This window comes from Mucilaginibacter sp. P4_A11 (assembly GCF_056402535.1).
Genome location: NZ_JBFUHE010000001.1, coordinates 634,387 through 692,057, shown reverse-complemented (window position 1 = coordinate 692,057; position 57,671 = coordinate 634,387). Strand labels below are relative to the sequence as shown.

Annotated in this window: 49 protein-coding genes, 1 tRNA gene and 1 pseudogene (2 of these 51 only partly in view); 18 read left to right on the top strand and 33 right to left on the bottom strand. The window is 43.0% G+C overall.

Annotated features, from left to right (window positions below):
- Positions 1-395, top strand: the end of a protein-coding gene (locus AC1DUD_RS03115) for a hypothetical protein (protein WP_477371491.1). 1,177 nt of this gene lie to the left of the window's left edge; only the last 395 of its 1,572 coding nucleotides appear in the window; the start codon falls outside the window, past its left edge; the stop codon is at positions 393-395.
- Positions 396-617: 222 nt separating this feature from the next.
- Here the strand turns inward: AC1DUD_RS03115 and obgE are convergent, their stop codons facing one another.
- The 4 genes from obgE to AC1DUD_RS03095 form a co-directional block, all read right to left on the bottom strand.
- Positions 618-1,625 (bottom strand): GTPase ObgE, encoded by a 1,008-nt coding sequence (gene obgE / locus AC1DUD_RS03110; RefSeq protein WP_330862064.1) that lies wholly within the window; start codon positions 1,623-1,625, stop codon positions 618-620.
- 109 nt (positions 1,626-1,734) lie between these two features.
- Positions 1,735-2,313 carry an adenylate kinase gene (locus AC1DUD_RS03105; RefSeq protein WP_477371488.1) on the bottom strand — a complete coding sequence of 193 codons (579 nt, stop codon included), beginning with the start codon at positions 2,311-2,313 and terminating at the stop codon, positions 1,735-1,737.
- Between the two features lie 98 nt (positions 2,314-2,411).
- Positions 2,412-2,485, bottom strand: a tRNA-Arg gene (locus tag AC1DUD_RS03100).
- A 60-nt stretch (positions 2,486-2,545) separates the two neighbouring features.
- Entirely contained in the window at positions 2,546-3,007 is a 462-nt protein-coding gene (locus tag AC1DUD_RS03095) for a redoxin domain-containing protein (protein ID WP_477371486.1), read from the bottom strand.
- Between the two features lie 195 nt (positions 3,008-3,202).
- On the opposite strand from AC1DUD_RS03095, the gene AC1DUD_RS03090 reads away from it, so the two are divergent.
- The 5 genes from AC1DUD_RS03090 (at position 3,203) to atpC (ending at position 11,521) form a co-directional block, all read left to right on the top strand.
- Positions 3,203-5,602, top strand: a complete 2,400-nt coding sequence (locus tag AC1DUD_RS03090; RefSeq protein ID WP_477371484.1) for an ABC transporter permease — start codon at positions 3,203-3,205, stop codon at positions 5,600-5,602.
- A 72-nt stretch (positions 5,603-5,674) separates the two neighbouring features.
- Positions 5,675-8,077, top strand: coding sequence for an ABC transporter permease (locus AC1DUD_RS03085; RefSeq protein ID WP_477371482.1), 2,403 nt, complete (start codon positions 5,675-5,677; stop codon positions 8,075-8,077).
- 442 nt (positions 8,078-8,519) lie between these two features.
- A complete protein-coding gene (locus AC1DUD_RS03080) occupies positions 8,520-9,506 on the top strand; it encodes an NAD(P)H-quinone oxidoreductase (protein WP_477371480.1) in 987 nt (328 codons plus the stop codon).
- Positions 9,507-9,680: 174 nt separating this feature from the next.
- Positions 9,681-11,186, top strand: coding sequence for a F0F1 ATP synthase subunit beta (atpD, locus tag AC1DUD_RS03075; RefSeq protein ID WP_429263437.1), 1,506 nt, complete (start codon positions 9,681-9,683; stop codon positions 11,184-11,186).
- Between the two features lie 83 nt (positions 11,187-11,269).
- On the top strand, positions 11,270-11,521 hold the full coding sequence (gene atpC, locus AC1DUD_RS03070; RefSeq protein ID WP_477371477.1) for an ATP synthase F1 subunit epsilon: 252 nt from the start codon (positions 11,270-11,272) through the stop codon (positions 11,519-11,521).
- Positions 11,522-11,754: 233 nt separating this feature from the next.
- Here atpC and AC1DUD_RS03065 read toward each other — a convergent pair whose 3' ends face one another.
- The 4 genes from AC1DUD_RS03065 to AC1DUD_RS03050 form a co-directional block, all read right to left on the bottom strand.
- Positions 11,755-13,260, bottom strand: a complete 1,506-nt coding sequence (locus AC1DUD_RS03065; RefSeq protein WP_477371475.1) for a TlpA family protein disulfide reductase — start codon at positions 13,258-13,260, stop codon at positions 11,755-11,757.
- 109 nt (positions 13,261-13,369) lie between these two features.
- Positions 13,370-14,875 (bottom strand): TlpA family protein disulfide reductase, encoded by a 1,506-nt coding sequence (locus tag AC1DUD_RS03060; RefSeq protein ID WP_477371472.1) that lies wholly within the window; start codon positions 14,873-14,875, stop codon positions 13,370-13,372.
- Between the two features lie 135 nt (positions 14,876-15,010).
- Positions 15,011-15,790: a Fic family protein gene (locus AC1DUD_RS03055; protein ID WP_477371470.1), complete on the bottom strand. Its 780-nt coding sequence runs from the start codon at positions 15,788-15,790 to the stop codon at positions 15,011-15,013.
- Between the two features lie 48 nt (positions 15,791-15,838).
- Positions 15,839-16,546 carry an ankyrin repeat domain-containing protein gene (locus AC1DUD_RS03050; RefSeq protein ID WP_477371468.1) on the bottom strand — a complete coding sequence of 236 codons (708 nt, stop codon included), beginning with the start codon at positions 16,544-16,546 and terminating at the stop codon, positions 15,839-15,841.
- A 389-nt stretch (positions 16,547-16,935) separates the two neighbouring features.
- Here AC1DUD_RS03050 and ilvD point away from each other — a divergent pair, with 389 nt between their 5' ends.
- The 12 genes from ilvD to ilvA all read left to right on the top strand — a co-directional run bounded on the left by ilvD (position 16,936) and on the right by ilvA (position 30,580).
- On the top strand, positions 16,936-18,642 hold the full coding sequence (gene ilvD, locus AC1DUD_RS03045) for a dihydroxy-acid dehydratase (RefSeq protein WP_477371466.1): 1,707 nt from the start codon (positions 16,936-16,938) through the stop codon (positions 18,640-18,642).
- A 145-nt stretch (positions 18,643-18,787) separates the two neighbouring features.
- The gene (ilvB, locus tag AC1DUD_RS03040; RefSeq protein ID WP_477371463.1) at positions 18,788-20,524 is read left to right on the top strand and encodes a biosynthetic-type acetolactate synthase large subunit; all 1,737 of its coding nucleotides are present in this window, start codon (positions 18,788-18,790) and stop codon (positions 20,522-20,524) included.
- A 31-nt stretch (positions 20,525-20,555) separates the two neighbouring features.
- Positions 20,556-21,158, top strand: coding sequence for an acetolactate synthase small subunit (gene ilvN, locus AC1DUD_RS03035; RefSeq protein ID WP_477371461.1), 603 nt, complete (start codon positions 20,556-20,558; stop codon positions 21,156-21,158).
- Positions 21,159-21,369: 211 nt separating this feature from the next.
- The gene (gene ilvC, locus AC1DUD_RS03030; RefSeq protein WP_477371459.1) at positions 21,370-22,428 is read left to right on the top strand and encodes a ketol-acid reductoisomerase; all 1,059 of its coding nucleotides are present in this window, start codon (positions 21,370-21,372) and stop codon (positions 22,426-22,428) included.
- 162 nt (positions 22,429-22,590) lie between these two features.
- On the top strand, positions 22,591-24,018 hold the full coding sequence (leuC, locus tag AC1DUD_RS03025) for a 3-isopropylmalate dehydratase large subunit (protein WP_477371457.1): 1,428 nt from the start codon (positions 22,591-22,593) through the stop codon (positions 24,016-24,018).
- Between the two features lie 44 nt (positions 24,019-24,062).
- Complete coding sequence (locus tag AC1DUD_RS03020) at positions 24,063-24,449, top strand: GxxExxY protein (protein ID WP_477371455.1); 387 nt, start codon at positions 24,063-24,065, stop codon at positions 24,447-24,449.
- 91 nt (positions 24,450-24,540) lie between these two features.
- Positions 24,541-25,131 (top strand): 3-isopropylmalate dehydratase small subunit, encoded by a 591-nt coding sequence (gene leuD, locus AC1DUD_RS03015; RefSeq protein ID WP_477371453.1) that lies wholly within the window; start codon positions 24,541-24,543, stop codon positions 25,129-25,131.
- A 69-nt stretch (positions 25,132-25,200) separates the two neighbouring features.
- Positions 25,201-26,007, top strand: coding sequence for a methyltransferase domain-containing protein (locus tag AC1DUD_RS03010; RefSeq protein ID WP_477371451.1), 807 nt, complete (start codon positions 25,201-25,203; stop codon positions 26,005-26,007).
- 58 nt (positions 26,008-26,065) lie between these two features.
- Positions 26,066-27,136, top strand: a complete 1,071-nt coding sequence (gene leuB / locus AC1DUD_RS03005; protein WP_477371801.1) for a 3-isopropylmalate dehydrogenase — start codon at positions 26,066-26,068, stop codon at positions 27,134-27,136.
- Between the two features lie 129 nt (positions 27,137-27,265).
- Positions 27,266-28,021 (top strand): class I SAM-dependent methyltransferase, encoded by a 756-nt coding sequence (locus tag AC1DUD_RS03000; protein ID WP_477371449.1) that lies wholly within the window; start codon positions 27,266-27,268, stop codon positions 28,019-28,021.
- 139 nt (positions 28,022-28,160) lie between these two features.
- Positions 28,161-29,327 (top strand): 2-isopropylmalate synthase, encoded by a 1,167-nt coding sequence (locus tag AC1DUD_RS02995; RefSeq protein ID WP_477371447.1) that lies wholly within the window; start codon positions 28,161-28,163, stop codon positions 29,325-29,327.
- A gap of 2 nt (positions 29,328-29,329) precedes the next feature.
- Positions 29,330-30,580 carry a threonine ammonia-lyase IlvA gene (gene ilvA, locus AC1DUD_RS02990; RefSeq protein ID WP_477371445.1) on the top strand — a complete coding sequence of 417 codons (1,251 nt, stop codon included), beginning with the start codon at positions 29,330-29,332 and terminating at the stop codon, positions 30,578-30,580.
- A gap of 180 nt (positions 30,581-30,760) precedes the next feature.
- Here ilvA and AC1DUD_RS02985 read toward each other — a convergent pair whose 3' ends face one another.
- The 25 genes and pseudogenes from AC1DUD_RS02985 to AC1DUD_RS02865 form a co-directional block, all read right to left on the bottom strand.
- Positions 30,761-31,564, bottom strand: a complete 804-nt coding sequence (locus AC1DUD_RS02985) for a hypothetical protein (RefSeq protein ID WP_477371443.1) — start codon at positions 31,562-31,564, stop codon at positions 30,761-30,763.
- Positions 31,548-32,594 carry a hypothetical protein gene (locus AC1DUD_RS02980; protein ID WP_477371440.1) on the bottom strand — a complete coding sequence of 349 codons (1,047 nt, stop codon included), beginning with the start codon at positions 32,592-32,594 and terminating at the stop codon, positions 31,548-31,550. Before AC1DUD_RS02980 ends, AC1DUD_RS02985 begins: the two co-directional genes overlap by 17 nt.
- Before the next feature lie 211 nt (positions 32,595-32,805).
- Positions 32,806-33,261: pseudogene (locus tag AC1DUD_RS02975) on the bottom strand ((E)-4-hydroxy-3-methylbut-2-enyl-diphosphate synthase); the annotation flags it as partial.
- 159 nt (positions 33,262-33,420) lie between these two features.
- A complete protein-coding gene (gene ftcD / locus AC1DUD_RS02970) occupies positions 33,421-35,112 on the bottom strand; it encodes a glutamate formimidoyltransferase (protein ID WP_477371438.1) in 1,692 nt (563 codons plus the stop codon).
- 52 nt (positions 35,113-35,164) lie between these two features.
- On the bottom strand, positions 35,165-36,391 hold the full coding sequence (gene hutI, locus AC1DUD_RS02965; RefSeq protein WP_477371435.1) for an imidazolonepropionase: 1,227 nt from the start codon (positions 36,389-36,391) through the stop codon (positions 35,165-35,167).
- A 169-nt stretch (positions 36,392-36,560) separates the two neighbouring features.
- On the bottom strand, positions 36,561-38,234 hold the full coding sequence (gene hutU, locus AC1DUD_RS02960) for a urocanate hydratase (RefSeq protein WP_477371432.1): 1,674 nt from the start codon (positions 38,232-38,234) through the stop codon (positions 36,561-36,563).
- Complete coding sequence (hutH, locus tag AC1DUD_RS02955) at positions 38,212-39,771, bottom strand: histidine ammonia-lyase (protein WP_477371429.1); 1,560 nt, start codon at positions 39,769-39,771, stop codon at positions 38,212-38,214. Before hutH ends, hutU begins: the two co-directional genes overlap by 23 nt.
- Positions 39,764-40,273 (bottom strand): MarR family winged helix-turn-helix transcriptional regulator, encoded by a 510-nt coding sequence (locus tag AC1DUD_RS02950; protein ID WP_477371426.1) that lies wholly within the window; start codon positions 40,271-40,273, stop codon positions 39,764-39,766. The genes hutH and AC1DUD_RS02950 overlap by 8 nt, the downstream gene beginning before the upstream one ends.
- Positions 40,274-40,405: 132 nt before the next feature.
- Positions 40,406-41,233, bottom strand: a complete 828-nt coding sequence (locus AC1DUD_RS02945; RefSeq protein ID WP_477371423.1) for an OmpA/MotB family protein — start codon at positions 41,231-41,233, stop codon at positions 40,406-40,408.
- 25 nt (positions 41,234-41,258) lie between these two features.
- On the bottom strand, positions 41,259-41,921 hold the full coding sequence (locus tag AC1DUD_RS02940) for a DUF2461 domain-containing protein (RefSeq protein WP_477371420.1): 663 nt from the start codon (positions 41,919-41,921) through the stop codon (positions 41,259-41,261).
- Positions 41,922-42,359: 438 nt separating this feature from the next.
- Positions 42,360-42,638, bottom strand: a complete 279-nt coding sequence (locus AC1DUD_RS02935; protein ID WP_330861152.1) for a hypothetical protein — start codon at positions 42,636-42,638, stop codon at positions 42,360-42,362.
- 25 nt (positions 42,639-42,663) lie between these two features.
- Entirely contained in the window at positions 42,664-43,239 is a 576-nt protein-coding gene (locus tag AC1DUD_RS02930; RefSeq protein ID WP_477371418.1) for a DUF420 domain-containing protein, read from the bottom strand.
- 6 nt (positions 43,240-43,245) lie between these two features.
- The gene (locus AC1DUD_RS02925; protein ID WP_477371415.1) at positions 43,246-43,944 is read right to left on the bottom strand and encodes an SCO family protein; all 699 of its coding nucleotides are present in this window, start codon (positions 43,942-43,944) and stop codon (positions 43,246-43,248) included.
- Complete coding sequence (locus tag AC1DUD_RS02920) at positions 43,944-44,291, bottom strand: cytochrome C oxidase subunit IV family protein (protein ID WP_330862840.1); 348 nt, start codon at positions 44,289-44,291, stop codon at positions 43,944-43,946. Before AC1DUD_RS02920 ends, AC1DUD_RS02925 begins: the two co-directional genes overlap by 1 nt.
- Positions 44,292-44,304: 13 nt before the next feature.
- Positions 44,305-45,024 carry a cytochrome c oxidase subunit 3 gene (locus AC1DUD_RS02915; RefSeq protein ID WP_477371410.1) on the bottom strand — a complete coding sequence of 240 codons (720 nt, stop codon included), beginning with the start codon at positions 45,022-45,024 and terminating at the stop codon, positions 44,305-44,307.
- A gap of 21 nt (positions 45,025-45,045) precedes the next feature.
- Positions 45,046-45,630, bottom strand: coding sequence for a cytochrome c oxidase subunit 3 (locus AC1DUD_RS02910; RefSeq protein WP_477371408.1), 585 nt, complete (start codon positions 45,628-45,630; stop codon positions 45,046-45,048).
- A 1-nt stretch (position 45,631) separates the two neighbouring features.
- Positions 45,632-46,513 (bottom strand): heme o synthase, encoded by an 882-nt coding sequence (gene cyoE / locus AC1DUD_RS02905; protein ID WP_477371405.1) that lies wholly within the window; start codon positions 46,511-46,513, stop codon positions 45,632-45,634.
- Positions 46,510-47,568, bottom strand: coding sequence for a COX15/CtaA family protein (locus AC1DUD_RS02900; protein ID WP_477371402.1), 1,059 nt, complete (start codon positions 47,566-47,568; stop codon positions 46,510-46,512). The genes cyoE and AC1DUD_RS02900 overlap by 4 nt, the downstream gene beginning before the upstream one ends.
- Before the next feature lie 144 nt (positions 47,569-47,712).
- Positions 47,713-49,602, bottom strand: coding sequence for a cytochrome c oxidase subunit I (locus AC1DUD_RS02895; protein WP_477371399.1), 1,890 nt, complete (start codon positions 49,600-49,602; stop codon positions 47,713-47,715).
- A 20-nt stretch (positions 49,603-49,622) separates the two neighbouring features.
- Positions 49,623-50,807, bottom strand: a complete 1,185-nt coding sequence (locus AC1DUD_RS02890) for a cytochrome c oxidase subunit II (RefSeq protein WP_477371396.1) — start codon at positions 50,805-50,807, stop codon at positions 49,623-49,625.
- A 49-nt stretch (positions 50,808-50,856) separates the two neighbouring features.
- A complete protein-coding gene (locus tag AC1DUD_RS02885; protein WP_477371393.1) occupies positions 50,857-52,125 on the bottom strand; it encodes a quinol:cytochrome C oxidoreductase in 1,269 nt (422 codons plus the stop codon).
- A gap of 13 nt (positions 52,126-52,138) precedes the next feature.
- Entirely contained in the window at positions 52,139-52,723 is a 585-nt protein-coding gene (locus AC1DUD_RS02880; RefSeq protein ID WP_477371390.1) for a c-type cytochrome, read from the bottom strand.
- Positions 52,707-53,243: a DUF3341 domain-containing protein gene (locus tag AC1DUD_RS02875; RefSeq protein ID WP_330858586.1), complete on the bottom strand. Its 537-nt coding sequence runs from the start codon at positions 53,241-53,243 to the stop codon at positions 52,707-52,709. The genes AC1DUD_RS02880 and AC1DUD_RS02875 overlap by 17 nt, the downstream gene beginning before the upstream one ends.
- 5 nt (positions 53,244-53,248) lie before the next feature.
- Positions 53,249-54,721, bottom strand: coding sequence for an NrfD/PsrC family molybdoenzyme membrane anchor subunit (gene nrfD / locus AC1DUD_RS02870; protein ID WP_188834475.1), 1,473 nt, complete (start codon positions 54,719-54,721; stop codon positions 53,249-53,251).
- Positions 54,722-54,747: 26 nt separating this feature from the next.
- Positions 54,748-57,671: the 3' portion of a TAT-variant-translocated molybdopterin oxidoreductase gene (locus AC1DUD_RS02865; RefSeq protein ID WP_477371386.1), read on the bottom strand. 139 nt of this gene lie beyond the right edge of the window; only the last 2,924 of its 3,063 coding nucleotides appear in the window; the start codon falls outside the window, past its right edge; its stop codon occupies positions 54,748-54,750.

The following is a 57,671-nucleotide window of genomic DNA, read 5'->3' as shown; positions in this document are numbered from 1 at the left end:
GTTACAAATATTTTGTACCAAGCTATTTTCAAAATAAAAATATCAGTGCAAGGGGGTACTCTGGGATAGCACAGTTGTTTATCGATCAGCCGTCATTAAATTATATCCGCAACCTGGATAAGCAAAACACCAATGCCATTTTTGTATTCAACAGTCCCGATCTGAGCCTGGAGATTGAACATAACCGCACGATAACAGTTGAGACCATTGGCGCCGAAGTAGCTATCGATTACGACGATTATGTATATAAAGGCCATGCCGGTCCGCTGTATATCGTTTTGCCTTCCGATTACATCGGGCCCAAATCAACCATTATGCGCAAATGCTTTCCGGGTTATACCGGTTTTAAAATGACGATGCTCAGCAACGATTATATTTTGTGGGAGGCGAAGTAAACGGAAATATCTTTTTCTATTCTCAGCATGCCATATCTTGAAAAAAAACGCGTCATTTCGACGAACAAGTGCAGGGGATGAGGGTGGCGTGAGGAGAAATCTTATACGCCCTGCTCTAAAACATACATCGTGATTGCATGGCGTACAAGATTTCTCTTTCGCCCCAACGCCCCTACCTTCGCAGCTCTATCGAAATGACAACTCTTATTCTTTAAAAGCGCGTTAAATAACGCTGGCGTTGATCTCTTTCCAGAGCAGATCTTTTAGCTGGTCGATATTTTTCTGGGCTACGGATGATATAAATATAGAGGGGATTCCATCAGGGATCTCCTTTTTCATTTCGGCCTGTAGCTCATCGTCAAGCATATCGGTTTTGGTAATGGCCAATACCCGGGGCTTGTGCATCAGTTCGGGGTTATATTCTTCCAGCTCATGCAGCAGGATGCTGTACTCTTCTTTTATACTGCGCGATGTATCGGCAGGTACCATAAACAGCAATACCGAGTTACGCTCAATATGCCTCAGGAACCTAAATCCTAAGCCCTTTCCCTGCGATGCACCTTCAATAATGCCCGGAATATCCGCCATTACAAATGAACGCCCGCCACGATATGATACGATGCCTAAATTAGGTACCAGTGTGGTAAACGCGTAATCGGCAATTTCAGGTTTTGCTGCCGATACTACCGAAAGCAGGGTTGATTTACCCGCGTTAGGGAAACCTACCAAACCAACATCGGCCAGTACTTTAAGCTCGAGGATATTCCAGTCTTCCCGGCCATCTTCGCCGGGTTGGGCAAAGCGTGGAGTTTGTTGAGTTGATGTTTTAAAATGCCAGTTACCCAAACCACCACGACCTCCTGGAGTTAAGATCTTTGTTTCACCGTCTTTAGTTATCTCAAAAAGTACTTCACCTGTCTCGGCGCTTCTTACAGTTGTACCAAGGGGTACCTCCAATATTTCGTCGCGGCCGGTTTTACCTGAGCGCAATGAGCTACCGCCCGAATCGCCGTCGCCGGCAATTACGTGTTTACGGTATTTGAGGTGTAGCATAGTCCACAGCTGGGCGTTACCTTTTACAATAACGTGGCCTCCCCTGCCGCCGTCGCCACCATCGGGACCACCTTTTGAAGTTAATATATCACGGTGCAAATGGGCAGAACCCGCACCTCCGTGGCCCGAGCGGCAACAGATCTTTACATAATCAACAAAATTTGAACCCTGTGACATAATTTTATTTGGACTAAAAAACCGAAAATTAGCAAAGTCCGCAAAATTAAGAATTTTAACGCTCCTAACTTGCGGACTTTACTGACTTTCGGTCTTACTGAAATTCGGACTATTTCTTATATGACTCGTTTACATTCACAATCTCAGTGAAGATCTCATTTACTGAACCTACACCATTAATGCTTGTAAACTTGTCCTGTTGTTGATAAAAACCTGCTACTGGAGCAGTTTTATCATTGTATTCTTTAATTCGTTTACGGATCACCTCGGGGTTGGCATCATCCGGGCGACCAGATTCTTTACCTCGCTCTAACAGGCGGCGCTCAAGCTCATCATCACCAACTTCAAGGGCTATCATGCCCGAAATTGCTGATTGTTTTGATTCAAGCAATTGATCCAAAGCTTCGGCCTGTGCAACTGTACGCGGAAAGCCGTCAAAAATAAAACCCTTAGCTTCTTTATTAGCGTCGAGCTTGTTGCTGATCATACCAATAACCACGGCATCCGGAACAAGCTTTCCGTCGTCCATGAGTTTTTTGGCTTCCAAACCCAATTCTGTACCCTGTGCAATTTCGCCGCGTAACAAATCCCCAGTTGAAAGATGGATCAAATCGTATTTCTCAATAAGTTTTTTCGACTGAGTACCTTTCCCGGCTCCGGGAGGGCCAAACAAAACCAGATTTAGCATGCTCTTGATAAATTAAAAGCCTTTCGGTAATACAACAGAAAGGCTTACAGTTAATTTGCACATACGGTGGAAAAATCCCGGGCTGCAGTGCTTTGTTGTGCACTCGAAGGGAGTCGAACCCCTAACCTTCTGATCCGTAGTCAGACGCTCTATCCAATTGAGCTACGAGTGCTTTCCGAAATGGAATGCAAAGATAGGTTTTTAAACTTTCGTTGCAAATTTTTATCCAAAATTATTTTACAATTTTAGCAATGGCCTCAAAGTCTGGCAATTGACCAGCATCTTCAAGCACCTCCGCATAAATGATATTCTGCTCTTCGTCAATTACAAAGGCAGCGCGCTTTGATACACCTTTAAGCCCCATAACAAACTGATCATAAATAGCGCCATAGGCTGTTGATACCTCTTTGTTGAAATCAGATAGCAGCTCGAACTGGTAATTGTTCTCTTCTTTAAACTTAGCTAAAGTAAAAGGCGAATCGACAGAAATACCTAATATCGTAGCATTCAGACCATCATAGTAACCAAAGCTATCGCGCATGGTACAAAGCTGCGTGGTACAAACACCTGTAAATGCTAAAGGAAAAAAGTGGATCACCACCTTGCGGCCTTTAAAATCGGCCAACGAAACGCTTTTTAACGCTGATGAAATTAAAATAAACTGTGGTGCCGGCTGGCCTGGTTGTAATGACATAGTATGATAATTTTTATGCAAATAAATCATAATTAAACTTCACTTGCTAATTACGCCGATAATCACAGTGTCAATTTAGTTGCGTCCATCTGTTTAGTTACGCCAGGTTGCTTTTTAACTTTATTTAACAATCAGTTTTACAAATGGTTACCTATTTTAGCCCTCATCACAATCACCTTATAACATACCTCTGCCATGTTGAAAAACTTTATCCGCATAGCCTTTCGCGGGCTTTTAAAAAACAAAGCTTTTACCATCATTAATATTTTAGGCCTTGCTCTTGGATTGGCTACTTGCCTGCTTATTGTTTTTTATGTGTTTGATGAGTTAAGTTATGACAGGTTTAATGCTAATGCCAACCGCATATACCGCGTCAATATGGATATGAAGTATGGCGGCAATGTAGCTTCATATGCCATTACGCCTCCCCCATTGGCTTCAACATTAAAAAACAACTACCCCGAAGTTGAGCGGAGCGCACGGCTCATCCATGACCAGGGCATACGCATTAAAAAAGATGGTGAATATATACAGGAAGAAAAGGTGGTTTACGCCGATTCGGAACTCTTTGGCGTGTTTACGCTGCCATTAACAGAAGGCGATCCCAAAACGGCCCTTACCGAGCCCAATACGGTAGTAATTACCGAAAGCACTGCCCAAAGATACTTTAAAGATACCCATGTATTAGGCCGGGTGATCAACTTAAGCGATAATACCAACTATAAAATAACGGGGGTAATGAAAGATATTTCCGCGCAATCACACTTTAACTTTGATTTTTTCTTTTCCATTGCACAACGGGCAGATGCCAAACTTGCTGACTGGAATAACTTTAGTTATACCACCTATGTACTACTGAAAGCAGGCACAGATCCTAAAAACTTTGAAGCCAAATTACCGACACTAATGAAAAAACAACTTGGCGAAAATTACGCCCGGCTTGAACAAAGCGGCAATTACTTTCATCTCAATATTACTCCGTTAACCGATATCCACCTTAAATCAAACCGGCAGTACGAGCTTGGTGCCAATAGCAGCACAAGCTATGTGTACATATTTTCGGCAATAGCGCTGTTTGTACTACTGATAGCCTGCATTAACTTCATGAACATGTCTACCGCCCGCTCGGCTAACCGGGCAAGAGAGGTTGGTGTTCGTAAAGTACTGGGCTCATCACGCGGGTACCTGATAGCACAATTCCTTTCCGAATCGTTACTTGTAACGTTTTGCGCGGCAATATTGGCGGTTACGGCAGCATGGGTTTTATTGCCTCTATTTAACGAAGTATCGGGCAAACACTTAAGCATAACCCTTCGGATATTTTCATGGCTTGTACCGGCTATGCTGATGATCATTTTGCTGGTAGGTTTACTGGCTGGTTCATATCCCGCATTTTATCTGTCGGCATTTCAGCCTATCAATGTACTTAAGGGTAAAGTTTCAACAGGCTTTAAAGGGGGCAGGTTGCGTAATTTCCTGGTTGTTTTCCAGTTTTCGATCTCTATATTTTTAATCATCGGCACATTGGTTATTTACAACCAGCTTAACTATATCAGGCATAAAAATTTAGGCTTTAACCGTAACCAGGTTATGGTAATAAAAGATGTTGGCGTAACAGAAAACACCAAAATGTTTAAACAGGAAATTAAACAACTTGCTGCCGTTAAAAACGCATCATTGAGCGGCTTTTTACCTACAGGTGTTGTGCGGGCTCCCGATGCTGTGTTCCGAAACAGATCGGCAAATCCCAAAAACGCGCTATTTACCGAAGTTTGGCCTGTTGATGAGGATTATTTACCTACTATGGGTATGGACATGGCAAAAGGCCGCAATTTCTCCAGTCAATTCACCAGCGACTCGTTGGGTGTTATCATTAATGAAACCGCTGCCAGGATGTTGGGTTTCATGAATGATCCACTTAATAAAACAGTATACAGGGCAACTGGTCAGCCCGATCAACCTTTAAAAGAATATCATGTTATAGGCGTGGTGAAAGATTTTAATTTCAGTTCACTGAGGGATAATATCACTCCAGTAGTCATGTTTTTTAATGATGACAAAGGTGCGCTAAGCATAAAAACAGAATCCAAAAACACAGCCGCTTTGATAGCCCAGGTACAACAGGTGTGGGATCGTTTTGCACCCAGCCAGCATTTTGCATACTCCTTTATGGATCAGGATTTTGATGCAGCTTATCGTACTGAACAACGAACCGGCAAGTTATTTTTAACTTTCACTACTTTGGCCGTAATTATTGCCTGCCTTGGCCTGTTCAGTCTGGCCGCATATGCTGCTGAACAGCGTAATAAAGAAATAGGCATCCGTAAGGTAATGGGTGCAAGCGTTTCGGCCATTACAAATATGCTATCAAAAGATTTTATAAAACTGGTCATCATTTCATTTGTTATAGCCGCCCCTTTGGCTTGGTTAGCCATGTATTACTGGTTGCAGGGTTTTGCCTACAGGCAAAATGTACAATGGTGGGTAATAGCTGTATCAGGCATTGGTGCGGTAACTATTGCCTTTATCACTATCAGCTTTCAATCAATAAAAGCAGCGATGGCTAACCCTGTTGATAGCTTGAGGAGCGAATAAACTAAAAAATTAGTTAATAATCTTTTACAACTAATTTTTTAGTTGTATTTTTATAGCATAAGCCTATATGCTATGATCAGGAACTATTTTAAAACCGCGTTACGCAGCCTGCTAAAAAACAAGGGCTTCACCTTTATCAATATATTGGGACTGGCATTGGGACTGGCCATTTGCCTGCTCATTACATTTTATGTAGTTGATGAGCTGAGCTATGACAGGTACAATACCAAACATGAAAGAATCTACAGGGTTAATACCGACCTGAAGTTCAGTGGCACATTAACCGAATATGCCATAACTGCTATTCCGGTTGCCAACGTACTGAAAACTAAATATCCTGAAGTTGAAACCGCCGTGAGAATAACACCCGCCCTAAACATTCGATTTAAAAAGGGCGATGAAATTGTGAGGGAAGATGGCGCAACCTTTTATAGCGAACCTAATATTTTCGATGTGTTTACACTCCCTCTGCTTTCGGGCGATGCAAAAACGGCTTTAAAGGAACCTAACTCGGTAGTGATAGCTGAATCGATGGCGAGAAAATATTTTAACCGGACCAATGTAGTGGGGCAAACCTTGCTTTTGGTAACCACCGGCACATCACTTAAAATAACCGGGGTAATGAAGGATATGCCTGCTCAATCACATTTCAGGGCCAACTTTTTACTGGCAACAGATCATCCAATCAATAATGATGCTCCATGGAACAGGTTAACCGCCTTTGCCACTTACGTACTGCTCAAACCTAACGCAAGCATCAGCCACCTTGAATCAAAGCTCAATGCCGAAATGCAAGACGGACTTAAAGGTTCAAGCACTATGAATTACAGCAAGTTCACATCGGGCGGCAACTATTTCAAACTTAGCCTGATGCCTTTAACCGATGTTCACCTTAAATCAAACAGGGTGATGGAGCTGGGAGCGAATGGCAACAGTCAATACGTTTACATATTTTCGGCAGTGGCAATTTTTATTTTGCTGCTGGCCTGTATCAACTTCATGAACCTGTCTACCGCCCGCTCGGCTAACCGGGCACGCGAGGTTGGTGTGCGTAAAGTGTTGGGCTCATCGCGCAAACACCTCATTTTCCAGTTCCTTGCCGAATCACTGATCGTGACCTTCGTCGCTGCCATCATAGCAGTGCTGACAGCCTTGGTTTTACTGCCGCTGTTCAACCATTTATCAAACAAACAATTAGCCATCGATCTGCAAACCATAACATGGCTGTTACCTGCTTTGTTAAGCATCGTTATTGTTGTTGGCGTGCTGGCGGGTTCTTATCCCGCCTTTTTCCTTTCGGCTTTTCAGCCAATTAATGTTTTAAAGGGGAAGATCTCCACCGGTTTTAAAGGTGGTGCTTTCCGGAGTACACTGGTGGTTTTCCAGTTCTCTATTTCGATATTTTTGGTGATAGGTACTTTGGTTATTTACAACCAGCTTAACTATATCCAAACTAAAGATCTCGGCTTTAACCGCAACCAGGTGCTTATCCTCAACAACGTTAACACATTGGAACATCCTGAGTTGCTGAAACAGCAAATTAAACAACTGCCCGGAGTTGTTAATGCCACGCTTACTGGCTTTTTACCTACTGCCAATAACAAAGCATTAAACTATGTATCGCCCGCTGAAAAAGAGGCCCAGTCGACCCAGTTCTGGAAGATAGATGAAGATTACATCAGCACCATGGGTATGCAGATGAAGGCCGGTCGCGGGTTTTCCGGGCAGTTTAAAACTGATTCAACAGCGATGGTCATTAATGAAACGGCAGCAAAAGTGTTCGGCTATGGCAATGACGCTATCGGCAAAATCATAACAACCGGTACTGCTAAAGACCTCAAAAAATACCATATAATCGGTGTAGTTAAAGATTTCAACTTTAGTTCGCTGCGCGATAATGTAACCCCACTGGTAATGACGCTGGATAACGACTGGTTGGCGCGTTTAAGCATCCGCATAAATACCCACAATCTACCTGCCCTGATGGCACAAATTGAAAAAACATGGAAAACCATTGCTCCTAATGAACATTTTGACTATTCATTTATGGATGCCGATTTTGACGCCCTTTACCGTACCGAACAACGCATGGGGCAGCTTTTCATCTTGTTTACCAGCCTGGCTATAGCTATTGCCTGTCTTGGTTTGTTTGGCCTTGCCGCTTATGCTGCCGAGCAACGCAACCGGGAGATCGGCATCCGTAAAGTGTTGGGTGCAAGCATAGCGGCTATTGTAACGATGTTATCGAAAGATTTTGTGAGGCTGGTGATTATATCGTTTATAATAGCCGCACCGTTGACCTGGCTAACTATGAGCAAATGGTTGCAGGGCTTTGCTTACCGGCAAGATATACGATGGTGGGTTGTAATATTGGCCGGCGCGGGGGCGGTGGTTATCGCTTTTGCTACTATCAGTTTACAGTCGTTCAGAGCGGCGTCGGCTAATCCTGTTGAGAGTTTGCGTTCTGGAGATTAGTTTTATTAGGTTAAAGGCGAAAGGTAAAAGGATAAAGGTCAAAAATATCGACTGGTGCAAGTATGAAGGACAGGGAAAGGAGGGCGAAGGCTACTTATGACATTTCTGCTTGTATCGTTTACAGTATCTAAAAAAATGAATACGCCAACGCTTTGCCGGCGCTGCATACTCGCAACGATTAACGCATAATCTCTTTTAAAACACGAGGCACCTACGGAGCCAAAATGTCACTTTATAAATTTCTATAAACACAGTACTCCTAAGGGAGTTTTTACTTAACGACAAATACCCCAGAGGGGTACCGTGTTTATAGAAAATAAAATAAAAACTTTTAGGCTCCGTARGTGCCTCGTATCTACTATTGATTTTAAAAGCGTACTACTTGCCGCTCACATCCTAAACCAAACATTTTAGCGCTAACTTAGCTTTCAACGTTATAACTATGAAAGCAATAGTGATCACCCAACCAGGCGGCCCTGAAGTTTTGCAGCTTGCCGACAGGCCAAAGCCGCTTATCGCCCCCGATGAAGTTTTGATAAAAGTAATGGCGGCAGGCATTAACCGGCCCGATGTTTTTCAACGCAAGGGAAATTACCCGCCACCTGCTGGCGCACCTGTGGATATCCCCGGGTTGGAGGTAGCCGGCATTGTTGCCGAAGTTGGCGAAGCGGTTACCCGCTGGAAAGCCGGCGACAAGGTTTGCGCGCTGGTTATCGGCGGTGGTTATGCCGAATATTGTAAAGCACCCGAAGGTCAGTGCCTGCCTATTCCTTCAAACCTAAGTTACCCTGAAGCAGCTTCCCTCCCCGAAACATTTTTCACCGTATGGAGCAATGTATTCGACCGTGGTGCGCTTAAACCAGGAGAATCGTTATTGGTGCATGGAGGCTCAAGCGGTATTGGGGTAACAGCTATCCAAATGGCTAAAGCTTTAGCTAGTACCGTTTACGTAACGGCTGGTTCTGATGATAAATGCAGCTTTTGCGAGGAGCTTGGTGCCGATAAAGCCGTCAACTATAAAACCGCCGATTTTAAAAAAGAGATCAAAGCACTCACCGGTGGAGCTGGAGTTAATGTAATATTGGATATGATAGGCGGTGATTATATGCCTGGTAATATAGATTCATTGGCTATTGAGGGGCGGCTGGTTTTTATTAATACTATGAATGGCCGCGAAGTACCGCTTGACCTTGGTAAAGTAATGGCCAAAAGGCTCATCATTACCGGCTCCATGCTGCGGAGCAGGGAGATTAGTTTTAAAGCGGATATTGCTAAAAACCTGGAGCAAAAGATCTGGCCGTTGATCGAGTCGGGAGCTATAAAACCTGTGATCTATAAAATCTTTAATGCCGAACACGCGGCGGCGGCTCACCGGCTGATGGAAAGCAGCACACATACCGGCAAAATAGTGCTGCGTTTTGAACATTAAAACCAACTAATTAGCAATGTTGAAATTATCGTTTAAAAAACTTGATTCAGTATTTAAATAATTGGATAGAAATCTTAACTTTGCGCCTCTGAAATAGCATCTTATACATTCCTGTTACAAATGATGTATGTGTCTGTTCAGTAAAAGCATTTTTTAAAAAACACCAGGTTATATATGCCAAACATTGGAAAAATTTCACGGATCATTGGTCCGGTAGTTGACGTAAGTTTCGCTGATGACGCTCATCTTCCTAAAATTTATGACGCGTTAGAGATCACGAAAGACAATGGCCAGAAAGTTATTTTAGAGGTTCAGCAGCACTTAGGCGAAGACCGTGTACGTGCCATCGCGATGGACTCGACCGACGGCTTGTTACGCGGCATGAAGGTTTTAGATACCGAAGCTGCTATCAAAATGCCGGTAGGCGATAACATCAAAGGCCGCGTATTTAACGTGGTAGGTGATGCTATCGACGGTATCCCTAACCTTGATAAAGTAAACGGTCGTCCTATTCACGCAACCCCTCCAAGGTTTGAAGACCTATCTACCGAAACTGAGGTACTTTTTACAGGTATCAAAGTTATCGACCTTTTAGAGCCTTATGCAAAAGGTGGTAAAATTGGTCTGTTCGGTGGTGCTGGTGTAGGTAAAACAGTATTGATCCAGGAACTGATCAACAACATCGCGAAAGCTTATGCAGGTTTATCTGTATTTGCAGGTGTTGGTGAGCGTACACGTGAAGGTAATGACCTTTTACGTGAGATGCTTGAGTCAGGCATTATAAAATATGGCGACGCTTTCATGCATTCAATGGAAGAAGGCGGCTGGGATCTATCTAAAGTAGATACCGAAGCCATGAAAGATTCAAAAGCAACATTCGTGTTCGGTCAAATGAATGAGCCTCCTGGTGCACGTGCACGTGTGGCCCTTTCAGGCTTAACAATTGCCGAATATTTCCGTGATGGTGATGAAGATGGTAAAGGCCGTGATATCCTTTTCTTTATCGACAACATCTTCCGCTTTACACAGGCAGGTTCAGAAGTATCAGCGCTTTTAGGCCGTATGCCATCAGCAGTAGGTTACCAGCCAACACTGGCAACTGAGATGGGTACCATGCAGGAGCGTATCACTTCAACCAAACGCGGTTCAATCACATCAGTACAGGCCGTTTACGTACCTGCGGATGACTTGACCGACCCGGCGCCGGCTACAACCTTCGCCCACTTAGATGCTACTACCGTACTTTCACGTAAAATTGCCGAGCTTGGTATTTACCCTGCGGTGGATCCTTTGGATTCAACCTCACGGATCCTTAGCCCAGCTGTTTTAGGTGACGAGCACTACAATACCGCTCAACGCGTTAAAGAAACTTTACAACGTTACAAAGAGCTTCAGGATATCATCGCCATCTTGGGTATGGACGAGCTTTCTGAAGAAGATAAGTTAGTTGTATCACGCGCACGCCGTGTTCAGCGTTTCTTGTCACAACCGTTCCACGTTGCCGAGCAGTTCACCGGTTTAAAAGGTGTATTGGTTGACATTAAAGACACCATCAAAGGTTTCAACATGATCATGGACGGTGAAGTTGACGAATACCCTGAAGCAGCCTTCAACTTAGTTGGTAACATCGACGATGCCATTGAAAAAGGCAAAAAGCTGTTAGCTGAAGCTAACGCTTAATAAGAAGCAAGAAAATAAGATTCAAGAATCAAGAACAGGAATAGTCCTGACTCTTGATTCTTAGATCTTGAATCTAAAAAAGCATGACATTAGAAATTCTTACTCCCGATAAAAAAGTTTACGAAGGCGAGGCCACCTCGGTAACCTTACCTGGTGCTTTGGGATTATTTGAAATACTGAACAACCACGCCCCTATCATTTCCACCCTTCAGGATGGCAAACTTACCATACGTGGTGGTGCAGCTAAAGAAGAAGTGTTTTATATAAAAGGCGGTGTTGTTGAAGCATTAAACAATAAAGTAACTGTTTTAGCCGAAGGTATTCAGCACAAATAAGTAAAACAGTATTTTATTTAAAAACACAAAGCCCGGATAAGTAGTTTATCCGGGCTTTTTTTGTACCCTTTTTTAAGTGGATACGTAAAACATCATTATTGTAATGTACGAAGCAATCTCCTATTACCCGAGTGGCCCATGCAAAAAACTACCCCTGTAATTGCCCTGGGATTGCTTCGTACCTCACAATAAACAATGCAACATATATTTTTCATCTGCCATAATTTCGCCCATTACTGCACGTATTTTAAAGCCTTATCCAATTCCGTGGTAAGTGTACTACCGGATGATGGCCTTTCGCTATTATTATTTACGATTTTTCCATCAGTTCCGATTGTGACATAATGCGGAATACCTATTACGTTATATTTCTGGCAAACGGGATTTCTTGTCCACCCTTCTGCAATGAGGTTAACACCGCTTACATTCAATGAAGTAAGATTATTTTTCCAGGTTTTCTCGTCCGAATCAACACAGATATTCAGAAATGTTATGTTTTTATCTTTATACCGCTCGTGTAAAGCAGCTGTAGTGTTTTTTATTTCGTAAACGCAAGGGCCGCACCCTACACCCCAAAAATCAATATACACCACTTTGCCACGCAGACTTTTTAAGGATATCATCTCTCCTTTATCATTCTTTAAACTAAACTCGGGTGCAGGTTTACCGGGTTTCAACTGCTGTATAGCCGCGTAAAATTGCGCAAGGGTATCTGCATACCTTGGCGTTTTAATTTTAGTTTTAAAATCCTTGTAGATATTTTCAGCATCATTAAAAGAATACATTTCAAAATCAAACTCTATCTCTTTAGTTATACACCAGTCCCGAAGCTCGGCTAAGTGAAAGTTGGCCAGGGCGAGATAGTATTCATTCCAGGCAGGAGCAAAAGGCAAGGTTTTATTATCCCAGTCTGATCCCACAGTCACAAAAGCATTCAAGCCCGTATTAAAGCGGATATAATTAAAAAGGAAATCCCTATAATTACTACTGTTTCGAAAAGAAAATTCGGATTCGGTTCGGTAAGCACCGGGAGGAAATTTCTGATTGAGCCTTTTTCCTGTTACACTGGTATCATTAATATGCAGATCATATCTGTATAACAAATGGTGACTGTTCAAAAATCCCACATACTTATAATAAACATCAGTGATTAACTTCTCGCTTTCCTGGTAATCGAGATTTACCGCTACTGCCATCATCTCCTTGTTATAAAGCTTGTTTATCTTTTCAAACTTTGCAGAGTCAGTAGCCTTATCCTTGTAAAGCGACTCACTCAAATCCATCAGCTCTTTACGGCAAAGATTATAAACCGACATCATGGTTTGCAATCGCTCATTGATCCGAGGCAGTGGTGATGAAACCTTAAAAGTATTTTTAAAATCTTTGTTATCCCAGTTAACAATTAAGGTATCATTCTTTTGAGCACAAATGGTAATGGCATCATCATTAAGATACAGGTAGATATCTTCAGTTTCTCCGTCAATGTTGATGGTTTTATTAAAGTTGCCATTGTTATCAACAGGTATTGTTATGGAGTAATTGGTCAGATCGCCGGTTACAGCCATTTCCCAGTATTTATCAGTAAAGTTTTTGACGTTTCCTTTAATTACAGCAGTGGCTTTTGGCACAGAGGCAGCTAATGGTTTATTTACGGTAGCAGTTTTAACAGGCTTCTTTTTTGTTTGGGCAGTGAGAACTGTTGCTAAAAACAGCAGAATTATAAAGATTAGGTTTTTCATGCAGGTTGATAGATTTAGGTTTAATCAAATATATAGAAATAAAAATTATTTAGATTAATCCTGATCTTATTTTAATTCTACAATTTGAGGTTAGTACTTAGATACCCACTCAGTTACTAATCAACGCTTTATCGAGTTCGTTAGTGAGTTCAGTTCCAAATGATGGCCTTGCACTATTATTATTTACAATTTTACCATCGCTCCCAATTATAACATAATGAGGAATACCGGTAACATAGTATTTTTGACATATCGGATTATTCACCCAGCCTTCCGCAATAAGATTAATCCCCTCTACATTCATTGAAGCAAGACTATTTTTCCAGGTCTTCTCGTCCGAATCAACACAGATATTCACGAATACAATGTTCTTGTCTTTATATCGTTCATGCAAATAAGGAGTAGCATGTTGTATTTCGCTTATACAAGGTGCACAATTAACACCCCAAAAATCAATGTAAACCACCTTACCCCGCAGGTTTTGTAAGGATATCATTTCACCCTTATCATTCTTCAAGCTAAATTCCGGAGCGAGGTTACCCGGCTTTAGCAGCAACATCGTCGCATATAACTGTTTAAGACTATCTGCATATCTTGGTGTTCTAACTTTTGGCATCAAATCTTCGAAAATGCTTTTTGCATCGTTGAATGAACGTGTTCCAAATTTCATTTTCAGCATATAAGTTATATACCAATCACGTAATTCACCCGAAAAGTTGAGGTTATCGATAGCAGCACTATGCCCGCTGATCGTAGGGACAGGATGATCTATCTCTGTTTTCAAAACCGGAGCATCTATTTTTGTTTCCTTCAGCCTTTTACCAGAATTCAGGTAACTGTAAATAAAGTATTTATAATTATTGCAATTTCTGTAAGCAAACTCCGATTTTATACTGTAAGCCTCCGGGCCAAAAAGCTGGTTGAGTTTTTTGGCAACGGTGCTGTTATCAACAACACATAAATGATATTTACCCAATAAGCCGTACTCATCCAATAACCCAGTATATTTATAATACACATCAGTTATCAACTTTCTTGTTTCGGGATGATCAAGATGCGTCGCAGCGGTCAAAATCTTCTTATTATAAAGACTATTGATCTTGCCAAACTTTACCGAATCGGTTATATTATCGCTGTACAAAATATCCGACAATTCCGTTATTTCCTTTCGGTAAAGATTATAAATGGAAATCATGGTTTGCAGGCGCTCATTTATTCCCTTCTTTGGCGAAGAGATATTGAAAGTATTTTTGAAATTTTTATTATCCCAGTTAATAGTTAAGATATCATTCTTTTGAGCGCAAACTGTGATTGCTTCATCGTTAAGATACAAGTAAATATCTTCTGTTTCGCCATCAATGTTGATGACTTTATTGAAGTTACCGTATTTATCAACAGGTATTTTTAGTGAGTAATTACTTAAGTCGCCTGTTACCGCCAATTCCCAATATTTATCAGTAAAATTTTTAACGTGCCCCTTAATTACGGCGGTATTTTTAGGAGCGGAGATGATTAACGGTTTAAATATAATAGCTGTTTTAGCAGGTTTCTTTGTTGTTGGAGCAGTAAGAGTTACCGTCAAAAACAGCAGAATTATAAAGATTAGGTTTTTCATGCAGGTTGATAGATTTAGGTTTAGTCAAAAATATAGAAATAAAACTATTCGAATAAATTCAATTTTTTTTTTAATTCTACAAATTAGCATTACACTTACCCTTCTACAGAAGCATAGAGTTAGTAAGTGTGCTATTTAAAAAGATTGGGGCAACATCAGCAAAAAAGGCAAAGCTGCAGAATAATCCAGCAGATCATATTCAAGCCCGAGCAACCTTATGTTGCGGTAATAGATTTGATGATGATCGTAGTAATATTTTTCCAATTGCAGAAACCAGGCTTTGGGGCCAAGCTTTTCGGCTATGAACCACTTTTCGAGCAGGCGGGCCGTACGTCCATTTCCATCTTCAAAAGGATGGATCTTTACAAAGATCAAATGAATCATGGAGGCAAAAAAGAATACTTCAGCAACAGTAAGCTTTGTTTTTAATAACACATCGATATCATTAAAAAGCATTTCAAGCTTTTGTTGCACTAAATTAGGCGAGCAGGCCACATATTCTATTTTGCCATCGGGTGTTATTACAAACATGTTACCAGTACGTAGCTGTCCGGCGTGTTCTTTTTGCAGGATATGTTTGGTAAGCAGTTTATGCGCTTCCTGAACTGCTTCATAACTTAGCTTTGTTTTTTGAGCGAATTGATAAGTTTCATAAAGGTCATCTATCTTTTGCGTATAATCCGGCAGAAAATGAACACCAAGCATTTTGTGTTTTATGAAAGAATCCAGCTCAATGTTTTCACCCTCGATTTTGGATGAGAATACAGCAGATACAGATGTATAGAAACTAAAGGCGCCTGTGGATAGCTCGCTATCCTTTAATTGCTCAAAACTTTGAGTGATAGTTTGAGGCACCTGGTTAAGATACTCATCCAGCAGATCGACGGGCAATATTTCAAAGGCGAGATCCTTCATTTAGTGTAAAAGTAATGAAACAAATCTAAGGCAGCATTCAAACTACCACTACAGCAAATCGCAAATTTCCTTGTAACCATTACCTTTAGCCGCGTCACAAATATTTATTCCATCTTTATTAACAAAGGTTTTATCTGCATGATACTGTAGCAATAACTTAACTATTTCGGCCCGGCCTTGTTTAGCAGCCAAAAACAAAGCTGTTTCGCTATCCCGATTTACAGGGTTTGGATCGGCACCTTTTTCAAGCAGTAACTTTACCACATCATAGTGCCCCTTATAAGAGGCTATTAATAATGGAGTAGATTTATCTTCCGCTTTACAATTTACTTCAACACCTTTGGTTATCAGCAAGGCAGCCGTTGCTGCTTGTCCGTTTCTTGATGCTATGATGATGGGGTTCCAATTGTGCTCGTCTTTAGCGTTAATATCTGCACCCTTTTCAATCAGATAGGCGGCCATTTCGGTACTGCCGCTTTGGCAAGCCACCATCAGGGGTGTCCAGTTTGATTTTGGAACAAGGCTTAAATCAGCTCCCGCTTCCACCAACATCTTTACAGCTTTAAGATCGTTTTGCCCTACTGCTCTAAGCAAGGGTGTCATATCATTTTTACCCCTTATGTTTATATTTTTTGGTGATTTCAATAATTCGGAAAGCTGATCGTAATTTTTGTTTTCGATGGCAGTAAAGGCATCTTGCGAGAAACTTTTTGTTACGCTAAATAGCAGTAATGTCAGGATTAGGATTTTGTTCATTTAAGTATATGATATTGATGCCTGAAAGTAACCATTTATCGACGTCCATTAGCAAAGCCGGATACTATTTTTTTAAAGTTAAATTACCCTTCCCGCCCATTTCAGGCAGAAAATCGGCAACTTACTATGCATGCATAAAAAACATACCGAATACCGTTTTGAACTTTGGTATATTTCATTAAAAATTTTATACCTTTATATTTAAAATATACAGAATTAAATTCCGAATAATTAAAACAATTAAAACAAAATACTTATTTCAAAAAATCAGTGGCGACTATTGCTATTGCCTGATGCTATGGCTACCTTACGTATATTGATTTCGGATACCAAGTAAACCAGTATCATTAACACAAGTAATTAATAAAACTTCTATCATCCAAATAAAAATGAGTTCATCATCAGATACTACGGCGGCTATAGAATTGAACAAGTATAGCAAAACTTTCACCCAGGATCCAACACAGCCGGCCGCACAGGCCATGCTTTACGGGATCGGCTTAACCGACGACGATATGCGCAAAGCACAGGTCGGCGTGGCCAGCATGGGTTACGATGGTAACACTTGCAACATGCACCTCAATGACCTGGCCAAGCTGGTTAAACAAGGTATCTGGGATGAGGATATGGTAGGCCTGATATTTCACACTATTGGCGTAAGTGATGGTATGAGCAACGGTACCGAAGGTATGCGTTATTCATTGGTAAGCCGTGATATTATTGCCGATTCCATTGAGGCTGTTACCGGCGCTCAGTATTACGATGGTTTAATCACCCTGCCGGGCTGTGATAAAAACATGCCGGGTTCAATCATGGCTATGGGCCGCTTAAACCGCCCGTCGATCATGGTTTACGGTGGCACTATCAAACCCGGTCACTGGAAAGGTGAAGACCTGAACATCGTATCGGCATTTGAAGCTTTGGGTAAAAAGATTGCAGGCCAGATAGATGACGTTGATTTCATGGGCGTAATTAAAAATGCCTGTCCAAGTGCTGGTGCCTGTGGCGGGATCTACACGGCTAATACCATGGCTGCCGCTATTGAAGCATTGGGAATGAGCTTGCCATACTCATCATCAAACCCTGCATTAAGCGAAGATAAAAAAGCAGAATGCCTTGCGGCCGGTAAAGCCATCAAGGTATTATTAGAGAAAGATATTAAACCGTCGGACATCATGACCCGTGCAGCATTTGAAAATGCTATTGTTGTGATCATGGTATTGGGCGGTTCAACCAACGCGGTATTGCACCTGATTGCAATGGCTAAAAGCGTTGACGTTAAATTAACCCAGGATGATTTCCAAACCGTAAGTAACCGGATCCCGGTGCTGGCCGATATGAAGCCAAGCGGTAAATACATGATGGAAGACCTGCACAACATTGGCGGTGTTCCTGCTGTAATGAAATACTGCCTGGAGCAAGGCTGGCTTGACGGCAGCTGCCTTACTGTTACCGGTAAAACCATTGCCGAAAACCTTGCAGATGTACCGGCATTAGAGTTTGATACTCAAAAGATCATCAAACCTGTTGAAAACCCGATCAAAGCTACAGGCCACTTACAAATTTTATACGGAAACCTTGCCGAAGGTGGCAGTGTTGCCAAGATCAGCGGTAAAGAGGGCGAACGTTTCACCGGCCCCGCCCGTGTGTTTGATGGCGAGTTTGAACTGATAGCAGGGATCCAAAGTGGTCGCGTTAAAAAAGGTGATGTTGTGGTGATCCGCAATGTAGGCCCTAAAGGCGCACCGGGCATGCCTGAAATGCTGAAGCCAACCTCGGCCATTTTCGGTGCAGGTTTGGGTAGTTCAGTTGCATTAATTACAGACGGACGCTTTAGCGGTGGTACGCATGGCTTCGTCGTCGGTCACATCACACCCGAGGCTTACGATGGCGGGTTTATAGCGATGGTAAAAGATGATGATATAATTAACATAGATGCTGTTGCCAATACTATAAACGTTTCGTTACCGCAAGAAGAAATAGCCGCACGCCGTGCCGCATGGCAACAACCGGCGCTGAAGGTTACCAAGGGTGTGTTATACCGTTACGCTAAAAACGTAACTACCGCTGCCGAAGGTTGCGTTACCGACGAATAATAAAGAGTGAACAAAATGGCTATAAAAAATTGCCATGAATAAAGTGAACACAGGCTTAACGCGTTCATTTTAGCAAATTAGAGACAGATAGAGTAAAATCAGTTTAGCACCCTTAAAAGTGCTATAAATATAAAAAAATACAGGTATGGAAGTTGCACAAGAAACATTAACCACGCCCGCTACCATCGAAACCGTACAGGTTTCCGGATCGGTAGCATTATTGGAAGCATTGATAGCCGAAGGTACCGATACCATTTTTGGTTACCCAGGCGGCGCCATCATGCCCATTTATGATGCTTTGTTTGATTACAATGATAAATTGAACCACATACTGGTACGTCATGAGCAGGGCGGCATTCACGCCGGCCAGGGTTATGCACGCACATCAGGTAAAGTGGGTGTAGTATTCGCCACCAGCGGTCCGGGCGCTACTAACCTGGTGACAGGTTTGGCCGATGCCCAAATCGACAGTACGCCATTGGTTTGTATCACCGGCCAGGTATTCGCGCACCTTTTAGGTACCGATGCTTTTCAGGAAACTGACGTGATCAACATCACTACCCCGGTTACCAAATGGAACTACCAGGTAACTGATGCTACCGAAATCCCTGAGGTTATTGCCAAGGCATTTTATATTGCCCGCAGCGGCAGGCCCGGCCCAGTATTGATCGACATTACCAAAAACGCCCAAATCCAGTTATTTGATTTTGCAGGTTACAAACCATGCGATCATATCCGCAGCTACAGGCCAAAACCAATTGTACGTACACAGTATATTGATGAAGCAGCTGCTTTGATCAACAGCGCTAAAAAACCATTTATCCTGTTTGGTCAGGGTGTTATTTTAGGCAGTGCCGAGCAGGAGTTTAAAGCTTTTGTTGAAAAAAGCGGTATCCCTGCAGCATGGACAGTGCTTGGAGCAGGAGCTATCCCTACAGATCATCCACTAAACGTGGGCATGCTGGGTATGCATGGCAACTACGGCCCTAACGTTTTAACAAACGAGTGCGATGTGCTTATTGCTATAGGTATGCGTTTTGACGACAGGGTGACCGGTCGTTTGGATAAATATGCTAAACAGGCTAAAGTTGTCCATTTGGATATCGATCCGGCCGAGATCGACAAAAACGTAAAATCAGCCGTACCGGTTTGGGGCGATTGCAAGGAAACACTTCCGTTGCTGACCAAAGCCATCGAACAAAAAGAGCACACTGAATGGCTTGCTAAGTTTAACGATTACACCCGTCAGGAAGTTGAAGCGGTTATTCATGATGAACTAAACCCAACTACTGAAGAAATGACCATGGGCGAGGTGATCAAACAGCTTAACGAGATCACCAAAGGAGAGGCTGTTATCGTGACTGACGTAGGCCAGCACCAGATGGTAGCCTGCCGTTACGCACAGTTCAATAACACCCGCAGCAACGTAACCAGCGGTGGCTTAGGTACTATGGGCTTTGCCCTTCCCGCTGCCATCGGTGCCAAATTTGGTGCACCTAACCGTACTGTGGTAGCCATTATTGGTGATGGCGGTTTCCAGATGACCTGCCAGGAGCTGGGTACCATTATGCAAAGTGGTGTTGATGTTAAGATAATCATCCTTAACAACCGTTTCCTGGGTATGGTAAGGCAATGGCAGGAGCTGTTCAATTCTCGCCGTTACTCATTTGTTGATATTCAAAGTCCCGATTTTGTGGCATTAGCCGCAGCATACCGCATCCCCGGCAAACTGGTTGATGACCGCGCCGATTTAATCCCGGCATTGAATGAAATGCTGAGCACACCCGGATCATTCCTTTTGGAAGTAATGGTTACCAAAGAGAACAACGTGTTCCCGATGGTACCGCAAGGATGCAGCGTAAGCGAGATCAGGTTAAAGTAACACCCATCGGGGAATTAAAAAAATTGGAATCATGAGCGAACCAGAAGAAAAACAGGAATTTAACATCACGGTTTATACTGAAAACCAAATTGGTCTTTTAAGCCGGATAGCTATTATATTTACACGCCGAAAAATCAATATCGACAGCCTGAATACCTCTCCATCGGAGATTGACAGCATTCACCGCTTTAATATCGTGATCAATGAGTCGGAAGATGTGGTGCGTAAACTTACCCGCCAGATTGAAAAGCAGGTAGAAGTATTAAAAGTATATTATCACACCAATGAAGATGTTGTTTGGCAGGAAATGGCGTTATATAAGGTATCAACCGATGTAATTGCCGAAAAAGTTAGCGTTGAACGTTTATTGCGCGAAAACGGTGCCCGCGCGGTAGTGATCCGTAAGGATTACACCGTGTTTGAAACCACCGGCCACCGCGAAGAAACAGACAACTTAATCAATATTTTACAGCCTTACGGCCTGATAGAGTTTGTACGCAGCGCCCGCGTTGCCATCATTAAAGACAGCGACGGCTTTAACCGCAAACTCCGCGAATTTGAAAGGCTTGAACCAGGTGAAGACGTGATAGAAAACGAATATCTAAACCAAGGGCAAAAGGTGTTTACGATGTAAAGCCCAAAGCTTAAGGCTGAAAGCCGAAAGCTGAAAAATAAAGTCATTATAAGGTACGAAGCAGTCCCAAACAATACAGAGCGGATCTGCAAATCGGGGATTGCTTCGTACCTCGCAATGACGGGAATAAAAGAACAGAAAGTTAAATTACTCATACAATAAAATCGGTGAAATCGCCATCAATCGGTGAGATCCCAAAAATCAAAAAACAATGGCAAAACTAAATTTCGGCGGAACTGAAGAAAACGTAGTAACCCGCGAAGAGTTCCCTTTATCAAAAGCTCAGGAAGTATTAAAAGACGAAGTTGTAGCGGTAATTGGCTATGGCGTACAAGGTCCTGGTCAGGCTCTGAACCAAAAGGACAATGGTATCAACGTAATTGTTGGTCAGCGTAAAGGCACCAAAACATGGGATAAAGCTGTAAGCGATGGCTTTGTACCGGGCGAAACCCTTTTTGAAATTGAAGAAGCTTTAGAAAAAGGAACTGTAATTTGCTACTTATTGAGCGATGCAGCCCAGATTGCAGTATGGCCAACTGTTAAGAAACATTTAACTCCAGGCAAAGCCCTTTATTTTTCACATGGCTTTGGTATCACTTTCAACGAGCAAACAGGCATAGTTCCTCCTGCTGATGTTGATGTATTTTTGGTTGCTCCTAAAGGTTCAGGTACTTCATTGCGCCGTATGTTCCTGCAAGGCCGTGGCTTAAACTCAAGCTACGCTATTTTCCAGGATGCTACAGGCAAAGCTTTTGAGCGCGTTATCGCTTTAGGTATTGCTGTAGGCAGCGGTTACCTGTTTGAAACTAACTTCAAAAAAGAAGTTTATAGCGACTTAACCGGCGAGCGTGGTACACTGATGGGTTGTATCCAGGGTATCTTTGCAGCACAGTACGAAGTATTGCGCAGCAACGGTCACTCTCCATCTGAAGCATTTAACGAAACTGTTGAAGAGTTAACTCAATCATTAATGCCACTTGTTGCAGAAAATGGTATGGATTGGATGTATGCAAATTGTTCAACTACTGCTCAACGCGGTGCGCTTGACTGGTGGAAAAAATTCCGTGACGCTACTAAACCGGTATTTGCCGAGCTTTATGACAGCGTTGCAACTGGTAAAGAATCACAACGTTCTATCGATTCAAACAGCCAGCCAGATTACCGTGAGAAACTGGATGCCGAACTTAAAGAATTACGCGAAAGCGAATTATGGCAGGCAGGCAAAACCGTACGCAGCTTACGCCCTGAAAACCAGGCTGTAGAAGCGTAATAAATTAGGTGAAAGCCGAAAGGTTAAAGGCGAAAGCCTTGAAATAAAAACTCACCAACACGTCATTGCGAGGCACGAAGCAATCCCCGCTTAGCAGATCCGATCTGTATAATTCGGGATTGCTTCGTTCCTCGCAATGACGTTACTAAAGAAAATAATACCATGGGACAAACATTATTTGATAAGATCTGGGATGCACACGTCGTCAGTAGCAATGAGGGCTTTCCGGATATTTTATACATCGATACACATTTCATTCACGAAGTAACCAGTCCGCAGGCATTTGATGGTTTGCGTACAAGAGGTTTACCTGTTTTCAGGCCAAAACAAACAGTGGCCACTGCCGATCACAACGTTCCAACCATTGATCAGCACCTCCCCATTAAAGAAGAACTTTCACGTTACCAGGTTGATATGCTCACTAAAAACTGTGCAGCATTCGGCATCGAGCTTTACGGCTTGGGGCATCCATACCAGGGTATCGTTCACGTTATAGGCCCCGAGCTGGGCATCACCCGTCCAGGTGGTACTTATGTTTGCGGCGACAGTCATACTTCAACCCACGGCGCTTTTGGTGCTATTGCCTTTGGTATAGGCACATCGCAGGTTGAGCAGGTACTGGCTACCCAATGTTTACTGCAATCGCGCCCTAAAAGGATGAAGATTGAAGTAAACGGTAAATTACAAAAAGGCGTTGGCGCAAAGGATATCATCCTTTACATCATTTCGCAGATCTCGGCTGCCGGTGGTACCGGTTATGCTGTTGAATATGCCGGCGATACCATCCGCTCACTGAGCATGGAAGGCCGCATGACCATCTGCAATATGAGCATCGAAATGGGTGCCCGTTGCGGACTGATAGCGCCCGACGAAACAACTATTGAATACGTAAAAGGCCGCGAGTTTGCCCCTAAAGGCGAAGACTGGGATAAGGCCGTAGCTTACTGGAAAACTTTATACTCTGATGCTGATGCATCTTTTGATGAAGTATTATCCTTTAAAGCCGAAGATATTGAGCCGATGATCACCTACGGAACAAATCCGGGTATGGGTATCGGTGTTACACAACACGTTCCTGAAACCGCTTCATTTGAAGCCAAAGAGCAGGGATCATACAAAAAAGCCCTCGACTACATGGGCCTGCATGATGATGAAACACTATTGGGCAAACCAATTGATTACGTATTCATCGGCAGTTGCACCAACTCGCGCATTGAAGACCTGCGCCAGGTAGCTGAGTTTGTAAGAGGCAAACACAAAGCCGATAATGTTACCGTATGGGTAGTTCCCGGCTCCAAACAAGTACAGCAACAAGCCATTGCCGAAGGACTGGACAAAATATTTGATGCCGCAGGCTTCCCGCTAAGAGAGCCAGGCTGCAGCGCATGCCTTGGCATGAATGAGGACAAGATTCCCGCAGGCAAATACTGCGTATCAACCTCAAACCGCAACTTTGAAGGAAGACAAGGGCCTAACTCACGTACATTCCTTGCCAGCCCGTTAACGGCTGCTGCAAGTGCTATTACTGGGGTGGTTACGGATATCAGGTCAATGTTGTCTGAATCAGAATTTGCAGAATTAGAGAATTAACAGAATATAAATAAAATAACACTGCAGATTCTAATTAATTATCAATGGAAAAAGACGAACTCACATATAAGATCATTGGATGCGCAATGAGAGTTCATAACACATTGGGGAACGGATTTCAGGAAGTGATATATCAACGGTGTTTGGCAATAGAACTTGAAAAAGCTGGAATAATCTTTATCAGGGAGTTGGAACATCCTATATTTTATGATGGAATCGAAGTTGGGAAAAGAAGAGCTGACTTTGTAGTTGAAGGTAAATTATCGGTAGAAATAAAGGCACTCATTAATTTAGAAGATGTGCATCTGGCACAAGCAAAAAATTATACCGTTGCTTACGATTTTCCAATTGGCTTGTTGATAAACTTTGGCAGTCAAAGCCTTCAGTACAAACTGATCTTTAATCCAAAATATAATATTAAACTAAATTAAATAACAATTGCCAGAGTTTAAGATTCTCGAATATCCTGTAAATCATCAAAGACATTCTGTAAATTCTTAAATTCTGTAAATTCTGATTCAGATGGCAACTAAAATATTTAAACACATTCAAACCAGCGTAGTGCCTTTGCCTATCGAAAACATCGATACGGATCAAATTATCCCTGCAAGGTTTTTGAAAGCCACTACCCGCGATGGTTTTGGTAATAACTTATTCCGCGACTGGCGTTTTGATGGCGACGATAATCCTAAACAGGATTTCGTGCTTAATAACCCAAACTACAGCGGTAAGATCCTGGTTGCGGGTAAAAATTTCGGTTGCGGCAGTAGTCGCGAGCATGCTGCCTGGGCCATTGCCGATTATGGCTTTGATGCCGTAGTAAGCAGCTTCTTCGCCGATATTTTTAAAGGCAACGCGCTAAACAACGGTCTGCTACCGGTACAGGTAAGCGAAGATTTCTTAAAGAAGATCTTCGATGCTGTTTATGCCGATGAACACGCTGTAGTAGAGATTGACCTGGTTGACCAGTTCATTAAAATTGTAGCAACCGGCGAACAGGAAAGCTTTGAGGTTAACCCCTACAAAAAAGCCTGCATGACCAACGGCTACGATGATATCGACTATATCCTGAGTAAAAAGGATGAAATAGGAGAATTTGAAGCTACAAGGTAAAAGCTGAAAGGTTAAAGGCGAAAGGTCAAAAACCCGAACAGACCAATGAACCATTGAACAAATGAACTAATGAACCCGTCAACAACAAATAAAGTAATTCAAAGAGAAGGTAAAGGTACCGCCAAGTTATTCGACGAACGGAGTTTAGCGAATGATTATGCAACCCTCGCCCCTCTGCTCAAACCGGGGCTGAAAGTGCTTGACGTTGGTTGTGGTACGGGCGCTATCTCTAAAGATATTGCCGCATTAGTTGGTGAAGCCGGTCATGTTACAGGTATAGATAACACGGAGTATTTTATCCAAAGCGGGAAGGAAACTTATGCTTCGGTTAAAAATATAGAGCTGATCTATATTGACCTCTTCAGTTTTGAGCCGGAAGAAAAGTACGACCTTATTGTATCGGCAAGGGTTTTGCAGTGGTTGAATAACCCGGTTGAGGCTTTGAAAAAAATGTATTCGCTGTTAAAACCTGGTGGTACAGTATCCATTTTGGATTATAACCACGAAGCTTTGGAATGGCAGCCGCAACCGCCCGCAAGTATGCAGCGTTTTTATGCAACCTTTTTAAGGTGGCGTGGGGATGCCGGCATGAACAATCACATTGCCGAAGACCTGCCCGAGTATTTGCAGGAAGCAGGTTTTACTGATATCGAAGTGTTTAATGCCGATGAGGTTTACCAAAAAGGCGAAGCAAACTTTGTTCATAAAGCCGGTATCTGGGCTAAAGTTGCCCAATCCAAGCAAATGGTTGAGGAAGACTATATTGACGATGAATCGCGCTTGCAGGCTATTGATGAATATACCGACTGGGTGGAAAATGACGCTGAGCAAATGGTGATGAAACTAAAAGAAGTACGCGGCGTAAAACCCGAATAAATAAAACATCTATAAAACAAAAACACCGCTGCCTATGGCAGCGATAAGGGTTATGGGAATTAAGAAACACATTTTAGTAATACCCGGCGACGGGATAGGCCCCGAGGTTACCACCTGGGGTAAAGCAGTTTTAGAAAAAATTGGTCAGGATTACGGCCATGAGTTTACGTTTGATGAAGCCCTGATGGGCCATGCAGGTATCGAGGCAACCGGCAATCCGCTGCCTGATGAAACGCTGGCTAAAGCTAAAGCAAGCGATGCTATCCTGTTTGGCGCTATCGGTCACATAAAATATGATAATGATCCGTCGGCTAAAGTTCGCCCGGAGCAGGGATTGTTAAAGATCCGTAAAGAGCTTGGCCTGTATGCCAACCTGCGCCCTATTATGTTGTTTGATGAACTTTTGGATGCATCAAGCCTTAAGCCCGAGATATTGAAAGGTACCGATATCCTTTTCTTCCGCGAGTTAACCGGTGACGTTTACTTCGGTGAGAAAAAACGCAGTGAAGACCGCAATACAGCGTCAGATCTCATGATCTATTCACGTTACGAAGTTGAGCGTATCGCTATCAAGGCTTACGAAGCAGCACGTGTACGCGGTAAAAGATTATGCTCTGTTGATAAAGCAAACGTACTTGAGGCTTCAAGGTTATGGCGCGAGGTGGTACAGGAAATTGCGAAACAATATCCTGATGTTGAAACCGAGCACATGTTTATTGACAATGCCGCTATGCAGTTGGTTAAAAACCCTAAAAAGTTTGATGTGGTATTAACCGCTAACCTTTTCGGCGATATCCTCACCGACGAAGCATCGCAGATTGCAGGGTCTATGGGTATGCTGGCTTCGGCCTCGATAGGTGACGGCACAGGATTTTTTGAGCCTATTCACGGTTCGGCGCATGATATTGCCGGGCAGGATAAAGCAAATCCGTTGGCCTCTATCCTATCTGTTGCCCTGATGCTTGAAATAAGCTTCGGTTTGAAAGAAGAAGCTAAAAAGATAACGGATGCCATTGATAAGACGCTTAAAGACGGCTACCGCACCGGTGACATAGCTGATGCCAATACCGACAAAGCAAAAATTTTAGGCACTACGGCCATGGGCCAAAAAGTGCTTGAATATTTGTAGATAGAGATTAGAGACCGGAGGTTAGAGATCAGGCAAGGAATCGGTGAAATCATCAATCAATCGGTGAAATCTCACAAATAACAATCTGTGAAATCACCCTAATCAGTGAAATCACAAAAAAGAAATAATATGAAATGGAACGCTGATTTATACGACCAAAAGCATGCCTTCGTATTTAAATATGGTGAGGACGTGCTGGAGTTTCTGGATGTGAAACCCGGTGAGCGCATCCTTGACCTGGGTTGCGGTACAGGCCATTTAACTAAACAAATACAGGATAAAGGCGCCATTGTAAAAGGTACCGATTATTCGCCCGAAATGATAGCCCAGGCTAAACAGCTTTACCCTGATGTTGATTTCGCGGTAGAGAACGCGGCTGATTTTCATACTGAAGAAAAGTATGATGCGGTATTTTCAAACGCAGCCCTGCATTGGGTACTTGATGCCAACGGCGCTATTCACAGCGTTGCCAACAGCCTTAAGAAAGGAGGCAGGTTTGTTGCCGAAATGGGCGGTCAAGGCAATGTTGAACGTTTGATTGAGGCCACCAAACTGGTGCTGCATAACCATGGTTATAATGAAAAAGCCGATACCAAAATATGGTATTTCCCATCAGTTGGCGAATATGCTACTAAACTGGAAGAACATGGTTTCAGGGTTACTTACGTTATTCACTATGATCGTAAAACGGCTTTGGAAGATGGCGACCAGGGTGTTGCCAAATGGATTACCATGTTTGGCGCACAATTTTTAGAAGGTATTCCAGAGGATGAGAAAGAGCAGATCCTGGCCGAGATCACCAGAAAGCTTGAACCTTTTTACAACGAAAACGGCCAATGGTATGCCGATTATAAAAGGTTAAGATTTGTTGCGATTAAAAAGTAGATATGAGACCTGAGATTTGAGATATGAGTTTTTTTTCTCTAACTTGAATACTCGCTTGTAAAAATAAAAAATAATATAACTGATGTCAGATAAGAGTTTCAAATCTCCTATCTGACATCTCAAATCAAAATAAAAAGATATGTTACACGATCCCAACCGCGTTTATGTTTTTGATACTACGCTCCGCGATGGCGAGCAGGTACCGGGTTGCCAGTTAACAACCCCCGAAAAGATTGAGATAGCTAAGGAACTGGAACTACTGGGCGTGGATATCATTGAAGCAGGTTTCCCGGTTTCAAGTCCGGGCGACTTCCAGAGCGTAGTTGAAATTTCAAAAGCTATAAAAGAGCCAACCGTTTGCGCGCTTACCCGTGCCAACAAAGGCGATATCGATGCAGCTGTAGCATCTCTGCAATATGCAAAACGTCCGCGCATCCATACGGGTATCGGCTCGTCTGACATGCACATCAAACATAAATTCAACAGCACCCGCGAAGAGATTTTGGAACGTGCCGTTGAAGCTGTTAAATACGCTAAAAAATCGGTTGAGGATATCGAATTTTATGCCGAAGATGCAGGCAGGGCCGACGTGGTTTATCTTGCACAAATGGTTGAGGCCGTTATTGCTGCCGGTGCTACCGTGGTAAACATTCCGGACACCAATGGTTACTGCTTACCAGATCAGTACGGTGCTAAGATTAAATTCCTGAAAGAGAACGTTAAAAATATTGATAAGGCTATCATCTCTGTTCATTGCCATAATGACCTTGGTTTGGCTACCGCCAATTCAATCGCAGGCTTACAGAACGGTGCCCGCCAGATTGAAGGTACCATTAACGGTATTGGCGAGCGCGCAGGTAACACTTCTATCGAAGAAGTGGTGATGATCCTGAAAACGCATCAAACCCTGGGTTTGCATACTCAAATCGACTCTAAAAAATTCTATGAATTGAGCCAGATGATCCGTACACAGATGCGGATGCCGGTGCAGCCTAATAAAGCCATTGTTGGTGCAAATGCATTTGCCCACAGCTCTGGCATTCACCAGGATGGATTTTTGAAGATGCGAGAAAACTATGAGATCATTCGTCCTGAAGATGTAGGCTTTCCGAGCGCCACAATAGTGCTAACCGCGCGTAGCGGCAGGCATGCTCTGAAGTTCCATCTGGAACGTTTAGGCTTTAGTTTAGATAAGGAAGAACTGGCCCAGGTATACAACAAATTTTTAACGCTTGCAGATGCCAAGCTTGATATAAACGACCAGGACCTGCACGGCTTAATGGCCCACAGGCTGGTAAAGAACTAAAAATGGAAACGGATACAAAAAGCCAGCTTAATTTTGAAGCGGCATACGAGCGGTTAAAAGACGTTGTGAAACGTACACCGCTTGAATACAACGCCGGTCTTTCGGCAAAATATGAGTGCGAGGTTTACTTAAAACGCGAAGATCTGCAGATCGTGCGCTCATACAAATTACGCGGCGCTTACAACATGATCAGTCAGTTAAATGACGATGAGTTGAGCCGCGGTGTGGTTTGCGCCAGTGCGGGCAACCACGCACAGGGTGTAGCTTTTTCATGTAACCGGAAAAATATTAAAGGCGTAATTTTCATGCCTGAAATAACCCCCAAACAAAAGGTAAAGCAAACCGCCATGTTTGGCAACGGCAACGTGGAAATCGTACTTACCGGCGATACCTTTGATGATTGCCTGGCCGAAGCGCTCATCTACACCGAAAAAAACAAGATGACTTTCATCCCTCCTTTTGATAACTATCGCATTATCGAAGGTCAGGGAACGGTAGGTGTTGAGATCCTGCAGGACTTACCGGATGTTGAGGCCATAATTATGCCTATCGGCGGCGGCGGCTTAGCAGCAGGTACCGGTACATATCTTAAAAATAATAACCCTAATGTGTACCTGATAGGTGTTGAGCCTGAAGGTGCGCCCTCAATGCTTGGCGCTATAAACCACGGCAAACCGGTTACTTTAGAAGAAATCGATCGTTTTGTTGATGGTGCAGCCGTTAAACGTGTTGGTGCTTTAACCTACGACATTTGCAAGGATATCCTTAACGATATGCTGCTGGTGCCCGAAGGTAAAGTTTGTACCACCATATTAAAGCTTTACAATGAAGATGCTATTGTTGTTGAACCTGCCGGCGCTTTATCAGTAGCTGCACTTGATGCCTGCAAAGAGCAGATCAAAGGCAAAAAGGTGGTATGCGTAATCAGCGGCGGTAATAATGATATTGCCCGTATGCAGGAGATCAAAGAGAAATCACTGCTGTACGAAGGCCTGAAACATTACTTCATTGTTCGTTTCCCGCAGCGTCCGGGTGCTTTGAAACTGTTTGTGAATAGCGTGTTAGGCCCTGGTGACGATATTACCCGTTTCGAGTTTATCAAAAAGAATGAAAAAGAAAACGGCCCGGCGCTGGTAGGCATCGAACTAAAAAATGCCGAGGACTATCCTGCCCTATTGCAACGCATGCATGCTCACCGTTTCAATGTTATTGAGCTGAATAAGGATCAAACTTTGTTTGAGTATTTGGTGTAATGCTATATGTGTATCTATAGAAAGATATAAAATAGTCCCCAGGTACCATTTGTATTAAAAGTCCCGAAATATCTTTTTGGGACTTTTAATTATGCTCTCCTTTGACCACTTTGAATAATGCTCATCAAGCATAAGAATCATAAATCTTTTTCAACGGTTTAAATACATTGCAATCTTTTACTAAGCCGAATTGTGTTTAATAAGTAGTGATTCAGCTGCTTGCATTCCTGTAGGTGAAATCGTTACAATGAGATCTTGCAAATTGTATTCAATCAGTTTTTCCTTATGCAATGGACCTAACATTTTACTTTTGAATACTGAAAAACTGCTATACTCTGACCATTCAAAAAGCTCCTTAATAGTTGCTTTATTACCAAGTTCATTATATAAAAGAATTAAAACCTTTTGGCTGTAAGACATACCATTTTTAATAATTCTCTTTTTGCCATCTACATTCCAAATTACTGGTATAATTTTGACGTTTAGGGAATCAACAATCAGTTGAGCTTCTGAGATATTTAAACTATGATAAATACGAATTAATTCACAAATAATCCAATCCGCGATCTTAATAATTGTGCCGATATCGATCGCATTTGCTTCTATATCACCTCCAACATGGCCAATGCCACGTTTGTTTCTTAACGTGTATAGTAATAACAAGGCTCTTGGGATAATGATTCTAACAGATTCATTTCCTTGACTTACAGGCGACTGTATTAATTTATTTATCTCGACAGGGAAGTTTGAAATATGCTTATTAAAAGGGGTAAACTTTGAAAATATTTCCTTTTCAAGAAATCTAAATAATGTCTCGCAAAATTTTCCAGAAGAAAGCCCGACTGCATCGTATTCATCACTAAAAAAAGACCTTACATATCTTTTTTTTAGTTCTATATATAAATCAATAATTTTGTCCCTAAACTCATCATCAATACCTTGAAGTGCCGCCTCCAACTTTGACTTATCAAATGAAATATTCATAAATTTTCGATTCGCCAGTACCCTTTACACGCTTTAACACTTTAGAATTAACTAATTTACCCATATGCCCCGATATATCAGACGTAATAAACGTAACTGCGTAATTATCTTTTAAATGTTGGGTAATTTCTGACAAAGTTCGATTTGTCTTAAAAAAACTCGGCTCCTCTTCTAAAAGCTTAAGAAGATACTCCTTAGGGCTTTTCGCCGATTTTTTAATTGGATCTCCACTGGCTTCAGTTGATGTTTTAGTTCGCCTCCTTCCTGACTTTGGCTTGCTAAAAGTAACAGAACCTTCTATGATTTCGGGATTAATTATTTCATAAAGAACACTTAGTGCTATAGGTAAACCATTCGTTGTTAAAAACACATATCCTCCTCCTTTCTGGCCAATTTCTTCGGATTTGTTTATCCAAGCCCTAAAAGAACTGGTGTTTAGCTTTGCTTTGTTAAGTAATTCCGTAACAAAAGATCTCTTTGTATCTTCTTGCTTTAATAAGAACTTAGCGGCCAAAAGAGTTAATAACGCTATTCTTATTTCTTTATCTAATTTGACTTGAGTTTTTAAATTAGCTGTTTGAAGTACGAGTTTATCATTATCAAGACGAAAGACTTTCAATAATGCTTCAGAAATTTCTTCCTCATCTGCATCTTCGACATCTGGATTGGCTATGCCACTTGAGCTTTCTGAATTTAACTTTAATTGTGAAACAGTTCCTAATTTTTTCTTAATCGGTGGAACTCCAATCATTCCACCAAAAGTTGCTACTAAGTCGCTGCCAACATTATCAGTAAAAGTAGCTTTAAATTTTTTTGAATCTCCTTTTTGCTCAAACTCAAGATGATTTAACGCCTGATCCTGATTAAGTGAAATAATCTTACTTCCACAAAACCCGCATCCTATAGCCTCTTTTAACAAAGAATTCCCGCAACTTTTGCATTTTATTTGGGTAATGCAAAATGGGCAAAAAGCTAAGCTTGTACTATCATCAAAGCTTTTTGAGCAATTAAAACATTGTATTTCCGACATTATGAAAGGTATAAGGTATTTAAACTCAAAACTTTATTGTCTTGAGTAATACGAATATACATTTATTTTAACATCATATTAAATACAGCACAATATTTCCCATTTGGCTTATAACATCATAGCAAATAAGCCCAAATTTGAAAAAAATAAACTATTTTCGGTGTTTAATTCTTTTCAGAAGAACTGTCTATATACACTTCTTAACTAATAGCTAATCCGCCATCACATCAATCCAATTATCATCGCCCTTGATGATATTAATCAATTCATCAAGCACATTGGCCGAACTAATGTTCTTCTTCACGGCTTCCTTACCGCGGTAAAGCGTGATTTTGTCAGTACTCGAGCCTACGCAACCATAATCGGCATCGGCCATTTCACCGGGACCATTTACGATACAGCCCATAATACCAATCTTCAAGCCTTTGAGGTGATTGGTGCGGCTACGGGTCATCTATGTGGTAACCATCAGATCGAACAGGGTACGCCCGCAGCTTGGGCAGGAAATATATTCAGTTTTAGATATCCATGAGCGGGTAGCCTGCAAAATACCAAACGCCGTAGAGGTAATAACTCCGGCAGGCAGTTCAGGCGCATCTATCCAGATACCATCGCCAAAACCATCAACCAATAAAGCGCCATGATCTGTTGAGGCGTAGAATTGGAGAAGTGTTTGTCCATGGTCCATGCCTTTTACGAAAAAGTCACAAGTCATCCGCCCTCCTGCAAACACACAAGACTTGCGCCATTTGTGAACAGACTTATTACTTCCCTGTAAGACTTACGAAGTTTTGAAAACTTCGTAAGTCTGTCTTCGTCGACTCCGCTACCCTAAACCTATCTTCCCGTTCACCATCTCAATGATCTCCGCTTCCAGCGCAATGGCTTTCCGTTCAATTTCATTGCCGCGGTAAATTATATCGATCACATAATCTTTATCCTTATAGCCTGAGGCGTTGATCTTTACATTCATGAACGCGCCTAATACCGCGGTACGGGCACAAAGGGCAGCCACACCGGCATCTGTTATGGAATTGGGGTTACCGGTCAGCGTCATCGCTTTAATTACCTCCATGCTATCCAAAGCAGCCTCCATTACTTTAAAAGGTATTTCAATAGCATAACGGGTAGCATCCTGAATAGCTTTATCACGGATCGCTTTTTCCTCACCGTTTGATTTTGGCAAGGAGAAAGCCTCCATGATCTGGTTAAAGGCTGTGGTATCCCGATCAACCAATGCCAGCAGTTCATTTTTAAATTGCTGGCCTTTTTGTGCCCAATCGCTAAATTCCTGCCAGCGGCTGTCCCATCCTTTTTTGTGCGAACTCAGGTTAGCCACCATGGTAGCCAGCGACGCGCCTAATGCACCAACAGCTGCCGAAATAGAACCGCCGCCCGGTGCGGGGCTTTCGCTGGCTGTTTCATCAGCCAGGTCGGTAAGGCTCATGCTGATGAGTTTACTGTCGGCTTTATCTTTCAGCAAATATTCTATAATCCGTTCGTCTGGTTTAAACGGAGAAAGCTCATCCAACCCCATCGATTTAATGGCGATCCTGATCAGTTCCTTTTCGCTTACGCCTACCGAGCGTTGCTGTTTCTCCAAGAAATACCTGCCCGCGTCAAGCATCGCTTTCAATGGGATCAATCCAACCAGCTCACTTCCTGTAACCCTGATGCCGCGGGTAGCGGCTTTATCACATACTTCATCAAATGCTTTATGAACCGGGGTAATGTTGATATTGGTTAGATTCATCGAGATCTGGGCAACGCCATATTCCTCAATAAACCAGCCAATAGCTTTTACTGCCTTTAATGAACCGGGAATGGTTTTGGCTTTGCCATGTTCGTCATAAACTATTTTACCGTTAACCGGATCGCCCTCACGCAGGGTGCGACCAGCCTCGCGCACATCAAAAGCAATAGAATTTGCCCTGCGAACGGAAGTGGTATTTAGGTTAACATTATAAGCCACCAGAAAATCCCTTGCACCAATCACGGTTGCCCCGCGTTTAACATCATTTTCCGCCGGACCGAAATCGGGTGCCCATTCCGGTTGCTTGATCTTCTTAAAAAAGCCTTCATATTCCCCCGCACGAATCACCGATAGGTTGCTCCTACTTTTGTTGGGTTGCGCAGCCTCATACAGATAAACCGGGATCTGCAATTCCTCTCCTACACGTTTGGCAAGTCGAGTTGCGTATTCGGCAGTTTCCTCCATCGTGATATTACTGATCGGTATCAGCGGGCAAACATCTGTAGCGCCCATCCTTGGATGTTCGCCTTTTTGTTTGCTCATATCAATCAATTCACCGGCTTTCTTAATAGCGAGGAATGCAGCTTCTATCACTTTCTCCGGTTCACCAACAAAGGTTACCACGGTACGGTTTGTGGCCTTGCCCGGATCAACATTAAGTAACCTTACTCCTTCAACAGACTCAACTTCATCTGTTATCTGTTTGATGATATCAAGGTTTACACCTTCGCTAAAATTGGGTACGCATTCTATTAATTTGGTCATTGGTTCATTAGTTCAATGGTTCATTGATAGCTAAGCAAATCATAAAACCTGCTTAATCGTTATTTTCAGACGTCCAAACCCGGACTGGTTTTAGTTTTCCTTGCTGATATAGTATCTCACGATAATCGTTACACGGATAAGCCTGCATATCGGCAAGTTTTCCTTTGGTTAAGATGCCGCGGTCGCTTAGTTTTAATGCTTGCGCTGCTCTAAAAGTTAAGCCTGCAAAAACCTCGGCTGTACTTAGTTTTTCAGCGGCGGCCATTACTGAAGCCTGCATTAGCAGATCACCCATCGGGGCTGAGCCAGGGTTCCAGTCGCTGGCTATGGCGAGACAAGCTCCGGCATCAAGCAGCTTCCGGGCGGGGGCATAGCCCATCCCCAAACCCAGCGAAGCACCTGGTAAAGTTACAGCAACGGTATCTGAATTGGCCAATAATTTTATCTCATAATCGCCGCTGGCTTCCAGGTGATCGGCCGAAGCTGCCCTTGCCTTAACTGCAACCTCAGTGCCACCGGTTGTAAACTGATCGGCATGAACGGTAGCTTCGAAACCCATTTGCCTGGCTTTACTTAAATAAAACAGGGCATCACTGGTATTAAATGCGCTTTGTTCGATAAAAATATCAACCCGGTTTGCCAAACCCTGCTGTTTTATTTTAGGTAAAAGATCGGTTAACAAATACTTCAGATACACGCTTTCAGCGCCATCAAAATCTTTTGGTTTGATGTGCGCTGCAAGGCAGGTGGGGACAATATGTGCATGCGTTTTATCAGCTGCCTGCTGAATAGCCTTAAGTTGTTTTAGCTCCTCTGTTACTGACAAACCGTAACCGCTTTTAACTTCAATAGTAGTTACTCCTTCCGATAAATGGCGCTTGATCCGTTGCAATAACAAGCGGCTTAGTTCGGTGTCAGTCGCTGCGCGGGTTTGTGTAACCGAATCCCAGATACCACCGCCCGATGCCGCAATTTCCAGGTAGCTTTTACCAGCATTGCGCATAGCGTAATCCTTAGCCCTGCTCCCGGCAAAACAGATATGCGTATGGCAATCGACAAAACCGGGCAGCAATACATGATCGCCGGTAATTTCTTCTATTTGTGCCGATGGATGGCTTTTGCGAAGCTGTTCAAAGTCGTCAACAGCTAATAAGACGCCGTCTTCAACCAGCACGCCACCATTGGCTATGATGTGCAATTGTTCATCCTCTAAGGCACCTTTGAGCGATAGCCCGGTTAAAGGCAATATCTGTGTAAACGGACCTATTAGTTTTTTCATTTTCATTTTTCCATCACGTCATTGCGAGGAACGATGCAATCCCCAATAAACAGGGAAACCACGCAAGTCTCTCTGTACAGTTTGGGATTGCTTCGTTCCTCGCAATGACGCTTTTATATTTTATGCTTTGCGTCTTCCCAGGGTCCTCTGCGAGGAACTGGTGAAAGCCTTAAGCTATCCTCAACCCAAACTTATCCGCCCACTCGGCAGCTTTATCATATCCCGCATCTGTATGCCTAAAAATACCCATCGCCGGGTCATTGTACAGCACCCTTTTCAGGCAGGTGGCTGCGCGATGGGTGCCATCGGCCAGTACAACCATGCCGGCGTGCTGGGAATAACCCATGCCTACCCCACCGCCATGATGGAACGAGATCCAGGTGGCGCCTCCTGATGCATTTGCCATCAGGTTGAGCAGCGGCCAGTCGGATACTGCGTCTGAACCGTCAAGCATAGCCTCTGTTTCCCGGTTGGGCGATGCTACCGAGCCGCAATCCAGATGGTCGCGACCGATCACTATGGGGCCTTTTACTTTGCCGGAGGCCACCAGTTCATTAAATATCAGTCCTGCCTTTTCACGTTCGCCCATGCCCAACCAGCAAATGCGGGCAGGCAATCCCTGGAATGCAATTTTCTCCCGTGCTTTTTTAAGCCAAGTGATTAGTGGTTTATTTTCCGGGAAGGCCTCAATCAGCGCCTGATCTGTAGTGTAAATATCTTCCGGGTCGCCGGATAGTGCTACCCATCTGAACGGCCCTTTCCCCTCACAAAACAGCGGCCGGATATAGGCCGGGGTAAAACCCGGGAAGTTAAATGCGTCGGCCTCGCCGCCTTGTCGGGCAAATTCGCGCAGATTGTTGCCATAGTCAAAGGTAATAGCCCCTTTGCTTTGCAGCTCCAACATCAAACTCACATGCCTTGCCATGCTTTTAAGCGAGCGCCGTTTATACTCCACCGCGTCATCTTTCCTTAAAACCGCAGCTTCATTTAATGATAAATCATTCGGGATATACCCATTCAAAGGATCATGTGCCGAAGTTTGATCGGTAAGCACATCAGGGATGATATCATCCTTCAACAGTTTTTCAAGCAGGTCACCTGCATCGCTTACCAAGCCTACCGAAAGCGTCTCCTTTTTAGCGATGGCTTCTTTGATCCAGGTGATGGCTTCATCATACGAAGCCGTCATCCGGTCGATATATTTCGTGTCAACCCGTTTTTGGATCCGGGACGTATCCACATCGGCACCTAAAAATACAGCACCTGCCATGGTTGCAGCCAAGGGCTGAGCACCACCCATACCACCTAAGCCTGCGCTTACAATGAGTTTGCCTGCCAAATCACTATTGAAATGTTGGTTACCACATTCCACAAAGGTTTCGTAGGTGCCCTGCAAAATGCCCTGTGTACCTATGTAGATCCAACTGCCTGCGGTCATCTGTCCGTACATCATCAGGCCCTTTTCGCGCAGCTCGTTAAAATGTTCCCAGTTGGCCCACGCGGGTACCAGGTTACTGTTGGCTATTAAAACCCTTGGCGCCTCGGGGTGGCTGCGGATGATCCCAACCGGCTTACCCGACTGGATCAGCAGCGAATGATACTCATCTAACTCAAGCAGCAGCTCAATAATTTTACGGAGCGCCTCCGGATTACGTGCCGCCTGGCCGATACCGCCGTAAACCACCAGCTCGTCGGGGTTTTCGGCTACCTGGCCGTCAAGGTTGTTAAGCAACATCCTGAGCGGAGCCTCGGTTTGCCAGCTTTTGGCATGAAGCTGCATGCCACGCGGTGCTTTATACACCGGGTGGTTGGCGTAGGTGTTAATAAATTCCGAACTCGTCATGACTTAAATCTATTTGGTGAGCAATAGCTGCTTCGCCTGCGGTTTGCAGCAATGAGCCATCTGTAATCAGTTTGTGGAGGCTGTTAATATCATCAGCAAAAACACGGTCATTTTGTATAAACGTTACATGCTGCCTTACCAGTTCATGGCAAGCTTCAATAACCGGGGTCGATCTTAACGGTCTGCGGAAATCCATAGCCTGGGCTGCGTAAAGCAACTCTATCGCCTGAATGTATTCAATATTATCTATCACCTGGTGCAGTTTGCGCCCGCTGATGGAGCCCATAGATACATGGTCTTCCTGGCCGAGCGAGGTGGGCACGCTATCGGCACTGGCAGGGAAGCACAGAGTTTTATTTTCGGTAACGAGGGCAGCAGTAGTATACTGCGGAATCATTAAGCCTGAGTTAAGTCCGGCATTATGTGTAAGCAGCTTAGGCAAGCCATAGCGGCCTTCGCTCATCAGGTAACAACGCCTGTCGGCTATATTGCCAATTTCGGCAGCGGCGGTAGTTGCATAATCAAGCGGTAAAGCCAGGGGCTGCCCGTGGAAATTGCCTCCGCTGATGGTATCATCGGCATTAAAAATAACAGGATTGTCGGTAACCGAATTAAGCTCAATTTCGGTAAGCTCTTTCAGGTGCAGCCATGCGTTGCGGGATGCACCATGTACCTGAGGCATGCAACGTAAGGAGTATGGGTCCTGCACCCTGTCGCAATTAACATGTGACGAATTAATTTCAGAGCCATCCAAGAGGGTGAACAAACGATGGGCTACCATACGCGTACCTTTAAATGGACGGATCTGGTGTAGCCGCTCGTCAAAGGGACGAATAGAACCCATCAACCCTTCTAATGACATGGCACCGATCAGATCGGCACGGTTCAAGGCGTCATCCAACCTTTGTACAGCTTTTATAGCGAATGAAAGAATGAATTGCGTACCATTAATCAATGCAAGGCCCTCTTTCGGGCCAAGCAATAGGGGTTGCAAACCATGCTTATTTAATAACTTCGAAGCAGGGCGTCGCTCCCCGTTCTCAAATACTTCACCTAAACCAATCAATGGTAAAAACAGGTGTGATAAGGGAGCCAGATCGCCTGAAGCGCCCACCGAACCTTTTTCGGGTACAACCGGGATAATGTCATTGTCAATATGCCAGATGATCCGCTCAAGCGTAGTAAGCGCTATGCCCGAATAACCTTGTGCCAAAGCCTGCACCTTGGTGATCATCATAAGCTTCGCTATTTCTTGCGGGATGGGTTTCCCGACACCTACGCTATGACTTTTAAGGATATTGCTTTGCAGCAAACTGGTATCTTCTTCCGAGATCCGCGTATCACACAACGGGCCAAAGCCGGTATTAATTCCATAAACCGGGTGGTGGCCATGTACAATCTTTTCTACCTCACGCCATGAGGATTGAATCATGTCGGCGGCTTCTTTGTTAATGATCCCTTTAGTTTTACCCACTGCTATATCAAGGCAAATACCTATGGTAAGATGGTCGGTGCCGTAATTAAATGTATTAGTCATTGCCGGCTGGTTTTAAATTGGTATTCAGTTTTTCAACGATATTATCGGCCAGTTTAGTTTGCCTGAAAACGTTTTCAAGCGCACTTATTGCCGGCAGTAATTGCTGGGCGGTTGCGTCTGCGGTTACAAGCTCAGCCATCGATAGGCTGATGGCATCCCAAACAGGCAGTACCTGCTTCAGCAACTCACGGCCTTCGGCAGTAAGCGTAACCAATTGCCGCCTGCCATCATCTGTACAGGTATCGGTACTTACCAGGCCTCGTTTTTTAAGGTTGGTGATCAGTTGACTTGCGGCAGGATGCGAAACCTCTATCTGCTCACTTAATTCTTTGATAGATAAAGCATCATTTTTCGACAGTAAATAAAATACGGGAAACCAGCTGGCATCAAAATCGATACCGGCGGTTTGATAAGCACGGTTAATTTCGGCCAGAAAGGCTTCGCTCAGCCGCCTTAAACGGCTGCCTAAAACCAGATGCCCCAGGCTTTGATATAAATTCATTATGCAATTTATATAAGTGCTTATATAATTGCAAATTTATTTTTTTTCTCGCTGAATTTTATTACCTGCTAACAGAAAGCAAAAACGTCTAAAACAAAAAACTCCCGGCGGTTTGCCGGGAGCTTTCATTTATTACTTAGTGATCAGGTTGTATAACTCATCGAGCTTAGGAGTAAGCACAATCTCTATTCGCCTGTTCTTTGCGCGGGCCTCATCGGTAGCGTTAGCATCTATCGGCTGAAACTCGCTCTTACCTGTTGCGGTAAGCCTATGCGGGTCAACACCTTCTGTTTCGGTCAGATAGCGGGTTACCGAGGTAGCGCGCAATACGCTCAAATCCCAGTTGTCTTTGATCTGACCAAGGTTCTTCACTTTCTTGTCATCAGTATGGCCTTCAACTGCCATATTGATATCCGGCTCCTTATTTAATACTGCGGCAAGCTGCTTTAATGCGGCTTTACCTTTGTCATCTATAATGATACTGCCCGATGGGAACAATAGCTTATCTGTTAATGACACATAAACCTTGCCATTTCTGATATCAACCGTTAAACCGCTTTGTTGAAAGCCTAATAATGCTTTCTGTAATTTATCTTTCAGGGCATTGGTGGCCTCGTCACGTTTCTTCAAAATATCTTCTACTTCCTTTAAACGGGCTTCGCGTTTTTTCAGATCGGCGGCCAATTTTGCGGTCTGGGCGGCTAATTCGTTAGCTTTTGATGATGTTGCATCCAGGTTACTGTTCAGCACATTGTTGTTATTGCGCAAATCGGCAAGCTGGCGGTGAAGGCGGGCGGTATCGGCTTGCAACTGCGCAAGCTGTCCTTCCAAATTTGTTGTACGGGTAGCTAATGAGTCGCGTTCTGCTACAAGGGTTTTGTATGCTTTTGGCGACATTACCTTGCATGAGTACATTGTTAAACATACAGCAGCGGCTAAAAAGGCATATCTAATTTTCATGATATATTGAGGGTTAAATATCGTATTACGCCAAGGCGTTCTTCAAAAATACATTAAGCGGATGGATCCTGCTGCACATATCTATCACCGTTTTTTCCGATCCGGATTGGGTTAATTCTTTATCTGTAAGTTTATGCCAGCCCACAAAACTTTTTAGTTTTATCAGGTCGAGGTTTTCGTTATCCGGCTCGTAACCCTTTGGCAACGACTTAAGCTGCTCCTGTTTCCTAAAGTCGCCAAATAGTTTAATAAACTCTTTATCATCTATGATCTTTTTCAGATCGGCAGCATTATAATCAATTTCCTGGCGAATAGCTTTAAGATGAGGAGCTTCGGGCATCCAGTATCCGCCGCCGATAAACGAATTGCCGGGCTGGATGTGCAGGTAATATTCAACGCCACCGCCTTTTAAGCCGGATGTTGGGAAACTTACCCCAAAGTTATTTTTATAAGGTGCTTTATTTTTACTGAAGCGAATGTCACGGTAAATGCGCATCACGCATTTTTTGGCGTCAAGGTTCTCGTCCATGCCTGCCTCAATTTTACGCACGCCCTCAAGCACCTTCGCTGTAAAATCAATTACATTTTCACGGGCTTTATCGTAGCGCTCTTTGTTTACAGCAAACCATTCACGGTTATTATTTTCGGCGAGATCTTTTAAAAAATCAATACTTTCCTGGTATATCATCGGTATCTAAATAGCTTTGGTAGTGTATTTTGGGTGACAACCAATACAACAAAAACACACGCGAATATCTGAAATTTACAGGAGCAAGGAAAAAACACCCTAAAATTATAGTACCGAGATATAACCACGGCGAATCCTGATTGTGGGTAGCCAGGTAAGTAAGCCATGCTATCCCCAGGGCCTCACCAACATTCAGGGCATAACTCACATACATTGCCGCGTAAAAGTAACCGGGCTCTATTTCAAAAAAAAGATCACAATGAGGGCAGTTAAGATTTATTTTATTGGAGAAACTATAAGGACTTCCCTTAAACATATCGCCCCGCCTGCAGCGCGGACATTTACATTTAAGCATAGCCCATGACTTTGGTGTTTGGGACACGATAAGTATCTTATGATGTTATGAAGACAGCTGTTGCCGGGTCGCAGTCCCGCTTCTTAATTCAGATTAAGCTTTTCGCCGCGCATATCAAGCTTGACATCTTTACGACGGTATTTTTTATACCAGATGTAGCCACCTAATGCAACAGCAAAATAAGGAGCGCCCAATAAAAACAAGATGCCATTGTTTAAACCTCTTGTTTTTGAGCTGCCGCTTTGCGCATTGGTTTCAACCGTGGCAGCACATTGTGCACACTGGGCTTTTACAGGCTCACGGGCAATCAACATCAAGCCAAGGGCCATTACAAAAAGGATAACTTTAAAACCTTGTTTCATAAGTACAAATTTAACTAATTATAAATTAAAAATGATAAAACGGACGGATCATTAAGTAAACAACCACGCCGCTCGCCGTAACATACAACCAGATAGGGAATGCCCAGCGTACCAGTTTACGGTGTTTTTCAACCTGCATTTGCAACCCGCGGTGAAAACTCAGTAATATTAACGGTAAAACGGCGGCCGCAAGTATAATATGGGGCGTTAAAATGGATAAGTATATTGTCCGTAAAGATCCCGCTGAAGCCCGTTCTGCTTCCGACAAATGTCCGTCGCCATTGATATCACCGTAAACAATTTCGTTACGCATCAGGTAGTGAAATAATACATATGATGCCAGGAAAAGCGCCGAAAGGCAAAACGTAATAATGTTAAGCCGTTTGTGTAAGGTTATGTTGCCTTGTTTAATTTGATACAGCGATAGAAGCAGTAGTAACGTACAGGTTCCGTTCAACACCGCGTTAAGCATTGGCAAATAGGGCGTAAAAGCAGGAGCTACTGCCGGCCCCGGAATAAGGTGCCTGTTTAAAAGAATAACAAGTGCAATTACAACTATGGTAACAACCGCTACAAAGCGGATTATAAATTTATCGCTCATGGCTAATTAATATAGGGCCTTATCAACTTTACGAAGTTCTTCGGCTATCAACACTTTTATCTCGTCGTTAAGGCGGTTTACATCTGGCGTAACTGCAGCCTTGTAGTAGCCCCTGATGCGGTGTTCCTGGTCAACAAGTACAAAGTTATCACTGTAAACGAAGTCATCGCCGGCCTTTGCCGCATTAACATAAAGACCGTTGCGGGCAAAGCTGTAAACAGATGAAGTATCGCCGCTGCACATCAGCCAGCGGTTTGATTCGGGCTTGAAGGTTTGCAGGTATTTATTGAGTACCTCCGGGGTATCGTGTTCGGGATCAACGGTGATGGTCAAAAAATAAACCATCTTGTTTTTATAATAGGTACCCACCAGCCAGCTCATGTTTTTGTTGATGGTTTGGCAAACGGTAGGGCAGTTTTTATAAAAGAAGTTAATTACAAAGATCTTTCCATTTATTGTAGCCAATGTAACCGGCTTGCCATCCTGATCGGTCAGTTTAAAATCGGGAATGGTATGGTAAATGGTATCAGGGATATACTTACCATGAAACTTGTGGCCTGTTTTGGCAACCACCTTCGGCCCGAAAACAGCCAGCGGCTTGTACCTGTTTTTACCTTTAGCGGTAAGTAAATAATATAAAAATCCTGGTACTGCTAATATGAGCACCAGGATCAGGATCTTTTTTAATATAGAAGCCTTGTTCATTATAGCGGAAACCGCAGGTCAACCCAATGGTGGCTTTCGTTTGTAAGTACCAGGATCAAACCCACTATAAATATTACCGGGATTGCTAACGATAACACTAAACCAAGTTTTTCAAATTTCAAGTGCATAAAATATGCTACGATATAGAAAGCTTTAAACAAGGTTAAAACAATATATACAGGGTTAGCATACTGTATAGGAAGGATGTTTTTTGGCACGCATACAAGCGCTATAATAAACTCTATAATGGTAATACCCAATAATATAAAGAACACTTTCCAGATCCTGCCTTTGGTCATGGTTTCGTGCTCACCATCATGGTGAACTTCGTGTGATTCTGCTGACATATGATAAATATTTTTAAACTAAGTAAAAGAATGTAAATACGAATACCCAAACAAGGTCTACAAAGTGCCAGTAAAGACCAACCTTTTCAACCATTAAGTAGCTACCGCGTTTCTCATACGTGCCCTTTAACACGTTAACGGTGATGATGATATTGATAATAACCCCTGTGAATACGTGGAAACCATGGAAACCCGTAATAGTAAAGAACAGGTTAGCAAACTCCTGAGAGGTCATATGCTGTACCGCTTCAGAACCACCCGTAAATAAATGCTTCAGTTCTTCTGCCGGAGGAACGCTACCCCACCAAAAACCTTCGTGGTGTAAGTGTCCCCATTCCAAAGCCTGGCAGCCAAGGAACATGAAACCACCTATAATGGTTGCTATCATCCACCCAATAACTTCCTTTTTTGAGTTACGGTGGCCAGCCTCAACAGCCAATACCATGGTAACAGAACTTGCAATGAGGATAAAGGTCATTATACCCACGAAAACCAATGGATAACCGCTATCAACAACACCGGGTACTGATTGAAAAACCTTATCTGCACCTGGCCATACGCTTGCGCTGAAACGCAGTGAACCGTAAGCTATCAATAATGATGAAAAGGTGAACGCATCCGAAAGGAGGAAAAACCACATCATTATTTTTCCGTACTCCACGTTGAACGGGGATCTTCCTCCCGACCAGGGCGAAGTTTTTACTTCGTCAATTTGTGAAACTGTTGTACTCATCTGTACTAATCTATGGGTGTATTAATTATGATTCAAAAGTAAAAAAACATACAGATAAATCCATATAATATCGAGAAAATGCCAGAAAATGGAGGTTAATTCCATTTTAAACATATTCCTTACCTGGGGGATATTACGGTATGTACCTATAAGTGTATTTATTAGCAATAACAGAGCGGCCAAAATGTGCACTAAATGCGCGCCAACAAAAACGTATACAAAGGAGCGCGAAGCGTTAGGATCAACAAAATAGATCTGCATTTGGTAGGTTAACACATAGCAGGCATAAATTTGTAAGGCAAAAAATGCCAAACCCAGGCCTAATGTGATCCATAGATACAGCTTCTGCTTGTCAAACTGTAATGCCTTTGCAGCCTTCGAAGCTAAAAACAACGAACCGCTGCTTAATACTATAACAATAGTGCTATACAAAAACGACTGGGGCATGATCACGTTTAAACCGTGACCGCTACCGCCCGAATAAACGATAAACCCGCTGGTAAAAGCCGCGAAAAGCATAAATGATGTGAATATGAAGATCCACATATTAAACTTTTTGGCACCAAGGTTAAGCCTGTCGTTATCTTGTTCCATCCTTGCCATCATCTCACTTAACTATAAAATCTACTAAAAACATTATTTGAACTAACGGCAGGTAAAAGAACGAGCCGAACATTAATTTACGCGCCTCGGGTATTTGACGGGTACGCAGCAACATAAATGACTGGTATAAGAATATTAAGCTGCATATCAATGATACTCCGCCTACCCAGTAACCACCATAACCGTAAAAGGTTGGCAACAAACTTACGGGGACTAAAACAATGGCAAATATAAACGTAATTACCGCACTTGTTAAATCTCTTTTGCCCGATGGTAGTAACCTAAAACCTGCCAGCTTATAATCATCATCCAAAACCCAGGCAATAGCCCAGAAATGAACAAACTGCCAGATAAACTGAATTGCAAAAAGGATTAAAGCTATCTTATCAATATGCCCATATTCCTGATTATGACTATGTGGCTGTGAAGCTACATAACCAATAAGTGGTGGCAAGGCTCCTGGAATGGCACCAACAAAAACAGCTATGGGCGATTTCCGTTTTAAAGGCGTATAAGCAAACGCATACAACAAGATAGAGAACACCGATAATAAGCCCGTTAAAAGGTTTAAACTGCCCAACAGGTAAGTACCTGCCATGCCCATGCCCAAACCCAATACCAATGCCTGCCCGGTGGTCATTTTACCTGAAGGGATTGGCCTATCCATGGTGCGCTTCATCAGCTTATCCAGATCCTTTTCAATGATTTCGTTGAAAGCATTGGCTGCAGAAGTAACCAGGAAGCCCCCTACGATCAATTTAATCCAATCGATCCAGACAACGTAACCGTTAGCCCGACTCCCGATTAAAAATGATATTGATGCCGAAAACACTACCAAAGAGGTAAGTCTCGTTTTGATCAGTTTTGAAAAATCAGCCCATTTCATCTGCTTACCTCCCTACCCTTAACACCTTGAAATAAATTCAAAAGCAAATAAAACTGTGCCCCAAATATTAAACTCGCCAATACAATGTGTGCGGCCTGGGCCACAGGTGGTAACGCGAGATATGATAATAAGATCCCGGTTACTATCTGTAACGTGATCATTAAAAATGTAAAGCTCATCAGCTGCTGCTGAATGGAATGCCTGTTAAACCCTTTACGGATCAAAGCAAATAAGGCAACATTCAATATCAACACCAAAATGGCTATATCCCTGTGATGCTGAAATATTTCACCCGCGTTAGTGATCCAATCTTTACGATAACCGCCTTGAAAGTGATTAGCCACCGCATCTATTTTCTCCCGCACCTCGGTACCGAAAGCGATTTGCAAGATACTTACAAACAGCGCAGCAAGTGTTATTATGTAAACCAAAGGTGACGAGCCCGAAGTACTCTTTCCCGAGATTCTCGCTACCTGATACGTATAAATGCAAATAGCCAAAATAGCCAACGCCAAAAGCATGTGTACAGTAACTATCCAGGCGACTAAATTAGTTGATACTACAATTGAACCTAACCATGCCTGGAAGCCTACAAGCAGCAGGTTGAAAATGCTTAGGATAGCTATTCTTTTATCTGTTTTCCAATAGCTAAAAGAGAATACTACCGAAAGCAGGAGGAAAAGACCCGATAAAGCGCCGATAAGACGGTTGATGTATTCTGTCCATGTTTTACCTGCGTTAAACTCTTCAGGTACAAGGATAGAACGGTCTTCACGGATACGTTTTGCCAGATCACTGTACCCAAACACATCAAGTGTTTTCGCAAAACGCTGGTTCTTTTCAATGCGTTTAGCTACGTACTTCTGTTTATAGTCTTTAGGGAGATCGTTTACGTCAGTAGGCGGGATATATCTTCCGAAACACTTCGGCCAGTCGGGACACCCCATACCTGAACCTGAGCTACGTACAACACCGCCGGCAAGAATCAAAACAAACAGCAGAACAATGGTTGTAATATTGATCTTTTGAAACCTATTTTTTGCAGCTGTGCTCATCTAAATATGTCTAAAAATTTAGGGTACCCATTCTGAATTTGAAGATTTGAAAATTTATTGATTTGAAAATGTGATTTTCAAATTGTTCAGATTTTCAAATCTTCAAATTAGGTAGGTACCCTAAAAGATCAGATAAGTATTAATTTATTTTACTTGTTCGTTTGCTTTCAGCGTACTTGTAAACTTGTTAAGTTCTGCTAAACCTGCAGGATTATCTTCGAAATCATGCGGTTGGTTTGAGCTCATAGTTTGCGAGTAAGGAACAGTTTGAGGGATATAATCCTCTTCGGCTCCTGGTTTGCTGTAATCATATGGCCAACGGTAAACAGTTGGAATTTCGCCTGGCCAGTTGCCATGCAAGTGCTCAACAGGAGTAGTCCACTCCAATGTATTTGACTCCCATGGATTTTGAGTTGCTTTTTGTCCTTTGAATATGGATACAAAGAAGTTATAAAGGAAACCAAACTGTGTAAGTGCAGCGATAATAGCGGCCCAGGTAACAAACGTATTTATGGTTAACCATTTTTGCATTGAAGCAAATTCGGTGAAGGCATAATACCTACGCGGTACGCCGTCAAGACCCATAAAGTGCATTGGGAAGAATACCAGATAAGCGCAGATAAATGTTAACCAGAAGTGCAGGTAACCTAATTTTTCGTCCATCATACGGCCGAACATTTTAGGGAACCAGTGGTAAACACCCGCAAGCATACCAAATATAGCTGCCGAACCCATTACAAGGTGGAAGTGGGCAACTACGAAGTAAGTATCGTGCAAGTTGATATCCAAAGCAGCGTTACCCAGGAAAATACCTGTTAAACCACCTGAGATAAAGAATGACACCATACCGATAGCGAACAACATGGCAGGCGTGAACCTGATGTTACCACGCCAAAGTGTGGCAAGCCAGTTAAATGTTTTTACTGCCGATGGAACCGCAATGATCAACGTAGTGATCATGAACACACCGCCCAGGAACGGGTTCATACCCGTAACAAACATGTGGTGCCCCCATACGATGAACGATAATACTGTGATACCAATCAGGGAGTAAACCATCGCATGGTAACCGAAGATCGGTTTACGTGAATTTACCGACATGATCTCAGATGAGATACCCATCGCAGGCATAATAACGATATATACTTCCGGGTGACCCAGGAACCAGAATAAGTGCTGGAACAGGATAGGGCTACCACCTTCAAACGGTTGCTGTACACCGTTTAATACGATATCAGATAAATAGAAGCTTGTACCAACGCTGCGATCAAATATCAGCAATACAACACCGGCAACTAAAACCGGGAATGCAAGGATACCTAATATAGCAGTAAGGAATAAAGCCCAGATAGTTAAAGGCATTTTCCAAAGGTCCATACCTTTTGTACGCATGTTTAATACAGTACTTACGTAGTTGATACCACCCATTAATGATGATGCTACGAACAATACCATACTGATCAGCCACAAGGTCATACCTTCACCAGAACCCGGCATCGCTTTTGGCAAGGCAGATAATGGTGGATAGATTGTCCAGCCACCGCTGGCAGGGCCTTTTTGTACAAAGAATGATGACAACATGATAACACTGGCTAAAAAGAAGAACCAGTATGATAGCATGTTCATGAATGGCGAAGCCATATCACGCGCGCCTACCTGCAACGGGATCAATAGGTTGGCAAAAGTACCGCTCAAGCCGGCAGTTAGTACAAAGAATACCATGATGGTACCGTGTATGGTAACCAAAGCAAGGTAAAAATCGGGACTGATACGTCCGTTAGGTGCGAAACGACCTAACAGGGTAGTTAACAGTGGAAATGTTTTATCAGGGTAAGCAAGCTGGATCCTAAACAGGATTGACAAAATCATTGCGATAACCGCCATAGTAATACCTGTGATCAGGAATTGCTTGGCAATCATCTTGTGGTCCATGCTAAATACATATTTAGACAGGAATGATTGGTCATGGTGGTGTTCGTGACCGTGTTCGTCGTGGTGGGCTCCTGCGTGGTCGTGAACTGCTAATGTTGACATATCTCTATTTCTTATCTTTATTAATTATTTAACGCTAACCTATTTGTTGAAGCACCGCTCTGCTCATTGTTTGCTGCCGCAAAATGAAGCTCTTTCCTTAAAGCATCATTGAGGTAAGGCTTTTGCCTTGACAACCATGACTGATATTCGGCTTCGGTAACAACACGTACAACTTTTTGCATGTTGTAGTGGCTTCCACCGCATATTTTGTTGCAGTAAAGGGTATATTCAAATTTAGGGTCGTCTAATTTTGTACGCATCTCTGCGGTAGTAATGGTCGGAGTAAATTTAAAGAAGGTTGGTAAGCCTGGTACCGCGTTCAGCTGAACCCTGAAGTGAGGCATGTAAACGCTATGGATCACATCCTGGGCCAGGATATTCAACCTGATTGACTTATTAACCGGCAGATACATAGTATCAACCCTTAAATCATCAAAGCTGCTTTTCTTTTTAAAGTTAACACCAAGGTTATTAGCACCTGTAACCAAACGGAAATCCTTAGGGCCTAATACACCATCTTTACCCGGGTAACGTAATTCCCAGGCAAACTGGTGACCGGTTACATCGATATTAATATCGCCTTTAAGGTCTTCACTGTTCATGATCTTCTGCCAGGTAAAGAAACCAAACACAACCAGGATAGTCAGAACGATAGCTGGCGCAATTGTCCAAACTTTTTCAATAGTGTTATTGTGAGGAAGAAAGTGTGCACGGCGTTTATCAGAATGACGGTATTGGAACAGGAATCCAAACAGCAGGATCTGGGTAACAAAAAATACTATCATTGTTAAAACAGTAGTGACAGTAAACATCTCATCTATTTTAACACCATGTGCTGAAGCTGCTTCAGGTAAGGTCATGCTACCCTGTTCAGTAAATGACCAATAAGATCCATAAAGACCGGCAATAAGGAAAACAAGACAAATTACAGCCATCACGGTATTCCATTTGATGCCCTTTTTTCCCTGCATTTTTAGGGTAAGATCATACACCTTAAGGATTTTGCCAACAATAGCAATACCTAAGCAGATCAGGAAAAATATCAGCACGTAATATGCCACCCCGGTCCAGTCAACCTTAGGGGCTTCTTCCTGGGCCGCACCGGCAGCCGCAGTTTGCGCCATCAGCAGGTTTGTGCCCAGGAGCATAAACGCAGCGAAGAACGATAGTAGTTTTTTAGAATTTATTAGTTTTCTGAATCCCATTTTAGTAAGCTGTTTGGTATTCTGTATTTTGGTGCAAATGTAATAATTATTATATGTGATGATGAAGGCTTTCCTGTAAGAACGGGTGTTTTTTAGGAACCAGTGATTTAAACTTAGTTAAAGCTGTCATCGCTGTGAACGTAAATAAACCTCCAAATCCAACAAACGTACCTATCTCAATCCAGCTGATTTCAGTTAACCAAGATGAAGTTGGGCCAACTGTACCAGGCATGATCATCATGAAGTAATCCAACCAGTGACCGATAATCAGGATAATACACATGATCTCAACAGTACGATAGATACGTTTAGAATCACGTGACATAAATACCAGCAATGGTGCAAGGAAGTTGATCACGATATTAAACCAGAACCATGGTTTAAATTCAGGCTCCCATCTTTTAAAGAAGTATACTGTTTCTTCTGGTATGTTAGCGTAGTAGATCAACAGGAACTGTGCAAACCAAACGTAAGTCCAGAAAATAGAGAAACCGAAAATGAACTTGGTTAAGCTATGCATGTGGTCTTCAGTAACCCAATCAAAGTAACCGATACGTTTTAATCTGATCAGTGTAAGTGTAATAACAGATAAACCGCTCACCCACATTGCAGCAAAGTTATACCAGCCAAACATAGTCGAGAACCACTCAGCCTCTAATGACATGATAGTATCAAAAGCGTATATCGGAGTAGTAAAGCCGAAGATCACTAAAAACAGACATGACATATTGAAGCTTTTTTTGTAGTAAAACATACCACCAACTTCATCTTCCGACTCTGAATATTTAGCCAGCAACCAGCCAAATACACAATATGAACCAAGGAAACAAACCAAACGGATCACAAGTCCTACTTTGTTCATATACCCCGATTTGCCGGCTATAACAGCATTGTAATTTTCGCTGTGAGGATCAGTAACACCAACGGCTGCCCAAATTTTGTATAAGTAAGGGGCAACAACCTGCTTACCTTCTTCATTGGTTACTGTATGGGTTAATGAAAACCCTGCTATAACTACAACAATGAGTGTAATTGCAGCAATCGGAAGAACTTTTCCAAAAGCCTGAGGGATCCTGATCATTGAAGCAGACCAACCGGCTTGCGCAGCATACTGTACCGCGCAAAAGAAAATACCGCACATACAAACCGCAGCAAAGTAATAGGTCATCAGCAGCAGGTTAGCAAAAGTCCGCTCAGCGTAGCCAGTTGCAAAACCAGCAAGGATGACAACCAAACCAATCACGATGCATATCAAGCTCCATGTTTTGGCTTTGCCGACAAATTCGTATTGCCCGTCAAAATTATTATGAGTCTTCATTAATATCTTTTTCTTATAAGGTTTGTAAATGGTGAACATACATGATCACTTTCCAGCGTTCTTCGGGAGCAAGCTGAGAAGCGTATGAACCCATAGCATTTACACCGTAAGTAATGGTATGATAAATTTTACCGTCTGTAAGGTCTTTCATGTTACCACCGCGTGATGACTGACCTTTTGAATATGATGGGGGAGCCGGATAACCGTGCTGAACCACCAATCCATCACCCTGACCGTTAACACCATGGCAAGGAGAGCAGAAATGCTCAAATAAGATCTTACCGTCGGCGTAGTTAGCCTGGGTTTGAGCCAGTACTGTTTTTACCTCAACGCTGGCTAATTCATAACCATCTTTGGTATTTGGATAATCAAATTTGGTAAAGCCAACCGGTATAGTTCCCGCAGGCGGCAACTGAGCAGTTTTACCATCTTTAAAATTGTTATTTTTCTGATCCGGATCGTATGCCAAATGCTCGTACATATTAGGTGCATACTCCCAACCGGTGCTCCTTTTATCTTTGCACGATGTAAAAACTATCGAAGCAGCGATAATAGTAACTATTGTTCCTAATATTTTAATTTTATTCATAGCTAACATATTTTCTGTCGTTATGCTTAACTTCTGTAGCGCCCGCTTCTTTTAGTAAATTAGTTATATCGTCGTGTGGAATATTCCCCTTAGCATTGATAGCAATTATAAACTTATCATCGGTTGCACGCAGGTCCATTACCCTTGGCGCACGGCCCGGAAAAAGGTGGCTTGCAAAGAAGAAAGTAAATGTCATACCAAACGAGGTCCACAATACCGTCCATTCAAATGTAACCGGGATAAAATCGGGGATAGCAAAAAAGTTTTTACCACCGATATTGATAGGCCAATCGTGAACAAGCATATAGTAAACCATGCTGAACATTATAGTGCCGCCTAAACAGCCAAACATAAATGCTGCATAACCAAGGCGCGAATCTTTAATATTCAGTTTAGCCTCGATACCGTGGATAGGCATAGGCGTATAAACGTCATAAATAGGTACGCTGTTCTTTTGCAGCTTATCGATCCCATGCATCATGTCATCGGGATCATCAAAAACGCCTAATATATATTTAGTGCTACTCATTAGTATTATGCTTTTAAGTATTCAGACTGTTCAACACTATCAAATTTCTCCAGCGAAGCGATATAAAACTCTGCTTCGGCAGGTACAACATGGCCTTCGTCCATAAGTTTCTTCTTAGCCTGCTCGCTTGAGCTCTTCAGCAGTAATTTCACCTCGGCCATAGCCACTGATGGTAATACCCTGATAAACAACAGGAACATGGTAAAGAATACACCTATTGAACCGATGAACACGCTCACGTCAACCCAGGTTGGATAGAACATAGCCCAGCTTGAAGGTATAAAGTCGCGGTGCAGTGAGGTAACGATAATTACAAAACGCTCAAACCACATACCGATGTTAACCACGATTGATAATACCCATGACAACGGAATGTTGGTACGGATCTTTTTGAACCAGAACAGCTGCGGGGTAATTACGTTACAGGTCATCATGCTCCAGTAAGCCCACCAGTACGGACCGGCAATACGGTTTGCGAAAGCATATTGCTCATACTCGTTTTGTGAGTAGAAAGCGATGAACAACTCTGTTAAGTAAGCCACACCTACTATCGAACCGGTTAACATGATGATCTTGTTCATCGATTCGATGTGGAACATGGTGATATAGTTCTCCAAACCTAAAACCTTACGTGCAATAAGCAACAGGGTTTGTACCATGGCGAAACCTGAGAAGATCGCACCCGCAACGAAGTATGGAGGGAAGATGGTGGTGTGCCACCCCGGTTCCAGTGAAGTTGCAAAGTCCATTGATACGATGGTGTGTACCGAAAGTACCAGTGGGGTTGAAACACCTGCCAGGATCAACGATACGGTTTCAAAACGCTGCCAGGTTTTTACTGAGCCTGTCCAGCCGAATGATAATACCGAATAGATACGGCGGCGTAAGCCTTGAGCACGGTCACGGATGGTAGCGATGTCAGGCAATAAACCTGTGTACCAGAATACCAATGAAACCGAGAAGTAAGTTGAGATTGCAAATACGTCCCAGATAAGCGGCGAGTTCCAGTTTACCCATAACGAACCATATTGGTTAGGTAATGGTAACGAATAGACTGCCATCCATGGGCGACCCATGTGAGCGGCGATATAAGTGGCCGCACAGATTACCGCGAAGATTGTCATCGCCTCGGCCGAACGGTTAATTGAGTTACGCCAGTTTTGACGGAACAGCAACAACACCGCCGAGATCAGCGTACCGGCGTGACCGATACCTACCCACCATACGAAACCGGTAATGTCCCATGCCCATCCTACTGTTTTGTTAAGCCCCCACTCACCTAAACCAAACCAAAAAGTCCAGCTGATCGCGAAAACCCAAAGTGAGGCGCCAAGTGAGGCCACACTAAAACCGATCCACCAGGCTTTACCCGGCATATTTTCTACAGGGCGTAATACATCATTCGTAATTTTTGCATACGTGATGTCTTTACCCGTAATTAACGGTTCCCTTATTATTGATTCACTATGAGATGCCATATATCTTAATCTCTGTATATAAAAATTTATGCCTGAGCTTCAGTTTCTATCAAATTCCTAACTTTTGTCTGGTAACCAATACCTGGTTGTACGTTAAGCTCTTCAAGCACGTAGTAAGTTCTTTCACTTGCAAGTGCTTTTGAAACTTCAGAGTTAGGATCATTCCTGTTACCGAACACGATAGCGTTAGCTGAACATGTTTGTTGACAAGCCATTTTGACCTCGCCGTCTTTAAGCGGACGTTTTTCAATTTTAGCTTTCAGTTTACCAGCCTGGATACGTTGGATACACATTGAGCATTTTTCCATAACACCACGGAAACGTGTAACTACGTCTGGGTTAAGTACTAATTGTGTATGCTCACCTTGCAGGTAGTTGTCAAAACGTGCGTCGTTCCAGTAGTTGAACCAGTTAAAGCGGCGTACTTTGAACGGACAGTTGTTTGCGCAATAACGTGTACCTACGCAACGGTTATAAGCCATGTGGTTTAAACCTTCAGACGAGTGAACGGTAGCTAATACCGGGCACACAGTTTCGCAAGGCGCGTGGTCACAGTGCTGGCAAAGCATTGGCTGGTGAACAACCGATACATTGTCAAAGTTCTCAAGCTTATCAATTTCCTTTTCTTTGGTAACTGCTTCTTCGCTGTTGCCGTGGTCATTGTAGCTATAATAACGGTCGATACGGATCCAGTGCATTTCACGGCGACGTGAAACCTCATCTTTACCTACAACCGGAATATTATTTTCTGCAGAACATGCAACCACACAAGCACCGCAACCGGTACAAGCGTTAAGGTCGATAGCCATTACCCAGTCATAAACAGGGCGGTCATGGTTATCCCAAAGTGATTCGCCGTTATAATCTTTACGGCCATGCTCGTTACCACTGCCTGCTGCCGGATTCTTTTTGTATTCAACAAAAGTAGCCTCGCGGATCACACTCCTGCCCTCGTATGAGTGGTGGGTTTGTGTTTGAGCAAGCGGTGATTTGTAACCAGCCGATTTAAATGAAGCTACAGCAGCAGTTTGGAAAGTGCCATTGCTTAAGCTGAAGAATGGGAAAGCGTTTTTACCAACGTTGTTACCAACCGGACCAGCATTTGTACGGCCATAACCTACAGCAACTGATAAAGTGCCCTGGGTTTGACCTGGCTGAGCCAACACCGGTAACTCAACTGAGTAACCATTAGCGTCAATCTTGATCACATCACCTTCTTCAATTTTCAATTTCTTCATATCAGAAATTGACATCGCAGCGAAGTTGTCCCAGGTAACTTTTGAAACCGGATCAGGAAGTTCCTGTAACCATGGGTTGTTACCACGTTTACCATCACCTATAGCCTGGCTAACATAAAGCTGTAATTCAAATTTGTCACCATCGGCGGCAACAGCTTTGCTCTGGGTTAATATTTTTTGTGTTACACCGGCAAGGTCAAGGCTAAAGCTGTAAGCGCCTGCTGTTGCAGGAGCAGCTATCACCATACCTGTTTGCAACAGGGTTTCCCAACCTTTTTGGCCAGATAAGCCACCTTTTGCCAACAAACCTGCATCCCAGGTTTTGCGTACGTAAGTGTAATAATCTTTTATTGGGTTTTCCATCCAAACCAATAAGCTATGCTCGGCTTGGCGGGTGTTATAAACCGGGTTAATGGTTGGCTGAACTACTGTGTAGTAGCCTTCAACAGCGTTAGCATCACCCCATGACTCCAGGTAGTGGTGATTTGGAGCATTAACGGTAGCCAATAAAGCTGTCTCATCGTCATGATCAGCAAATGAAATATTTAAACGAACGTTTTTCAACGCTGCTTTAAACTCATCATTTTTATAGTAATCATAAGCAGGGTTAGCATTCAGGAATAATACTGCCCCAACATCACCGCGTTTTACTTCGCTTACAAATTCAACAAATGCAGCGTCGTTACCGGCGTATTGTTTTGAAGGATTATCTAAGTCGATAGTAGTGCCGTAGCTACCTAATAAGGAGTTGATAGCATTAACCAACACTTGTGAAGCAACATCGTTTGATCCTGAAACAACCAGCGCTTTACCCTTAGCAGCTACTAATTCTTTAGCAGCTAACTGGATAGCGGTATCAACTTTTTTGCTGCCGGTTGCTTTTGAACCAGGTAAAGTAGTACCAGATATTGCGTTATAAAGGTTTATTAATGCAACACCAATTTCTGATGGTTTGGTAGTGATACGGGCATCGGCGTTAGTACCGGTCATGCTCATACCAGTTTCAAACTGAATGTGACGTGACATTTTTTTGTTTGCCAGCGATTTGCTGTTACGGTTTGATACGTACTGGCGGGTAAATTCTTCGCCCGAGATCCAGGTACCTAAGAAATCAGCACCGAAACTTACAATTACATCGGCTTTATCAAAGTTGTAGTGCGGCAATACTGCTTTACCAAAACTGTTTTGATTAGCCTGGATGATACCGGTGTATGAAACCGCATCATAATTGATATGTTTTGTAGTTGGGTATTTAGCAATGAACTCGGCAATAACTGCTAAAGTTGAAGGGCTATAAACAGTTGAAGTAACCAAACGGATACCTTTACCTGCTGCAGCAACAGCTGCAAGCTCTTTAATAACAAAAGCATCAACCTCGGCCCAGCCTGCTTCGCTGCCTTTTAATTTAGGGTCTTTTAAACGGTTATCATCATACAGGTCAAGTACCGAAGCCTGGGCTTGTGCACTTAAACCGCCTTTTGAAAACACATCGTTAGGGTTACCTTCAACTTTGATAGGGCGGCCTTCGCGGGTTTTAACCAAAATGGCCTGACCTTCGTAGGTTGAAGAATAGTAGTTAGCCACACCCGGGGTAACCTCTTCAGGTTTAATCAGGTACGGAATTGATTTATGCACCGGCACTTTCTGACAAGCCGCCAATGTAACTGCACCAACACCAAAGCCTAGCGCCTTTAAAAAGTCGCGGCGAGGAG

Bases quoted from the DNA above. Each gene is read 5' to 3' on its own strand.
- AC1DUD_RS02885 (WP_477371393.1), bottom strand. From the start codon at position 52,125: ATGAAGACTCATAATAATTTTGACGGGCAATACGAATTTGTCGGCAAA.
- AC1DUD_RS02980 (WP_477371440.1), bottom strand. From the start codon at position 32,594: ATGTCGGAAATACAATGTTTTAATTGCTCAAAAAGCTTTGATGATAGT.
- AC1DUD_RS02995 (WP_477371447.1), top strand. From the start codon at position 28,161: ATGTTACACGATCCCAACCGCGTTTATGTTTTTGATACTACGCTCCGC.
- ilvN (WP_477371461.1), top strand. From the start codon at position 20,556: ATGAGCGAACCAGAAGAAAAACAGGAATTTAACATCACGGTTTATACT.
- AC1DUD_RS03085 (WP_477371482.1), top strand. From the start codon at position 5,675: ATGATCAGGAACTATTTTAAAACCGCGTTACGCAGCCTGCTAAAAAAC.
- leuC (WP_477371457.1), top strand. From the start codon at position 22,591: ATGGGACAAACATTATTTGATAAGATCTGGGATGCACACGTCGTCAGT.
- obgE (WP_330862064.1), bottom strand. From the start codon at position 1,625: ATGTCACAGGGTTCAAATTTTGTTGATTATGTAAAGATCTGTTGCCGC.
- ilvC (WP_477371459.1), top strand. From the start codon at position 21,370: ATGGCAAAACTAAATTTCGGCGGAACTGAAGAAAACGTAGTAACCCGC.
- AC1DUD_RS02945 (WP_477371423.1), bottom strand. From the start codon at position 41,233: ATGAAAATTAGATATGCCTTTTTAGCCGCTGCTGTATGTTTAACAATG.
- AC1DUD_RS03060 (WP_477371472.1), bottom strand. From the start codon at position 14,875: ATGAAAAACCTAATCTTTATAATTCTGCTGTTTTTGACGGTAACTCTT.
- AC1DUD_RS03090 (WP_477371484.1), top strand. From the start codon at position 3,203: ATGTTGAAAAACTTTATCCGCATAGCCTTTCGCGGGCTTTTAAAAAAC.
- AC1DUD_RS03105 (WP_477371488.1), bottom strand. From the start codon at position 2,313: ATGCTAAATCTGGTTTTGTTTGGCCCTCCCGGAGCCGGGAAAGGTACT.
- AC1DUD_RS03010 (WP_477371451.1), top strand. From the start codon at position 25,201: ATGAACCCGTCAACAACAAATAAAGTAATTCAAAGAGAAGGTAAAGGT.
- hutU (WP_477371432.1), bottom strand. From the start codon at position 38,234: ATGACGAGTTCGGAATTTATTAACACCTACGCCAACCACCCGGTGTAT.
- cyoE (WP_477371405.1), bottom strand. From the start codon at position 46,513: ATGAAATGGGCTGATTTTTCAAAACTGATCAAAACGAGACTTACCTCT.
- AC1DUD_RS03055 (WP_477371470.1), bottom strand. From the start codon at position 15,790: ATGAAGGATCTCGCCTTTGAAATATTGCCCGTCGATCTGCTGGATGAG.
- atpD (WP_429263437.1), top strand. From the start codon at position 9,681: ATGCCAAACATTGGAAAAATTTCACGGATCATTGGTCCGGTAGTTGAC.
- nrfD (WP_188834475.1), bottom strand. From the start codon at position 54,721: ATGGCATCTCATAGTGAATCAATAATAAGGGAACCGTTAATTACGGGT.
- ilvB (WP_477371463.1), top strand. From the start codon at position 18,788: ATGGAAGTTGCACAAGAAACATTAACCACGCCCGCTACCATCGAAACC.
- AC1DUD_RS03020 (WP_477371455.1), top strand. From the start codon at position 24,063: ATGGAAAAAGACGAACTCACATATAAGATCATTGGATGCGCAATGAGA.
- AC1DUD_RS02900 (WP_477371402.1), bottom strand. From the start codon at position 47,568: ATGAGCACAGCTGCAAAAAATAGGTTTCAAAAGATCAATATTACAACC.
- hutI (WP_477371435.1), bottom strand. From the start codon at position 36,391: ATGAAAAAACTAATAGGTCCGTTTACACAGATATTGCCTTTAACCGGG.
- AC1DUD_RS02925 (WP_477371415.1), bottom strand. From the start codon at position 43,944: ATGAACAAGGCTTCTATATTAAAAAAGATCCTGATCCTGGTGCTCATA.
- AC1DUD_RS03095 (WP_477371486.1), bottom strand. From the start codon at position 3,007: ATGTCATTACAACCAGGCCAGCCGGCACCACAGTTTATTTTAATTTCA.
- AC1DUD_RS02940 (WP_477371420.1), bottom strand. From the start codon at position 41,921: ATGATATACCAGGAAAGTATTGATTTTTTAAAAGATCTCGCCGAAAAT.
- AC1DUD_RS02895 (WP_477371399.1), bottom strand. From the start codon at position 49,602: ATGTCAACATTAGCAGTTCACGACCACGCAGGAGCCCACCACGACGAA.
- hutH (WP_477371429.1), bottom strand. From the start codon at position 39,771: ATGACTAATACATTTAATTACGGCACCGACCATCTTACCATAGGTATT.
- ilvD (WP_477371466.1), top strand. From the start codon at position 16,936: ATGAGTTCATCATCAGATACTACGGCGGCTATAGAATTGAACAAGTAT.
- AC1DUD_RS03065 (WP_477371475.1), bottom strand. From the start codon at position 13,260: ATGAAAAACCTAATCTTTATAATTCTGCTGTTTTTAGCAACAGTTCTC.
- leuD (WP_477371453.1), top strand. From the start codon at position 24,541: ATGGCAACTAAAATATTTAAACACATTCAAACCAGCGTAGTGCCTTTG.
- AC1DUD_RS02875 (WP_330858586.1), bottom strand. From the start codon at position 53,243: ATGAGTAGCACTAAATATATATTAGGCGTTTTTGATGATCCCGATGAC.
- AC1DUD_RS02920 (WP_330862840.1), bottom strand. From the start codon at position 44,291: ATGTCAGCAGAATCACACGAAGTTCACCATGATGGTGAGCACGAAACC.
- AC1DUD_RS03000 (WP_477371449.1), top strand. From the start codon at position 27,266: ATGAAATGGAACGCTGATTTATACGACCAAAAGCATGCCTTCGTATTT.
- AC1DUD_RS02890 (WP_477371396.1), bottom strand. From the start codon at position 50,807: ATGGGATTCAGAAAACTAATAAATTCTAAAAAACTACTATCGTTCTTC.
- AC1DUD_RS02910 (WP_477371408.1), bottom strand. From the start codon at position 45,630: ATGATGGCAAGGATGGAACAAGATAACGACAGGCTTAACCTTGGTGCC.
- AC1DUD_RS03080 (WP_477371480.1), top strand. From the start codon at position 8,520: ATGAAAGCAATAGTGATCACCCAACCAGGCGGCCCTGAAGTTTTGCAG.
- AC1DUD_RS02950 (WP_477371426.1), bottom strand. From the start codon at position 40,273: ATGAATTTATATCAAAGCCTGGGGCATCTGGTTTTAGGCAGCCGTTTA.
- AC1DUD_RS02930 (WP_477371418.1), bottom strand. From the start codon at position 43,239: ATGAGCGATAAATTTATAATCCGCTTTGTAGCGGTTGTTACCATAGTT.
- AC1DUD_RS03050 (WP_477371468.1), bottom strand. From the start codon at position 16,546: ATGAACAAAATCCTAATCCTGACATTACTGCTATTTAGCGTAACAAAA.
- atpC (WP_477371477.1), top strand. From the start codon at position 11,270: ATGACATTAGAAATTCTTACTCCCGATAAAAAAGTTTACGAAGGCGAG.
- AC1DUD_RS02985 (WP_477371443.1), bottom strand. From the start codon at position 31,564: ATGAATATTTCATTTGATAAGTCAAAGTTGGAGGCGGCACTTCAAGGT.
- ftcD (WP_477371438.1), bottom strand. From the start codon at position 35,112: ATGACCAAATTAATAGAATGCGTACCCAATTTTAGCGAAGGTGTAAAC.
- AC1DUD_RS02880 (WP_477371390.1), bottom strand. From the start codon at position 52,723: ATGTTAGCTATGAATAAAATTAAAATATTAGGAACAATAGTTACTATT.
- AC1DUD_RS02935 (WP_330861152.1), bottom strand. From the start codon at position 42,638: ATGAAACAAGGTTTTAAAGTTATCCTTTTTGTAATGGCCCTTGGCTTG.
- AC1DUD_RS02915 (WP_477371410.1), bottom strand. From the start codon at position 45,024: ATGAGTACAACAGTTTCACAAATTGACGAAGTAAAAACTTCGCCCTGG.
- ilvA (WP_477371445.1), top strand. From the start codon at position 29,330: ATGGAAACGGATACAAAAAGCCAGCTTAATTTTGAAGCGGCATACGAG.